39 protein-coding genes (2 of these 39 only partly in view) are annotated in these 57,671 nt (G+C 72.6%); 11 read left to right on the plus strand and 28 right to left on the minus strand.

Annotated elements, in window-relative coordinates:
- From Q1B24_RS14560 to Q1B24_RS14580, 5 genes are all read right to left on the minus strand, one after another.
- On the minus strand, nucleotides 1-884 hold the 5' portion of the coding sequence (locus Q1B24_RS14560) for a hypothetical protein (RefSeq protein ID WP_299930041.1). 574 nt of this gene lie to the left of the window's left edge; only the first 884 of its 1,458 coding nucleotides appear in the window; its start codon is at nucleotides 882-884; its stop codon lies off the left edge, out of view.
- Entirely contained in the window at nucleotides 881-1,798 is a 918-nt protein-coding gene (locus Q1B24_RS14565; protein ID WP_299930044.1) for a hypothetical protein, read from the minus strand. Before Q1B24_RS14565 ends, Q1B24_RS14560 begins: the two co-directional genes overlap by 4 nt.
- 5 nt (nucleotides 1,799-1,803) lie before the next feature.
- A complete protein-coding gene (locus Q1B24_RS14570; protein ID WP_299930047.1) occupies nucleotides 1,804-2,253 on the minus strand; it encodes a hypothetical protein in 450 nt (149 codons plus the stop codon).
- A 114-nt stretch (nucleotides 2,254-2,367) separates the two neighbouring features.
- A complete protein-coding gene (locus tag Q1B24_RS14575; protein ID WP_299930050.1) occupies nucleotides 2,368-2,757 on the minus strand; it encodes an SdpI family protein in 390 nt (129 codons plus the stop codon).
- Nucleotides 2,758-2,793: 36 nt separating this feature from the next.
- Nucleotides 2,794-3,942 carry a PQQ-dependent sugar dehydrogenase gene (locus Q1B24_RS14580; RefSeq protein ID WP_299930053.1) on the minus strand — a complete coding sequence of 383 codons (1,149 nt, stop codon included), beginning with the start codon at nucleotides 3,940-3,942 and terminating at the stop codon, nucleotides 2,794-2,796.
- Nucleotides 3,943-4,161: 219 nt separating this feature from the next.
- Between Q1B24_RS14580 and Q1B24_RS14585 the strand changes: the two genes are divergently transcribed.
- Together Q1B24_RS14585 and Q1B24_RS14590 are read left to right on the plus strand one after the other, a co-directional pair.
- A complete protein-coding gene (locus tag Q1B24_RS14585; protein ID WP_299930056.1) occupies nucleotides 4,162-4,509 on the plus strand; it encodes a YciI family protein in 348 nt (115 codons plus the stop codon).
- Between the two features lie 14 nt (nucleotides 4,510-4,523).
- Nucleotides 4,524-5,834 carry a sigma-70 family RNA polymerase sigma factor gene (locus Q1B24_RS14590; RefSeq protein ID WP_299930059.1) on the plus strand — a complete coding sequence of 437 codons (1,311 nt, stop codon included), beginning with the start codon at nucleotides 4,524-4,526 and terminating at the stop codon, nucleotides 5,832-5,834.
- 9 nt (nucleotides 5,835-5,843) lie between these two features.
- Here Q1B24_RS14590 and Q1B24_RS14595 read toward each other — a convergent pair whose 3' ends face one another.
- Nucleotides 5,844-6,689 (minus strand): LysR family transcriptional regulator, encoded by an 846-nt coding sequence (locus Q1B24_RS14595; protein ID WP_299930062.1) that lies wholly within the window; start codon nucleotides 6,687-6,689, stop codon nucleotides 5,844-5,846.
- Nucleotides 6,690-6,793: 104 nt separating this feature from the next.
- Between Q1B24_RS14595 and Q1B24_RS14600 the strand changes: the two genes are divergently transcribed.
- The gene (locus Q1B24_RS14600; RefSeq protein ID WP_299930065.1) at nucleotides 6,794-7,519 is read left to right on the plus strand and encodes an SDR family oxidoreductase; all 726 of its coding nucleotides are present in this window, start codon (nucleotides 6,794-6,796) and stop codon (nucleotides 7,517-7,519) included.
- A gap of 39 nt (nucleotides 7,520-7,558) precedes the next feature.
- Nucleotides 7,559-8,446, plus strand: coding sequence for an NAD(P)-dependent oxidoreductase (locus Q1B24_RS14605; protein WP_299930068.1), 888 nt, complete (start codon nucleotides 7,559-7,561; stop codon nucleotides 8,444-8,446).
- A gap of 204 nt (nucleotides 8,447-8,650) precedes the next feature.
- Here the strand turns inward: Q1B24_RS14605 and Q1B24_RS14610 are convergent, their stop codons facing one another.
- The 10 genes from Q1B24_RS14610 to Q1B24_RS14655 all read right to left on the minus strand — a co-directional run bounded on the left by Q1B24_RS14610 (nucleotide 8,651) and on the right by Q1B24_RS14655 (nucleotide 23,084).
- The gene (locus Q1B24_RS14610; protein ID WP_299930071.1) at nucleotides 8,651-8,926 is read right to left on the minus strand and encodes a Fe-S cluster assembly protein HesB; all 276 of its coding nucleotides are present in this window, start codon (nucleotides 8,924-8,926) and stop codon (nucleotides 8,651-8,653) included.
- A gap of 127 nt (nucleotides 8,927-9,053) precedes the next feature.
- Complete coding sequence (locus Q1B24_RS14615) at nucleotides 9,054-12,938, minus strand: ATP-binding protein (protein ID WP_299930075.1); 3,885 nt, start codon at nucleotides 12,936-12,938, stop codon at nucleotides 9,054-9,056.
- Nucleotides 12,939-12,940: 2 nt separating this feature from the next.
- Nucleotides 12,941-14,296: an effector-associated domain EAD1-containing protein gene (locus Q1B24_RS14620; RefSeq protein WP_299930078.1), complete on the minus strand. Its 1,356-nt coding sequence runs from the start codon at nucleotides 14,294-14,296 to the stop codon at nucleotides 12,941-12,943.
- Complete coding sequence (locus tag Q1B24_RS14625) at nucleotides 14,293-15,429, minus strand: trypsin-like peptidase domain-containing protein (protein ID WP_299930081.1); 1,137 nt, start codon at nucleotides 15,427-15,429, stop codon at nucleotides 14,293-14,295. Before Q1B24_RS14625 ends, Q1B24_RS14620 begins: the two co-directional genes overlap by 4 nt.
- Nucleotides 15,430-15,443: 14 nt before the next feature.
- Nucleotides 15,444-15,623 carry a hypothetical protein gene (locus Q1B24_RS14630; protein ID WP_299930084.1) on the minus strand — a complete coding sequence of 60 codons (180 nt, stop codon included), beginning with the start codon at nucleotides 15,621-15,623 and terminating at the stop codon, nucleotides 15,444-15,446.
- Nucleotides 15,620-18,412, minus strand: coding sequence for a S8/S53 family peptidase (locus Q1B24_RS14635; protein WP_299930087.1), 2,793 nt, complete (start codon nucleotides 18,410-18,412; stop codon nucleotides 15,620-15,622). The genes Q1B24_RS14630 and Q1B24_RS14635 overlap by 4 nt, the downstream gene beginning before the upstream one ends.
- Nucleotides 18,405-19,457 (minus strand): MvdC/MvdD family ATP grasp protein, encoded by a 1,053-nt coding sequence (locus Q1B24_RS14640; RefSeq protein WP_299930090.1) that lies wholly within the window; start codon nucleotides 19,455-19,457, stop codon nucleotides 18,405-18,407. Before Q1B24_RS14640 ends, Q1B24_RS14635 begins: the two co-directional genes overlap by 8 nt.
- Nucleotides 19,454-20,896 carry a trypsin-like peptidase domain-containing protein gene (locus Q1B24_RS14645; RefSeq protein ID WP_299930093.1) on the minus strand — a complete coding sequence of 481 codons (1,443 nt, stop codon included), beginning with the start codon at nucleotides 20,894-20,896 and terminating at the stop codon, nucleotides 19,454-19,456. Before Q1B24_RS14645 ends, Q1B24_RS14640 begins: the two co-directional genes overlap by 4 nt.
- Before the next feature lie 333 nt (nucleotides 20,897-21,229).
- Nucleotides 21,230-22,753, minus strand: coding sequence for a M1 family metallopeptidase (locus Q1B24_RS14650; protein WP_299930098.1), 1,524 nt, complete (start codon nucleotides 22,751-22,753; stop codon nucleotides 21,230-21,232).
- 106 nt (nucleotides 22,754-22,859) lie between these two features.
- Nucleotides 22,860-23,084, minus strand: a complete 225-nt coding sequence (locus Q1B24_RS14655) for a hypothetical protein (protein ID WP_299930100.1) — start codon at nucleotides 23,082-23,084, stop codon at nucleotides 22,860-22,862.
- A gap of 166 nt (nucleotides 23,085-23,250) precedes the next feature.
- Here Q1B24_RS14655 and Q1B24_RS14660 point away from each other — a divergent pair, with 166 nt between their 5' ends.
- Nucleotides 23,251-27,792: an ATP-dependent helicase gene (locus tag Q1B24_RS14660; RefSeq protein WP_299930103.1), complete on the plus strand. Its 4,542-nt coding sequence runs from the start codon at nucleotides 23,251-23,253 to the stop codon at nucleotides 27,790-27,792.
- Nucleotides 27,785-28,576, plus strand: a complete 792-nt coding sequence (locus Q1B24_RS14665) for a DNA-formamidopyrimidine glycosylase family protein (protein ID WP_299930106.1) — start codon at nucleotides 27,785-27,787, stop codon at nucleotides 28,574-28,576. Before Q1B24_RS14660 ends, Q1B24_RS14665 begins: the two co-directional genes overlap by 8 nt.
- 19 nt (nucleotides 28,577-28,595) lie before the next feature.
- Here Q1B24_RS14665 and Q1B24_RS14670 read toward each other — a convergent pair whose 3' ends face one another.
- A complete protein-coding gene (locus Q1B24_RS14670; RefSeq protein ID WP_299930109.1) occupies nucleotides 28,596-28,907 on the minus strand; it encodes a helix-turn-helix transcriptional regulator in 312 nt (103 codons plus the stop codon).
- Nucleotides 28,908-28,961: 54 nt separating this feature from the next.
- Complete coding sequence (locus Q1B24_RS14675) at nucleotides 28,962-29,498, minus strand: CinA family protein (RefSeq protein WP_366916507.1); 537 nt, start codon at nucleotides 29,496-29,498, stop codon at nucleotides 28,962-28,964.
- 45 nt (nucleotides 29,499-29,543) lie between these two features.
- Here Q1B24_RS14675 and Q1B24_RS14680 point away from each other — a divergent pair, with 45 nt between their 5' ends.
- The gene (locus Q1B24_RS14680) at nucleotides 29,544-31,310 is read left to right on the plus strand and encodes a glycoside hydrolase family 15 protein (RefSeq protein ID WP_299930115.1); all 1,767 of its coding nucleotides are present in this window, start codon (nucleotides 29,544-29,546) and stop codon (nucleotides 31,308-31,310) included.
- Nucleotides 31,311-31,364: 54 nt separating this feature from the next.
- Here Q1B24_RS14680 and Q1B24_RS14685 read toward each other — a convergent pair whose 3' ends face one another.
- The 6 genes from Q1B24_RS14685 to Q1B24_RS14710 form a co-directional block, all read right to left on the minus strand.
- Nucleotides 31,365-34,466 (minus strand): ExeM/NucH family extracellular endonuclease, encoded by a 3,102-nt coding sequence (locus Q1B24_RS14685; RefSeq protein ID WP_299930118.1) that lies wholly within the window; start codon nucleotides 34,464-34,466, stop codon nucleotides 31,365-31,367.
- Between the two features lie 83 nt (nucleotides 34,467-34,549).
- Complete coding sequence (locus Q1B24_RS14690; RefSeq protein ID WP_299930121.1) at nucleotides 34,550-37,441, minus strand: 5'-nucleotidase C-terminal domain-containing protein; 2,892 nt, start codon at nucleotides 37,439-37,441, stop codon at nucleotides 34,550-34,552.
- Nucleotides 37,442-37,607: 166 nt separating this feature from the next.
- Nucleotides 37,608-38,255, minus strand: a complete 648-nt coding sequence (pgsA, locus tag Q1B24_RS14695) for a CDP-diacylglycerol--glycerol-3-phosphate 3-phosphatidyltransferase (RefSeq protein WP_299930124.1) — start codon at nucleotides 38,253-38,255, stop codon at nucleotides 37,608-37,610.
- Nucleotides 38,252-39,703 carry a 30S ribosomal protein S12 methylthiotransferase RimO gene (gene rimO, locus Q1B24_RS14700; RefSeq protein WP_299930215.1) on the minus strand — a complete coding sequence of 484 codons (1,452 nt, stop codon included), beginning with the start codon at nucleotides 39,701-39,703 and terminating at the stop codon, nucleotides 38,252-38,254. The genes pgsA and rimO overlap by 4 nt, the downstream gene beginning before the upstream one ends.
- Nucleotides 39,704-39,887: 184 nt before the next feature.
- A complete protein-coding gene (locus Q1B24_RS14705; protein ID WP_299930126.1) occupies nucleotides 39,888-41,582 on the minus strand; it encodes a helix-turn-helix domain-containing protein in 1,695 nt (564 codons plus the stop codon).
- Entirely contained in the window at nucleotides 41,582-44,215 is a 2,634-nt protein-coding gene (locus tag Q1B24_RS14710) for a DNA translocase FtsK (protein WP_299930129.1), read from the minus strand. The genes Q1B24_RS14705 and Q1B24_RS14710 overlap by 1 nt, the downstream gene beginning before the upstream one ends.
- Before the next feature lie 185 nt (nucleotides 44,216-44,400).
- Here Q1B24_RS14710 and Q1B24_RS14715 point away from each other — a divergent pair, with 185 nt between their 5' ends.
- Nucleotides 44,401-47,889 (plus strand): M4 family metallopeptidase, encoded by a 3,489-nt coding sequence (locus tag Q1B24_RS14715; protein WP_299930132.1) that lies wholly within the window; start codon nucleotides 44,401-44,403, stop codon nucleotides 47,887-47,889.
- Nucleotides 47,890-47,960: 71 nt separating this feature from the next.
- Here the strand turns inward: Q1B24_RS14715 and Q1B24_RS14720 are convergent, their stop codons facing one another.
- Nucleotides 47,961-48,827 (minus strand): M56 family metallopeptidase, encoded by an 867-nt coding sequence (locus Q1B24_RS14720; RefSeq protein ID WP_299930135.1) that lies wholly within the window; start codon nucleotides 48,825-48,827, stop codon nucleotides 47,961-47,963.
- An 11-nt stretch (nucleotides 48,828-48,838) separates the two neighbouring features.
- Nucleotides 48,839-49,240, minus strand: a complete 402-nt coding sequence (locus Q1B24_RS14725) for a BlaI/MecI/CopY family transcriptional regulator (RefSeq protein WP_299930139.1) — start codon at nucleotides 49,238-49,240, stop codon at nucleotides 48,839-48,841.
- Nucleotides 49,241-49,331: 91 nt separating this feature from the next.
- Here Q1B24_RS14725 and Q1B24_RS14730 point away from each other — a divergent pair, with 91 nt between their 5' ends.
- The 3 genes from Q1B24_RS14730 to cydD are packed head-to-tail and all read left to right on the plus strand — an operon-like array spanning nucleotide 49,332 to nucleotide 55,200.
- On the plus strand, nucleotides 49,332-50,780 hold the full coding sequence (locus Q1B24_RS14730) for a cytochrome ubiquinol oxidase subunit I (RefSeq protein WP_299930142.1): 1,449 nt from the start codon (nucleotides 49,332-49,334) through the stop codon (nucleotides 50,778-50,780).
- A 41-nt stretch (nucleotides 50,781-50,821) separates the two neighbouring features.
- Entirely contained in the window at nucleotides 50,822-51,844 is a 1,023-nt protein-coding gene (gene cydB / locus Q1B24_RS14735) for a cytochrome d ubiquinol oxidase subunit II (RefSeq protein WP_299930145.1), read from the plus strand.
- A complete protein-coding gene (gene cydD, locus Q1B24_RS14740) occupies nucleotides 51,841-55,200 on the plus strand; it encodes a thiol reductant ABC exporter subunit CydD (protein ID WP_299930148.1) in 3,360 nt (1,119 codons plus the stop codon). The genes cydB and cydD overlap by 4 nt, the downstream gene beginning before the upstream one ends.
- Here the strand turns inward: cydD and Q1B24_RS14745 are convergent.
- Together Q1B24_RS14745 and Q1B24_RS14750 are read right to left on the minus strand one after the other, a co-directional pair.
- Nucleotides 55,160-56,941, minus strand: coding sequence for a GAF domain-containing sensor histidine kinase (locus Q1B24_RS14745; RefSeq protein WP_299930151.1), 1,782 nt, complete (start codon nucleotides 56,939-56,941; stop codon nucleotides 55,160-55,162). The genes cydD and Q1B24_RS14745 overlap by 41 nt on opposite strands.
- 73 nt (nucleotides 56,942-57,014) lie before the next feature.
- Nucleotides 57,015-57,671: the 3' portion of a ribonuclease J gene (locus Q1B24_RS14750; RefSeq protein WP_299930155.1), read on the minus strand. The gene runs 1,029 nt beyond the window's last position; 657 of the gene's 1,686 nt are visible here — the last part of the coding sequence; the start codon falls outside the window, past its right edge; the stop codon is at nucleotides 57,015-57,017.

The following is a 57,671-nucleotide window of genomic DNA, read 5'->3' on the forward strand; positions in this document are numbered from 1 at the left end:
ACGATGTAGCGCTCGTCGGGGTCGCGCCCGACCTGCTGGACCTGGATCGCGCCGTGCAGGCCCGCGCGGTCGGGACCGGCGTCGAGGTCGCTGGTGGCCGACAGCTGCTCCACGAGGGATCGCAGGCTGTCGGGACGCAGGGGGCGCGCCCCACCTCCGGCGTCGGCCACCTCGGTGACCCGGACGTCGGTGTCGTCGCCGAGCAGGAGCGCCATCAGCCGGGCCGCGTCGTTGGTGGTCGGTCCGTCGATCACCCCACCGGGGTCGAGCAGACCCGCACCCGTGACCATCCCGCCGGTCAGTCCGTCGAGGAGCCCGCCGCTCCCGTTGACCGCGTGCTGGACCAGCCCGGGGTGGTCGTGGAGCAGCCGACCCAGGTCGTCGGACAGCTCCTCGGTCAGCGCCGCCTGCTCCTCGGCCGGGAGTGTCGACCACCAGACGTAGGTGACGCCGCCGACGAGGAGCAGGGCCGGCAGCGCTCCCGGGAGCGCCTGGCCCGCCACCCGGCCCAGCGTGCCGTCGAGGGTCTCGGACAGCTGTCGCGCCAGGGCGTCGCTCGCCCGGAAGGCCGACACCACGGCTCGTACGCCGACCGCGTCCGCCTCGATGCCGAGCGCCCGGACGGTCAGGCCGTCGCTGCCCGTCGTGGCGGTCAGCACCTGCACCTCGGCGTCGGCGAAGGACAGCGGGGCCAGCAACGCGGAGGCGAGGAGGTCGCCGTCGGCCATCACCCGGGCACCGAGGCCGGCCATCTCGACGAGGTCGCCGGCCTGCCGGTCGTAGCGGGCGGCCAGCGTGAGCATCTGGTCGTAGCCCGCGACCACGCCGTGGGACCCACCCGCCACCGACTCGATCGGGGGCAGGGCGGCGCTCCCGGTGCTCATGCCGCCATCCCCGCGGCCAGCCGGGCGAGCGCCCGTGGCAGGTCCTGGGGCCCGACGCGCTGGAGGCGCACCATCTCCCAGTCGTCCCGGATGACGGGCGTCAGCGAGGACCAGCCGTCGGGCAGCAGCACCCACTCGACGACGCCGGCCACGCCCCCACGGGTGCCCCGGCCCGTCAGCGCGCCGTGCAGCCGGCCCCGGGACGTGCTCTCCAGCTGCTCGTGCCAGCGGCGTACGTCGTCGACGTCGGCGTCGTCGAGCAGGTCCGGACGACGCCCGGCGAGCGTCGTGGCCGGGTGGTCGGCCACCATCCGGTCCAGGAGGTCGCGGCGCCCGGCCCGGACGGCCTCCCCGGTCGCGAGCAGCAGGTCCCACGGCGTCTCGACGACGTCGGGGGTCGGCCCGAACGGCGGTGCGGTCCGCAACGTGTCGAGGTCGACGCGGGCCGCGCGGGCCAGCTCGGCTCCCCACCGCCCGAGCGGCAACCAGCCGAGCTCGAGGGAGGCTCCGTCTGCGGTGGAGAGGCAGGCCACCCGGTCGCCGAGGCACCGGTGGTGGCTGCGGAGGCGGGCCCTTCCCCGGGCGAGGTCGACGAGCACCTCGAGGTCGACGGCGAGGCTCGGGGCGTGCCACGTCGTGAGGACCGCACGCGCCGCGGCAGTCGCCGCACCGGCGGCGAGGAGCCCGGCACGCTCGAGGACGTCGTCCACCATCGCCTCCGCAGGCGGCGTGGCCGGGGCACCCCCGAGGCGGCCAGCTCCCGGCGGCGCCGGGGTGCGGGTGAGGAGCTCGTCGGCCGGTGAGGCGACACCCGCGACGGCGGCCAGGCTGTCGACGGCCGCGCGGGAGAGACGTACGCGCTGGGTGGCCACCTCACCGTCGGCGACGGCGGCGCCCCCGGTGTCGATCGTCACCGTGCTCACCGGACGCCGCCGAGGAGGTCGGGCACGTCGAGCCAGTCCCGGTGGCCGTCGGGCGGCGGACGGAAGGATGCGAGCGCCTCGTCGACCGGGTCGGCACCTCGCGTGACCAGGTCGACGGCGCGCTCGGCGAGGGCTGCCAGGCGGGAGCGGGCGTCCTCGACCAGTCCGCGCACCCGGCGCGCGATCTCCCGGATGCGTTCCTCCAGCCGGTCGACCTCGTCGGCGTGGCGCCGCAGCGCGCGGGCCGCGTCGTCGTGCTCGTCGGCCGTGCGTCTCATCGCGAGCGCGCGCTCGGCCATCCGCTCGCGCATCGCCGCGGCCGCCCGGCCGTCCCACAGCACCAGCTGCGACGCGCTGACCAGCCGATCGGCGTCGTGCCTGATGTCCGCGCCCTGCTCGCTCATCCGGTCGGCGAGCCGGCGGATCGCCGCGGTGTCTCCGTACATGTGCGTCTCCTGCCCCCGTCGGCGCCGAGGTGCGCCTGGGCTGGAGGTGCCCGCGGCCGTGGTCGGCCAAACGGGGTCGGCGCCGGCTGTGGACAGACCCGGGTGGGGACCGGCTCAGCGGGTCCTGGCGTCCTCGGCCCGTCGGGCCGAACGCTGGGCATGGACGACCGCGGAGGCGAAGAGGCCGATCACTACCAGCGTCGCGGCGACGGCCGCCGCGGTGAGGGCGGCGGAGGGCGCCGACCCGGCGGCGAGCCGCCAGACGACGAGCGGCAGCGCGAGGACCGGTCCCAGGACCGCGGTCGCGAGCAGCCAGGGCTGGGCCGCCTCGTGGCCCGCTCGCCACGCCTCGTCGGACGCGCGCGTGGCCCTCGTCCTGATGCCGACGAGCTGGTTGGGGCCCGTCCCGCCTGTCCCGCCCAGCCGCGTCATGACGTACTGGAGCAGCGATGCCGCAGCGAGGGCCAGCACGACGGCCAGCAGCGGCGCGTGGAGCGCGTCCAAACCCATCTCCCCCCGAGGATCGGCGTGGCGCCGACCCTACTCGGCCGGGGTGAGGCGGAGGAGCCGCCCCGAGCCCTCGTCCTCGAGCACCCAGATCGCCCCGTCGGGACCCTCCTCGACCGCGCGGATCCGCGCGCCCATGTCGAAGACCTCGGCCTCGCCGGCGGCCTCGCCGTCGAGGTCGACGCGCACCAGCGCCTCTCCTGACAGGGCGCCGAGGAAGGCGTCGCCCCGCCACCCCTCGAACAGCTCGCCGCCGTAGATCATCAGGCTGCCCGGCGAGATGCTGGGGTCCCACGAGCGCGCGGGGGCGGCGTACCCGTCCCCCTCGGCGTGGTCGGGGATCTCCCCGCCGCCGTAGTCGCTCCCGTCGGACGCCTCGGGCCAGCCGTAGTTCGACCCGGGCTCGATCACGTTGAGCTCGTCGCCGCCCTCGGGCCCCATCTCCGAGGACCACAGCGTGCCGTCGGGAGCGTGCTCGAGCCCGAGCGGGTTGCGGTGGCCCCAGCTCCAGATCTCGGCCCCCACCCCGCCGTCATCGGCCAGTGGATTCCCCGGAGCCGGCTCGCCGTCGAGGGTGAGGCGCACGATCGTGCCGAGCGTGTTGGTGGTGTCCTGGGCGGGCGCGCCGAGCTGCCGGTCGCCGGAGGAGACGAAGAGGTGCTGGCCGTCGGGCGAGAAGGCGATGCGGTGGCTGAAGTGCCCGTCGCCGTCCACCTTCGGGGTCTGTCGCCACAGCACCTCGAGGTCGTCGAGCCGCGGCCCGCTCGGGTCGAGCTCCGCGCGCCCGACGACGGCACCCGTGCCGCCCTCGCCCGCCTCGACCCAGCTCAGGTAGACCAGCCCGTCCTCCTCGTACGACGGCGCGGGCACGACGTCGCCCAGCCCGCCCTGGCCGGCGTCGACCACCTCGGGCACGCCGGCGACCTCCGTCCGTTCCCCGCTGTCCGCGTCACGGAGGTGGAGCGTGCCGCTGCGCTCGGTGACCAGCAGGTCACCGGTGTCGGGCAGGAACGCCATCGCCCACGGCTCGGCGAACCGGTCGACCTCCTCGACCGCGAAGGGCCAGCCGCTGTCCTCCTCCCCCGTCACCGGGCCGAGCGAGCCGGAGGCCGCGGTGTCGCCCGAGCAGGCCGTGGTGAGCACGGCCAGGAGCCCGGCGAGTGCGGGGACGAGGGGCTTCATGCCTCCATGGTGCGCGGGGGCGGCAAGAGGGTGGCAAGAGGGTGGCAAGAGGGTGGCAAGCACGGCGCCGGTCGGAGCAGGATGCGCAGGAGAGCCGTCGGGGAAATGTGCGGCACCGATGTCGAAGCGCGCCGCGCCCGTTCGACGTACGTGCGAGAACCCACCCACCGCACCACAGGAGGAACGATCACGATGCCGCGCTTCATGGGATTCGTCAGGATGGAAGAGAACATCGACATGCCGCCGCAGTCGCTGTTCGACGCGATGGACGTCTTCATCGGGGAGCGCGCCGCCAACGGCTCGTTCCTCGACGGGGGCGGGCTGTTCGGCACCGAGGACGCCGTCAACTTCGTCGTCCGCCGGGGCGAGGTGACCCGCGTCGACGGCCCCTACGCCGAGGGCAAGGAGGTCGTGGGCGGCTGGTCGCTGATGGAGTACGCCAGCCTCGAGGAGGCCGTGGCCGACCAGCGGCTCTTCGCCGAGCTGCACGCCAAGCACTGGCCCGAGGCCACCGTCGTCTCGACCCTGCGGCAGGTGTCCGAGGGTCCTGAGGCGCCCGGCGACTGACCTACGCTGGCCGGGTGCCGGCAGGGACGACGTACGACGACCTCTCCGGCCCCCCGGGGCCCACGGGGGCCGTGATCGCCACGTGGCGGGCCGAGTCGGCCCGCCTCGTCGGCGCGCTCACCCGGATGACGCGCGACGTCGACCTCGCCGAGGACCTCGCCCAGGACGCGCTCGTGGCAGCCCTGGAGCAGTGGCCGGTGTCCGGGATCCCCGACAACCCGTCGGCGTGGCTGATGACGACGGCGAAGCGTCGCGGCGTCGACCACTTCCGGCGCGCGGAGACGCTGCGCCGCAAGGTCGCCGAGCTCGAGCACGACCTCGAGCGGGACGGCGGCGAGGAGGCACCGGTGCCCGACCTCGACGACCAGGTCGACCACATCGAGGACGACGTCCTGCGGCTGATGTTCCTGTCGTGCCACCCCTCGCTGAGCCCCGAGTCGCGAGCGGCACTCACCCTGCGACTGGTCGGCGGGCTCACCACCGCCGAGATCGCGCGTGCCTTCCTCACCTCCGAGGCCACGATGGGCCAGCGCATCTCGCGGGCCAAGAAGACGCTGACGGCCGCGCGGGTCGAGCTCGAGCTGCCGACGGGCGAGGAGCGGGTCGCGCGGCTCGACGACGTGATGGCCGTGGTCTACCTGACCTTCAACGAGGGCTACACCGTGACCATGGGCGACGGCTGGATGCGCCCCGACCTCGTGGCCGAGGCGACCCGGCTCGCCCGCATGCTGGCCGACCTCGCGCCCGAGGAGCCCGAGGTGCTGGGCCTGCAGGCGCTGCTCGAGCTGCAGGGCTCCCGCACGGCGGCCCGCCTCTCCCCCGACGGCACCCCCGTGCTCCTGGAGGAGCAGGACCGGTCGTTGTGGGACCAGCTGGCGATCCGGCGCGGCCTCGCAGCACTGCGTGCCGCCTCCCACGTCGCCGCGGGCGGCCGGCCCGTCGGCCGCTACTTCCTCCAGGCCTCGATCGCCGCCCAGCACGCGCGGGCCGCCCGGGCCGAGGACACCGACTGGGCCGGCGTCGCCGCGTTGTACGACATCCTCGGGCAGGCGGCGCCCGGACCGGTCGTCGAGGTGAACCGGGCCGTGGCCCACGGGCGAGCCCACGGTGCCGCCGCCGGGCTCGCTGTGCTGGACGCCGTCGCTCCCGCTGCGCTCGGCGGCTCGCCGCTGCTGCCCAGCGTGCGCGGCGACCTGCTCGAGCGGGCCGGGCGCCACGCCGAGGCGGCGTCGGCCTTCGACGAGGCGGCCGCCCTCACCCGCAACGAGGGCGAGCGCCGGGTGCTGCTGCGCCGGGCCGAGGAGTGCCGCGGCGTCGACGGCTGAGACGCCCGCTCAGAGGGCGCCCGCGGCGCGGACCAGACCGGCGACCCCGGCGGACGTGCTGTGCGGCGGCCAGGCGATGAGGGTGGTGACCCGGGGCGCGTCGGTGAGCGGCACGACGGCGAGCCCGTCGCGGAGGTTGGCGCGAGCGGACTCGGGCAGCACGACCGAGGCCCGGCCGAGTCGCACCAGCTGCAGCACCTGCGTGAGGTCGCGCAGCTCGGGTCCGGGGCCGTCGGGATAGGAGCCGTCGAGACTGGGCCAGCGCGGCAGCGGGAGGTCGGGGATCGCGCCCGCCTCGGCGACCGTCATCGAGCGGCTCGTGCTGGCCGGGTGTCCGCTGGGCAGGATCAGCACCTGCTCCTCGGTGGCCAGCTCGTCGACGTCGAAGCCGCTCACGTCGTCGAAGGGGCGGTGCAGGATCGCCACGTCCGCACGGCCGTCGCGCAGCATGAGGGCCTGGTGCCCGGGCGGGCTGAGCACCACGTCGACGGCGACCGCACCGGGCTCAGCCGCGTAGGCGTCGAGCAGCTTGGCCATCAGCTCGCTGGACGCCCCCGCCTTGGCGGTCAGCACCACAGGCGCCCGTCCGGGCGCCTCCGCGGCTCGGCGGGTACGCCGCTCGGCCGCCTCGACCGCCGCCAGCGCTGCGCGGCCCTCGTCGAGGAGGGTCCGACCGACACCGGTCAGCGCCATGCCCCGCGGCGTACGCACGAACAGGTCAGCACCCAACCGGCGCTCCAGCTGGGCGATCGCCCGTGACAGGGGCGGCTGCGCCATGCCCAGCCGTTCGGCCGCCCGGCCGACGTGCGCCTCCTCGGCGACGGCGACGAAGTAGCGCAGCTCGCGGGTCTCCACGTCCTCGAGCCTACGGCCGCTGACCAGCGGGGATACCCCCGAGGTATCGGGAGCCACCCGATCGGTCTTGGAACGCCGCGGCTGTCCCGACGCACGATCGAGGCATGACAGACACGAAGAAGACAGCACTGGTCACCGGCGCCAACAAGGGCATCGGCTACGAGATCGTCGCGGGCCTGGCCCGGCTCGGCTTCCGCGTCGGCGTCGGCGCCCGCGACGCGTCACGGCGGGAGGACGCCGTCGCCAAGCTCCTGGCCGACGGCCACGACGTCTTCGGCGTCGCCCTCGACGTGACGTCCGAGGCCAGCGTCTCCGCCGCGGCCGTGCAGCTGCGCGACGAGGGTGGCCTCGACGTCCTGGTCAACAACGCCGGCATCACCGGCGGCATGCCGCAGGAGCCGTCCCGGGTCACCGCGGCACAGGTCCTCGAGGTCGTCGACGTCAACGTCCTCGGCGTCATCCGGGTCACCAACGCGATGCTGCCGATGCTCCGCGAGGCCCCCTCCCCGCGCATCGTCAACGTCTCCAGCACGGTCGGCTCGCTCGGGCTGCAGACCGCCCAGGCCGAGCCGGTCGGCCCGATCTCGGGGGCCTACTCCCCCACCAAGACCTACCTCAACGCCCTCACCGTGCAGTACGCCAAGGAGCTGGCGGGAGCCGGGATCCTCGTCAACGCCGGCTGCCCCGGCTTCGTCGCCACCGACCTCAACGGTCACCGCGGCACGCGTACGCCGGAGCAGGGCGCCGCGGTGTTCCTCGAGCTCGCGACGCTTCCCGACGACGGGCCGAGCGGCACGTTCCGCGACGAGACCGGCGTGCAGCCCTGGTGAGGCGGGAGCACCTTGCAGCCCTGCGGTAGGAAGGGCCCCATGCGCATCTTCCTCACCGGTGGCAGCGGCAAGGCCGGCCGGCACGTCGCCCCGTACCTCGCCGAGCAGGGACACCAGGTCACCAACGCCGACCTCGTGCCGCTCGACCACCCCGACGTCCACGACCTGCAGGTCGACCTCACCGACGCCGGCCAGGTCTACTCGGCGCTCGCCGGGCTGGCGACGTTCGACGAGCTCGACCTGCCGCAGCAGCCGTCGTACGACGCGGTCGTGCACTTCGCCGCAGTGCCGGCCATCCTGCGCACGGCCGACTCGGCGACGTACGCCACCAACGTGCTGAGCACCTACCACGTCCTGGAGGCCGCGACCCGGCTCGGCATCCGCAAGGTGATCTTCGCGTCCTCGGAGACGACGTACGGCGTCTGCTTCGCGCAGGGCGAGCGGAAGCCCCTCTACGTGCCGGTCGACGAGGAGCACCCGACGGTCCCCGAGGACTCCTACGCGATGTCCAAGGTCGCCAACGAGGTGACGGCGCGCTCGTTCCAGGCGCGGAGCGGTGCCGACGTCTACGGCCTGCGGATCAACAACGTCATCGAGCCGCACGAGTACGCCGAGCTGTTCCCGGACTTCGTCGACGACCCGGCGCTGCGGCGACGCAACATCTTCGCCTACATCGACGTGCGCGACCTCGGCCAGATGGTGCAGCGCTGCCTGGTGACCGACGGCCTCGGATACGAGGTCTTCAACGTCGCCAACGCCGACATGTCCGTCGCGGCGACGACCGACGAGGTCATCGCCCGGTTCTACGACGGCGTCGAGGTGCGGCGGGAGATGGGCCGCGACGAGACCTTCTACGCCATCGACAAGGCCCGTGAGCTGGTCGGGTTCGACCCCCAGCACTCGTGGCGCGACGTGCTCGGCGCCTAGCCCTACGTCGCCGGGCGTACGCCCGGCCCGGCGCGGTCCTGCCCGGGGCGGCATCGGCCGGCTCGCGGTTGGGGAACCATCGGCACCTCGAACCGGCCGGACGAGGTGCCGACGGTTCCCCACGTCCGCCGACGGTCCGGACATGAGCGGAGTCCCGAACCCCCATGGGCCCAGGACTCCGCCGGTCCGTTCAGTCGCGCTCGATCAGGCCTGCTGGCCCAGCGCGAACTGGATGTTGCCGTCGTCGTCGACGCCGCCGTCGAGCACCTTGTCGGAGAGGAACTCCGAGGCCGGCCCGTCGACGTAGATCGTCGCGCCGTCCTGCTCGATGACCTGGTCATCGCTCTCGGCGTGGTCGGCGGGACTCACCGACAGGGACTCGCCGTCCGACTCGGTGGCGATCCGGAGCGCCGAGATCTCCGGCACCTCCTCGGCCAGCTTCTTGACGATGTCGGTCACGTTCTCGGTGAGAGCAAGCACGGGCTCTCCTTCCGTAGGGAGAATGTGTCCCCTTCACCATTGCGCGGACCCGGCGCTCACGCAAACCGGGCCAGCCGTCCGCGGGGCCACAACCGCCGCACGTGTCCGTCATGTCGCCCCCATCCCGTCAGGCGAGCGACGTCCTGACCAGGTGGTCGAGGCCCAGCCGGGCCAGGTCGGCGAGCACGGCATCGAGCCCGAGCACCAGGTCGGCCGCTCCCCGATCGGGGGCGGTGCCGCACAGCAGCCCGACCGGAACCATCTCCCACGAGCAGACCACCGCTCCCGGGTGGACATCCGGATCGGGCGGATCGATGGCGGACAGACCGGGCCGACCCGCAGGGCGGACGCGGCTCGCGAGCAGTCGCACCGAGGCACCGGTGCCGTTGCCGGGGCCCACGCCGAGGACGAGCACCTCCTCCGACGTGGGTACGGCGTCGGGGCGCGCGAGGTCGACCCAGCCCCGCAGCGTCCCGGTCGAGGACTCGACGGCGTCCCCGCCCACGGGCTGCACGCCCGGACTGCCGTCGACCCGGACCAGCGACCAGCCGGCTCCGGCACCGCGACTGCTGTCGGCGGCCACCACGTCGTGGACGTCGTACCAGGTGCCCGGGGTGACCAGCTCGCCGCGCCGGCTCGTCTTGGCATCGAACCGGCAGTGCCCGGCGGCCTCGGCGAGGCGTGCGCCCACCACGTCCGCGGTGAGGACGAGGTCGGCCGCAACGAGGACGCCGGCGCCCGCGACGGCGCCGTCGCAGTGGATGGTGCAGGTCTGCGCCTCGACCTGGCCGAGCGCGTGGAGCCACGGTTGGACCGGCCGCCCTGCCGCCTCGACCCGCTGCACGACGTCGTCGAGCATCCCGGACACCGGGGTGTCGAGGCCCACGGCCTCGGCCGTCCGCAGGAGCTGGAGGTCGCCCGGGGCCACCTCGAGGCAGTGGGCCACCAGCTCCAGCAGCAACCCCCGCTCCTCGAGGACGTCCACCAGCTGCCGGACGCTCTCCTCGAAGTCCGTCGTGCTGCCCGGCACCAGCGCGTCGAGGCTCTGGTGCAGGCGGATCCGGAGGAACCACCGCAACGACTCGGGAGAGAAGACGGACACCAACGCCTGCGCGAGCATCCGGTGCACCTCGGGCGGGAGCGGCACGCGCGAGACGACGTCGTCCGTCACCCCCTCGTCGCGGCGCTCGGTCCTGCGGCTGAGGCTCGGGTCGGTCGTCATCACCCGAGCCAGGGCGGTCATGAGCCCGGTCAGGTCCACCCCGGGCATGCAGAGCACCTCCCGCAGGGTGGCCCGGACCGAGGCCTCGTCCGCCACGAGGAGGAACTCGCTCCAGGCGGCGGTGAGCGACCGCGCCTGCGGCAGCCGCAACCTGCGGGTGAGCATGCCCGGCTGCTCCTCCTCGCGCGCCGAGGCTGCCAGGTCGATGGTGGCCAGCTCCGCGGCGACGACCCGCACCGGTCCCTCGACGTGGCGCGGGATGCCGGCGAGCGTGACCACGCGTGCCATCCGCTCCACGTCCCGGGCGTCGTCGGCGGCCAGGACGCTGCCCACGGCACGGACCAAGGACGGGTCGTCGTGCAGCACGGCGTCCGGGAGGTCGTCCATGGTGGTCCTGGCCGCGCGAGCGAGGTCGACGGCCGGGGCACCCGCTCCCCTGGCGAGGACGGCGCCGAGCGCCGTGCAACCCAGCCGCACCAGCCGGTCGGACGCGAGCTCGTCCACCTGCTCGAGCCGGCGCAGCACGCCTCCCGCCGCGTCCCACAGCCCCGCAGAGATGACGAGCTCGGCCTGCATCCGCGCGAGCCGGTAGGTCTGGTCGTTGACCCCTGCGAGCAGCGCGTCGTCAGCCGTCGTCGCGAGGAGGGACACCGCCTGCTCGACGTGTCCCACCGCGAAGAGGGCCTCGGCGGTCAGGGCCGTCAGGGGACTCCGCGGCGAGCGCTCCTGGCGGGTCCCGAGCGCGGCGAGCGCGTCGCGTGGCCGATCGTCGTCGAGCATCGCACGCACCTTGCGCGCGGTGATCTCCTCGTAGTCCTCCAGACGCGCGGCGTCCGTCGCCAGAGCGTCCAGGGCGACCCCGAGCCGTGAGGCGAGGAAGGCCCGTCGGCTGCCGTCGAGCTCGTCCATGGCGGACTCGAGGTGGGGTTGCACACCGTCCATCCACCGGTTGTCGACCACTCCGAGGTCGTCGCCGGACTTGAGGCGGTGGTAGATCTCCTCGGCCCGCTCACGGGCCACCGGAGGTCGGCCGGCGTAGTAGGCGACAGCGGCCCGGTGCAGGGTCTGCGAGAGCGCCGGCTGGTCGGCCTCGAGCAGCGGCAGCATCACCCGCCGCAGCTCCACCCGGTGGACCAGCGCGCCGTCGGACTCGGGCGTGACCAGCGAGGTCTCGCGCTCGAGCTCGTCGAACACGTCCTGCGCCTGCTCGGCGGTGGCGACGCCGAGCTCGCACGGCCTGGCGAGCACGTTGAGCACGATGTCCGGCGTGATCCGCCGCAGCACCAGACCGGCGCCGGCCAGCCGGCGGACCCGCTCGTCCTGCACGTGCCCCAGCACCCGGTCGTAGAGCCGGCGCTGGATCACCGCACCGTCGAGCTGCAGGAGCCAGTCGGTGGCCCGCGAGAACCAGCTGGACAGCGGCCGGTGGGCGTCCGGGGCCGACGCCGCCAGCTTGAGCGACACGGGGTCGCCGCCGTAGCGGTGCGCGATCCGCTCGGCGACCTTGCGGTCCTCCACGCCCAGCTTCACGAGGAGCTCGCACGCGGACCCGGGGTCGAGCGCCGTGACCTCCAGCTGCTGGGCGTACGTGCGGGTGATCCCCGCCCGTCCGGCGACGACCACCCGGGCCTCGGCGGGCAGCTTCTCCACCAGCAGGTCGATCAGCCGCAGCACCGTGGCAACCTCCTCGCTGCTGCGGTACTGCACGACCTCGAAGGTGTCGAGCACGAGGACGAAGCCGCGTCGGGCCAGGTCGAGCTGCTGGAGCATCGTGACCAGCTCGTCGACCGCGCGCGGCAGTGAGAAGTGCCGCTTGCCGCGCGGCACCTCCAGCACCCGGGCCCAGTCCTCCCGGATCCGGTTGCAGCTCGCCTTCGCGTCGGGGAACTCGACGCCGATCTGCGCGAGCATCTCGATGAGGAGGATGAGGCACTGGTTGGTGGCCTCCACGGACGGCCGGTCGAAGTCCAGGTAGGCGAACGGGACCCGCGACGCGGCGGGGGTGTCCCGGCCGCCGAGGTCGAGCAGGAACCTCGCGACCAGCGTCGACTTGCCGATCCCACCGGGCCCGTAGAGCACCAGCAGGCGGGTGTCCGCCTGCTGGTGCGCTGTCGTACGGCTGCGCCCGCGCCTCGTCCCGGCAGGCGCCGTCTGCTCACGACCCAGGAAGTCGGCGATGACCGCGAGCTCGGCCTTCCGACCCACGAACTCGGGTCCGGCGAGGAGCTCGAGCGGCTCGAGCAGGGTCAGCAGGTCGATGCGGTCACGCAGCCGGACCAGGTCCGGCAGGTCCTCGAAACCGGCGTCGCGCAGCCAGTCGCACACGAGCGCCAGCGAGTGGAGGTCCGGCAGCGACTGGTCCGTGATCTCGACCACCCCGCCGGTCACCAGGACCCGGATCAGCTGGTGGAGCCGGTCCCCCGGTGATGCCGTGTTCGCGGCAAGCGCCCGACGCAGGCGGCCCGACTCCCGCAGGTGGCGGAGCACCGCGACGCGGCGGTTGGAGGAGATGCTCAGCGCGTCCTCGCCCTGGTCGTCGACGACGTGGATCGCCGATCGGAGCAGGGCGTCCAGGCCCGCCCCGTCCGCCGACCTCGTCGTCGGGCGGAGGGTGTCAGGGTCGAACCAGCCGAGGACGGCCGCTGCCTCCTCGTGGCCACCGACCCGAGCCGGTGGTGCAGCGGCCGGAGGCGCAGTGACCGGCGACGGCTCGACCTCGGCCGTGGCGGCCTCCCTCAGCGCCATCGCCTGGGCGACGAGCTCCTCGATGCTGATCTCGGTGTCGCCCATCGTCAGGTCCCCGGCAGCTCGCGGGCGACCCGGTCCGCCATCTCGTCCAGCCATCCGGGCGCGGCCGTCTTGCGCCTGCCGAGGACCTCGGTGGTCTTGCGGGCGATCTCCGCCGGATCGATCTCGACCTGGGACTCCTTGAAGGCCTTGGCGAAGAACTCCATGAGGTGCTGGACCGTGAGCTCCCCCGTCTGGTCGAGCAGCCTGGCCTGGCGCAGCCCCACCGGGAGGTCCTCGGTGAAGCCCACCAGCACCAGTCGCAGGTTGGGCAGGACCATCCCGACGCTCCGGCTCAACCGGCTGACCAGGTCGAGCGACGCCTGGGTCAGCCGGACCTTGTGGAAGGCGTCGAGGACCAGGAAGGTCATCGGACGGTCGTCGCGCTGGGCCCGCTCCTCGAAGCAGTCCTTGAAGTCGACGATCCACGCCGACCACTGCTTGTCGGGCGGCTTGTCCGGCACGTCGACGTCGTCGTAGTCGAGTGCCCTGACGACCTCGATCGCCAGGTCTCGTGGGGTGAGCGAACGACGCGGACCGACCCGTCGCGAGGCCTCCTCGAGGTCGATCTCCGCGATCTCGAACGAGCAGACCTCGCGCATGTGGTAGATCAACCGCAGGCTGTGGCTCATGCCCGATCGTGCTTCCCCGCGCACGACCAGGACGCGGTTGCCGTCTGCCGGGATCATCCGCTCCATCGACGCGCGCAGCGGCTTCCGGTCGATCATGAAGAAGCCGCCCGTCAGTCGGCACAGCTGGAGCGCCGGACGCCACGACTCCGGGTCCACCTCGGGCGCGGCGAGCGGCGCCAACCGGGCCTCGAGCTCCCGCAACCTCGGGTCGCCCGGGGCGCGCGACGACGCCTCGATGACCAACGGGAGCAGCCACCCGTCCGTCGCGGCGGCCTCGACGCAGCGGCGGAGGTTGTCGGTCGTGGTGCGGCTCTCCTCCCAGTACGCCGCAGCGCGGGCGTCCACCTCGACGAGCATCGACCTCAGCTCCTCGCTGTCGTCGATCGCCTCGAGCACCGCCTCGACGATCCCGGTCTGCACGTCCTCGCCCGGACGACGCGTCGGCCGTACGTGGCGCGCGGGGCCGACCAGGGCGTCGTACTCCACGTCCTGCAGGAGCCGGTTGGTCGGGACCAGGCCCTGGGCCTCGGCGATGAGGTCGGCGACTTCGTCCTGCACCTCGGCGTGCTCGATGAAGGCGTGCACCGTGGTGCCGAGCGTGGCTCCGTCACCGACCACGTCGGTGCGCTCCCAGCCGAGGCGACGCGCGAGCCGGTCGAACTCCTCGAGCCGGAGGGCGTCGCCGAGCGCCCGGGACAGCTGACCGTAGGCGGGGCCGTCGAGCCTCATGGCTCCTCCCCTCCGAACACCCAGCCCAGGTCGTGGCGTTCGAGGTCGCGCTTGATCGTGGCGATCGGGATGCACTGGTTGTAGTCGGCCGCGGTGACCTGTCGGTCGCAGGGCAGCCACACGTCGTCGCGCCCGGGCTGTCCGGCGTGGTGCAGCGCCACGAGCTCCTGCTGGGCATCGAGGACCGGGGAGCCCGACGAGCCCGGCATGGTGTTGACCCGGTGGTGCACCCGCAGCCGGTCGCCGATGACGCGCTGGACACCGTCGAACGCGAAGTCGAACGAGATCGGGTCGTGGCACGGGTGCTGGACGACCATCAGGTAGGAGCCGAGCGGGAAGTCGTGCTCCTCCGCCCGCGGCTCGACCCAGCCGCGGCGCGCGCCGACCGGGTCGTCGGAGGTCCCCTCGGCGCCGAGGGGGCGCTCCAGCCGGAGCACGGCGTAGTCCAGCTCGTCGGGGGCGGGCTCCGTGCCCTCGACGTAGTCCGCCAGGTCGAAGCTGCTGTAGGGCGAGGTGTGGACCAGCCAGTCCGCGGCCAGCCGGGCCTCGGTCCCGGGGTCGCGCACGATCCCGTCACGATCGCGCTTGTAGTCGAAGCGGAGCACGATCTTCTCGGGCGGGAACGCGCCGTCGATGGCCTTCTTGACCACGTGGTGGTTGGTGAGGACGCTGCTGGGCCCGATGAGGAAGCCCGTCCCGCCGGCGGTGCCGAGCTCGACGGCGCACACGCGGCGGGTGTACTCCAGGAGCCGCACCGAGAACCGGCCCAGGTCGGCGATGCCGCGTCGGGGGTCGACCATCCGCTCGAGCCGGAGCCGCGTCTGCGTGAGGACCTGCGCCTCCGGGACCGCGGCCGTGACCGGCGCGGCGCCCGCGCCCGTCGCCGCGGCCAGCTCCATCAGCCGCACGTTGTCGGGGTTGATGGCGCGGGCTGCCGTCACGAGCGCGGTGACGCGGTCCCGGGTCTCGGCGTAGCTGATCACCTCGCCGATCACGCCGACCAGGGCCCCGGGCGCGATCTCGCCCGGCGGGATGCCTGCGCGCCGGAGCATGCGCATGACCCCGTCGACGTCGTCGAAGGCGTCGAGCAACGCCTCCTCCAGGAGGACGTACTCGTCACTCGTGAGGCGCACCTGGTCCCACCCCCTCAGAAGAGCGACGTCCCGCCGAGCTGGATGCTGGTCGCACCGGCCGTCGACTCGGCCTCGGCCGCCGCACGCGACCCGCTGCGGTCCGGGACGTGGATCTTCCCGGTCACCTCTAGAGGAGCGACGAACGTCACCGGTGATACGTGCGCCGCCGCACGGCGTACGCCCCTCGGGGTCATGGCACGAACCTCGCGATCGCCGGCGCGACCTGCTCCATCGCGTGGGCGTAGTTCGCCCGGAGCCAGTTGCCGGCGAAGTGCAGGCCGGCGACGTCCAGGTCGTCGTCGAAGGCGAGCACGCACGACCCGCTGTTTCCTCCCAGGGACGTCGCGTCGTGGGTGAACACCCAGCCCCGAGGGCTGTCGGGGAGCGCGTCCCGCGACGTCATGACGAGCCCCGGGCTCAGGTAGCGCACGCCGTACTGCATGTTGAACAGCTCCTGCAGCCGGCGTACGACGTCCATGCGGCGCCGGCCGTCCTCGTCGCTGGGCAGCACGGTGGGCATCGCCGGGTACCCGACGACGAACAGCCTCGAGGCAGCGGGCGCGATCGGCTGCGTGGACAGCGTGAGCGGAGGTGGCAGCCCGACGCCGTCGAGGCTGGTCTGCTCGACGCGCAGGAGGGCGAGGTCGAGGTGGGCGAGGTCGACCCGCCCCTCGATCGGGTCGGGCCCGGCGAAGACGACCTCCAGGACCCGGAACCTGCGGGTGGTGTCGGCCGCCGTCGGCGAGAAGTTGATCGACGGCGCCCCGGTCAGCACCCACCCGGACGGGTCGGACCTGCGCGGGGTCGGGAAGGCGAGCAGCTCGACGACGTGCCGGTTGGTCATCACGAGCCCGTCACCGACGACGAAGCCCGTGCCTGCATGGACGCCGGGAGCGGAGTCGATGCGCCCGACCGAGCGTTGCCTCACCGCGAAGGTGGGGTGGAGCACGACCGGACCCTGCCACTCACCGAGCTCCGGGTCGTCGGGGTCGACGCCGTCGTCGCCCAGCCGGAGGGCGGGTCGACCCTCGAGCTGCACCAGCGCCTCCAGCGCGGTCTCCGAGCCGGGGTCGCGCGGGACCTCCTCGCCCTCGCACAGGCACCCGATGACCCGCTCGCTGTCCCGGAGGAGCTGGTCGTGGAGGGGGGTGAGCCTCTGCGTGTCGACCTCGTCGGACTCGCCCCGGACCCGTCGGACCTTGTCCTCGAGCAGCCCGAGCACGGACGCGGGATCCGCACGCAGCGACTCCCGCGCTGCCTCGGGAGTGAGGTCGGCCGCGGACTCGAGGCCGCTGCGGCGGCCGGCGACGAGCACGACCGGGTCGACGGAGGCGATCCGGTCGGCGCGCAGCTCGGGCCTCGTCGGCCCGGGGGCGGGTCGGCCGCTCGGTGGGGTCGTCACGCCGATGGCCGCCTCGAGCTGTGGACTCATCGGGTGCCGCGACAGGCGGGACTCGACGTCGGCCTCCTCGGGAAGGTCGGCGGCGATCCGCGCGTCCTCGAACATCACCGAGCTGAGCTCGAGCTGCAGCTGCGGCTGCGCGGCGGCTTCCGCGAGCAGTGCTGCCCCGTCCGGCCCCATCGCATCGACGAGCAGGTCCATCGCGTCGGCGGTGGTGCTCCGGGAGGCAGCCTCGGGTGCCGCGGCGACCGGGCCGTCGAGCGGGGCGTGCAGGACCGCCCGGGCATCGACGATCCCCGCGCCGAACTCGTCGGTGTCCCACCCGGCCGGGACGCGCACGGTCGAGGTCAGCACGTCACGGAAGAGTGCCTGGACCGTTGTCTGCCGAGCCGCGGCCGCCGCCAGCACCGTCGCCCGGCCGTGGTGCGAGAGCCACAGCGCTGCCACGCCGGCGGTGAGCGCGACGGCGAAGGAGGTGCCCTGGCCCCCTGCCACCGCACTGTTCCCCGGTCCGGCCACGGCCTTCCACACCTTCTCCGCGGGGGCGGTGACGTCGACCGCGGACCCGTGGCACGACCCGCGCCACGTGCCGTCGTCGACGTTGCTCCCGGCCACCGCGATGACGTCGTCGTAGCGGGCGGGGTAGACGACGAGGTCGACGCAGTTGCCCGCGGCGGCCAGGACGATGATCCCCTCGTCGATGGCCCGCTTGATGGCCTGGCGCATCGCACGACTCGGGGTGCCGCCGAGGCTCATGGTCACGACGTGGCAGCCACGTTGCCGGGCGTGGTCGATCGCCCTCGCCACCGCGCTGCCGTTGAACGCGAGCACCACGGACTCGACGCAGCGGATGGGCACCAGCGTGGCCTCGGGTGCGGGACCGAGCACCTCGCCGCGCGACCCGCTCGCCGCCACGCTGGCGGTCCCGGTCCCGTGGCCGGGGTTGCCGCCCCCGGACAGGGGATCGACGGCGTCCGCGGCGCCGGTGAGGACGTTGAAGCCGTCCCTGATGGTGACGTCGGAGAGCTCGACGTGCGGGGTGATCCCGGTGTCCGGCTGGCCGATCCGGATGCCGGCCCCCCGGGCCGGGCTGTCATCCCAGGCGTCCAGCACCCCGGCGCGCGCGAGGGCCCACGTGCGGTCGGCCGGAGCGGCACCGGCCACGAAGCAGGTGCCCTGGAAGCGGTCCTTGACCACGGACTCGTCGACCGCGCCGGGGGCGACCGGTTCCTGGTAGAACTCGCTGCCGATGTCGGGCTCGACGGTGACCGCACCGAGGAGCTCGCGCAGCTCGTGGGCGATCGAGAACAACGTGCCGTTGTCCATCGTGCGTTCCAGCCCGGGGAGCTGCAGGACGTGGAAGACACCGAGCTCGTCGTCCGGGCGCGCGTCGTCGAACAGGGCGAAGAGCTCGACGTCCTCGATGCCGAGGAGCCTCCGGACCTCGGCGCGGGCGGCGTCGACGTCGACCGCGTCGGCGTACTCCACCACGAAGCGCAGCGTCCGCGCGTCCAGTCCGGCGGTCTCGTCATGTCCGTCCCGGTGAGCGGCGAGCGCTCTCAACAGCTCGATGTCAGGCACGGCGTGGTCCCCCGATCTGTGTGGTGCGCCGCTCCCGGTGGAACGGCTGCTGATGGGGCGGCGTGCTCGTCCCCGCTCGACGCCCCGTTCGTGCGGTCATCTTCTCGTCCAGGTACCCGAGCAGCCGCGCCAGCGCCGAGGAGATGGGCTGGCCCGTCGCGAGCTCGATGAACAGCCACTGCCCGGCCGGGTTGACCTCGAGGAAGACGTAGTCGCCGTCGGGGGCCCTGCGGAGGTCGATGGCCCCGTAGCGCAGCCCGAGGCGCCGCATCATCCGCACCAGTCGCCCTTCGACCGGCTCCGGCAGCGGGTGCACCTCGATCGGCGCGTTCTCGGTGTCGACGCGGAAGTCGAGGTCGTACGACGACTCGCCCGACCGGATCTCGGCGGAGAACACCTCATCGCCCACGATGGTGACCCGGATGTCGAAGCCTCCGGGGATGCACTCCTGGAAGATCACGGGCGCGAGTCGGACCCGGTCGAACAGCTCGCGGTGCTCGTCGCGCACCAGCCGGGTCTCGCGCCAGGTCACCTCGCTCGCGCTGAAGGACTTGAAGACCACGGAGCCCGGCTCGGACTCGATGAAGCCGAGGGCGCGCGCGGGGTCGTTGGTCATGCAGGTGCGCGGCACCCGCAGGCCGAGCTCGGACGCGACGCGGAGCTGCCACATCTTGCGCGAGGCCGCCTCGTCGCGGTCGGGGTCGTTGACCCACTCCGCGTCGAGGCAGTGCCACAGCCCGGCGACCATCGCCGCGCACTCGCCGCGCGCGAACGCGCGGTCGTGGGCGTCGGTGATGGCACCGTCCAGCACGAAGGGCTGCGGTCGGCGCCACCACATGGCATGCACGTCGCGCAGGTCGACCGGCACCCCGTCGTGCTCCCACCAGCCGTGCCAGCCCGCGCCGGGCACCTCGCTCGTCGTCAGCCCCACCTGCACGGGCAGCGACGAGGTGTCGAGGACCAGGTGCGCGGACCCTGCCTGCTCCAGGTGACGTCGTACGTGGACGGCGTGCAGGTCGTCGAGGTGGGACACGATGCCGATCACATGTCGCCCCCACTGCTCAGCAGGTCGTGGAGGGCCACCAGCGACTCGACCAGCGCCGAACCCGCCTCGATGGCGGCCTCGAGCTCACCGAGGACCGCGTCGGCGACCGGCTCCGACGCGTTCTCCTGGGCGATCCCGAGGTGCGGCGCGGCCTGGACGAAGGGCCGCACACCGCCGAGGGCTCGGCCGACCGCCGGGTCGAGCCACGGGTCGTCGAGGTCGACGATCACCTCCCGGCGCGTCAGGTTGGGGTCGTCCGCGCCGCCGGGCGTGCCGAGGACGTCTCCCGCCAACGGCGTGCCGCCGGCGTCGCGCGCAAGCGGGGTGCCCCTCACGTCCCGCGCCAGGGGTGTCCCGCGCACGTCGCGCGCGAGCAACGTGTCGCGGATGTCGGCCGCCAGCCGGGTCCCGACCCGGTCCCGGAAGCCGGTGTCGGCGGCGAGCAGGGTGCCGGTGACGTCGTCGGCGAGCTGGGTGGTGATGCTGTCCGCTGCGCGGGCGGTCTGCGAGCTCGGGGTGGTCGACCGCAGCGTGGGCGACGCCGCGATGATCGCCGCGATTGCCACGCCCGAGTTGCTGCCGGTCCCTGAGCTGGTGCAGCCACCGTTCGTGTGTACGCCGACGACGCGCCCGGTCGGACCGTGCAGGATGCCCGACCCCGAGTTGCCGCCGAGGGTGTCGATGTCGTTGTAGCGGATCACCGACCCCGACAGCGTCGTCGCCGGGCCGGCCTCGATCCGCTTCGGCTGGCCGAGGGGGTGCCCGATGATGGCCAGCATGTCGCCCACGGCCACGTCCGTGGTCGCGAACTCGCTCCAGCCGTAGCGGGAGCCGGGGCTGCCGCCGATCCGGCACAGCGCCATGTCGAGGCCACCGAGGCGGTACTCGATGAGCTGCGTGATCGGGTAGGACTGCTCGGCGCGGAGCACGTTGTTCTCGTCGACCTGGTACTCGAAGTTCAGGTGCATGCTGGTGGCCGCCTGCTGCGGCGAGATCGCGTTTGACGTGCCGTTCTGGCGCGGGACCGTCCAGCCGTTGATGTCGGTGTCGAACAGGTGCCCGCAGGTGAGGAACAGGTCGGGACCGATCATCGTCCCGCTCCCCCACCGCACCCCGTTGACGTCTCCCGGGTTGGTGAAGACGGTGGCGAGGTCGTCGTTCCACTGCACCTGGGCGACCGGTAGCTGGTGGTGGTCGACGAACGCCACCGTCACGCCCAGGGTGCCGTCGTAGAGCTCCACCTGCTGGGAGTCGTCGGCGACCCCGCAGATCGACTCGAGCATCGTGCTGTAGTCGGGACCCGTCCCCTCGAGCGCCGACTCCGGCAGCGTCAGCTCGTCGAGGTGGGGGACGTAGAGGGGGTCGTCCAGCCCTGCGTTGACCGGCTTGCCTGGGGACCGCTTGGAGGTCGTCTTCCTCCCGGACTTCGTTGCTGCCATGTCTGTCTCTCCTCGTGGGGCGGTGGCTCCACCACCGCGAGTGTCAGGAGTCAGCGGCTCCGCGCCTGGGCTCCGGGCCGCAGCCCGGACGCGCCGGCCGTGCCGGCGGAACAGCGCGCCTCGACCCAGCGGGCCGGTTCGCCGTCCATGTCTTCCGAGGGTGGGGCAGTACGCGTCGGAACGAGTTCACGTGACGCCTCCGAGGGTCGCGTCCACGGCCGCGTGGTCCGGCCCACTCCTCAATGTGCTCCCGGTGGGGGCAGGACGCCAGACCGGACCAGACCACCTCGCAACCCGGCCCTCACCACCGGGGCCGTGCCGGCGGGGGTGCGATCACCAGCTCGTGGGCTTCTCCGGGGCGAACAGCCAGGTGTGGAAGAACGCGGAGAGGTCCTGCCCGGACTCCTCCTCGAAGACCGCGATGAAGTCGTCGGTCGTCCCCGTCGCGTCGTCGTAGCGCTGCAGCCACTCGCGCGTCGCCGCGAAGAACGCCTCGTCGCCGACCTTCGCGCGCAGTGCGTGGAGCGTGCCGGCACCTCGGTTGTAGACCTGCGTCGCGAAGAGCCCGAGCGGGCCGGGATCACCGATCGGCAGTGACCAGTACCCCGACGTGCGGGCCGGGGCGTACCAGGTGTCGAACGCCTGTTGCGCGGTGGTGCCGCCGTTCTCCTCGGCCCACAGCCAGCTCGCGTAGGTCGCCCAGCCCTCGTTGAGCCAGATGTGCTGCCACGTGTCGGGGCTGACGGCGTTGCCGAGCCACTGGTGTGCGAGCTCGTGCGCGACGGTGCCCTGGGATGCCTGTCTCGAGTAGACCGGACGGGTCTGGGTCTCCAACGCATATCCCACGCTGTCGTCGTCGACGATCGAGCCGAAGGAGGCGAAGGGATAGGCACCGAACCGCGACTCGAAGAAGTCGATCATCCGCGGCTGCAACGCCAGGCTGGCGTCGGTGGTGGCGAGCTGACCAGTGGTGAGCTTGCTGTCGACGAAGTCGTGGATGGGCACCCCGCTCGCCGACGTGGTCACCGGTCGCTGGACGAAGTCACCGACGGACGCCGTCGTCAGGTAGCTGGCCTGCTGGTCAGGGGCCTCCCAGGACCACGTCGTCGTACCGTCCGCCGTCACCGGTTCCCCGGCCGGCAGGCCATTGGCCACCGCGGTCTTGCCGGCAGGCACCGTGATCTCGAAGCTGTAGGTCGCCTTGTCCCGCTGGTGGTCGCTGACCGGGTACCACGTCATCGACCCCTCCGGCTCGCTGACCACCATCGCGCCGTCGCGCGTGGTGACCCAGCCGTAGAGCGCGCCCTCGACGTCGGTCGGGCGCGTGGTCGCGCCGCCGTAGGTGACGACCACCCGCGCCGACTGCCCGGCCTTGAGCTTGGGACGCGGCTGGACCGTCAGCTCCCAGCTGCGGCTCGCGTCGTCCTGCACGTGCCAGTACGCCGCTCCGTCGACCTCCACCCCGTCGGCCGGGGGCTCGATGCCGGTGGCGCGCTTGCCGTTGACGGTGAGCGCCGAGACCGTCATGCCGCGCAGGTCGAGGTTGAAGCGGTCGAGGTCCTGGCGCGCGACGAGGTCGATCGTCGCCACACCGTCGAGCCGGCCACGGACCTGCGCCAGCGGCGTCGGCGGGACCGTCGCCACCGGTGGGACGTAGTCGATGTCGAGGTCGTAGTGCGTGACGTCGTAACCGCCGTTGCCCGCGCGCGGGAAGTAGGGGTCGCCGACTCCGTCGGCGCCTGCGGTGAACCGGGGCCCGGGCCCGCCCGGGGCGGCCACGGCTCCGGCCGAGGCAAGGACGGCGACGGCGAGGCCCGCCGCGACGAGCATCCGCGATGTCCGGGCAAGTGACCCCATGGCGCGACCTCCCTGTCGTCGGGCGCTGCGGCCCATCTCGCGACCGTACGCCCGCGTCGCCGGGAAGGGCGTCTCCCAAGTTGAGGACGTTGGCTCGCCCCGACGCTCACAGGGCCGACGCGGCCTCCAGCTCACCGATGCGTACGCGCAGGCTCGACTCGGCCAGCCGCCAGAGCGTGGCCGAGTGCGCGTGGCGGTGCTGGACGGCGGTGCCCGGACGAGCGCGGTCGCGGCAGGCCTCCTGCTCCAGCGCGCGCTGCGCGAACGCCTCCGCAGCGCGCTCCAGCTCACGGACCACCGTGGCCGTCTCGGGGAGCATCACTGCCGTCATGTCGACACGATGCACGACCGTCCGCCCGGACGCGGCTCGCGCGCACCGAATTGCCCGATTTGGTGGCCCGGCGCCGGACGATCCGCGGCGCATGCGGAGAACCGCGGCCGCGCGACAGCCCTCGGGGCGGGGCCTGTTGTCGGACCCCGGTGTCAGACTGCACGGCATGACTGCCCTCGACCGCTTCAGCGCGCCGACGCGCGCCTGGTTCGAGGCGTCCTTCGCGAGCCCGACGCCGGCCCAGGAGGGCGCCTGGGACGCCATCGCCGCGGGCAAGCACGCGCTGGTCGTCGCGCCGACCGGCAGCGGCAAGACGCTGAGCGCCTTCCTCCACGCGATCGACCGGCTGCTCAGCACCGAGCGGCCCGACGACAAGAGCCGGCGCACCCGGGTGCTCTACATCTCCCCGCTGAAGGCGCTCGGTGTCGACGTCGAGCGCAACCTCCGCGCCCCGCTGACCGGCATCCGCAACACCGCCGAGCGGCTCGAGGCCACCGTCCCCGACGTCACCGTCGGCCTCCGCTCCGGCGACACCAGCCCGGCCGATCGTCGCAAGCTCGGCACGACGCCGCCCGACATCCTCATCACCACGCCCGAGTCGCTGTTCCTGATGCTGACCAGCCAGGCGCGCGAGACGCTGCGCGGCGTCGACACGGTGATCATCGACGAGGTGCACGCGGTCGCCGGCACCAAGCGCGGCGCCCACCTCGGCATCAGCCTCGAGCGCCTCGACCACCTGCTCGAGCAGCCCGCCCAGCGCATCGGCCTCAGCGCGACCGTCCGTCCCCTCGAGGAGGTCGCCCGCTTCCTCGGCGGCACCCAGCCCGTCGAGATCGTCGCCCCGCCCAGCACCAAGGAGTGGGACCTGCGCGTCGTCGTCCCCGTCGAGGACATGACGATGCCCGAGGAGTACGACGAGGAGTCGGGCGACCCCGGCCGCTCGACGAGCATCTGGCCCCACGTGGAGGAGCACGTCGTCGACCTCGTCGAGGAGCACCGTTCGACGATCGTCTTCGCCAACTCCCGACGACTGGCCGAGCGACTCACCGCCCGGCTCAACGAGATCGCCGCCGAGCGGGCCGCCGCCCGCGAGGAGGGTCTCGAGACGGACGCGGAGCGCCCGTCCCGGGCGGCCGCGAGCCCGGCCCAGGTGATGGCGCAGTCCGGCCAGAGCAGCGGCGCCGAGACCGTGATCGCCAAGGCCCACCACGGCTCGGTCTCCAAGGAGCAGCGCGCGATCATCGAGGACGACCTCAAGCGCGGCCGTCTCCCGTGTGTCGTCGCCACGAGCAGCCTCGAGCTCGGCATCGACATGGGATCGGTCGACCTCGTCATCCAGATCGAGTCGCCGCCCAGCGTCGCCAGTGCGCTCCAGCGCGTCGGTCGCGCCGGCCACCAGGTCGGCGAGGTGAGCCGCGGGGTGCTGTTCCCCAAGCACCGCGGCGACCTCGCCCAGACGGCCGTCTCGGTCGAGCGGATGCGTTCGGGAGCCATCGAGAGGATGGCGGTGCCGGCCAACCCGCTCGACGTGCTGGCCCAGCAGGTCGTGGCCGCGCTCGCGATGGAGGAGTGGCAGGTCGACGAGCTCTTCTCCCTCCTCACGCGCTCCGCCTCCTACACCCAGCTCCCCCGCTCCGCCTACGACGCCACCCTCGACCTGCTGAGCGGTCGCTACCCGAGCGAGGAGTTCGCCGAGCTGCGCCCGCGCATCGTGTGGGACCGGGTGACCGGCCAGCTCAGCGGACGCCCCGGCGCCCAGCGGCTGGCCGTCACCAGCGGCGGGACGATCCCCGACCGCGGCCTGTTCGGCGTCTTCCTGGTCGGCGAGAAGGCCAGCCGGGTCGGCGAGCTCGACGAGGAGATGGTCTACGAGTCCCGGGTGGGTGACATCTTCGCCCTCGGCGCCACCAGCTGGCGCATCGAGGACATCACCCACGACCGGGTGCTCGTCACCCCGGCGCCGGGCATCCCCGGACGCCTGCCGTTCTGGAAGGGCGACGCCCTCGGCCGGCCGGCCGAGCTCGGCGCGGCCGTCGGGGCGTTCACCCGCGAGCTCGCCGCCAAGCCTGCGGCCAAGGCCATCGCGAGCGTCCGCGAGCGCGGCCTCGACGCCAACGCCGCCACCAACCTCGTCACCTACCTCGGGGAGCAGCGCGAGGCCACCCAGGTCGTCCCGAGTGACACCCAGGTCGTCGTCGAGCGCTTCCGCGACGAGCTCGGCGACTGGCGCCTGGTCGTGCACTCCCCCTACGGCACCCCCGTCCACGCCCCGTGGGCGCTGGCGATCAACGCCCGGCTGCGGGAGCGCTTCGACGTCGACGGGCAGGCGGTCGCCTCCGACGACGGCATCGTCATCCGGATCCCCGACACCGACGCCGAGCCACCCACCGGCGAGGTCATCGTCTTCGAGCCGGAGGAGATCGAGCAGCTCGTCACCCAGGAGGTCGGCGGGTCCGCGTTGTTCGCCAGCCGCTTCCGCGAGTGCGCCGCCCGCGCGCTGCTGCTCCCCCGCCGCGACCCCGGCCGTCGCAGCCCGCTGTGGCAGCAGCGCCAGCGCAGCGCCCAGCTCCTCGAGGTCGCGAGCCAGTACCCCGCCTTCCCGATCGTGCTCGAGGCCGTCCGCGAGTGCCTGCAGGACGTCTACGACCTGCCGGCCCTGGTGACCCTGCTCGGTCGCGTGCAGCGCCGCGAGGTCACCGTCGTCGACGTCGCCACCACCCAGCCCAGTCCCTTCGCCCGGAGCCTCCTCTTCGGCTACGTCGCCCAGTTCGTCTACGAGGGCGACTCCCCCATCGCCGAACGGCGTGCGGCGGCGCTGTCCCTCGACCAGGGGCTGCTCGCCGAGCTGCTCGGTCGTGCCGAGCTGCGTGAGCTGCTCGACCCCGAGGTGCTCACCGAGGTCGAGGCCGAGCTGCAGTGGCTCGCCCCCGACCGGCGTGCCCGCGGCGCCGAGGCGGTCGCCGACCTGCTCCGTCTGGTCGGTCCGCTCTCGGTCGAGGAGATCCGAGCGAGGTCGGTCGACGGGGCCGACGTCGAGGGGTGGCTCGCCTCGCTCGACCGCCGGGTCGCCCCGGTCCGGATGGCCGGCGACGACCGGTGGACCGCGATCGAGGACATCGGCCGGCTGCGCGACGGGCTCGGCGTACCCGTCCCGGTCGGAACGCCCGACGCCTTCCTGGAGCTGCCGGAGGACCCCCTCGGCGACCTCGTCTCCCGCTACGCCCGCAGCCATGGCCCGTTCACCACGGCCGAGGTCGCGGCCCGGCTCGGGCTAGGCGAGGCCGTCGCCCGTCAGACGCTCCAGCGCCTCGCCCACCGCGGGCGGGTGCTCGACGGCGAGTTCCGACCGTCCGGCTCCGGCACCGAGTGGTGCGACGCCGAGGTGCTGCGCAAGCTCCGCCGCCGTTCGCTCGCCCGCCTCCGCCAGGAGATCGAGCCCGTCACCCACGACGCGGTGGCGCGCTTCCTGCCCGCCTGGCAGCGCGTCGGCGGCTCGCTGCGCGGCATCGACGGCGTGGTCGCCGCCATCGACCAGCTCGCCGGCTGCCCGGTCCCGGCCAGCGCCCTCGAGCCGCTGGTCCTCGCCGCCCGTGTCCGCGACTACGAGCCGTCCATGCTCGACGAGCTCACCGCCTCCGGCGAGGTCATCTGGACCGGCCACGCCCCGCTGCCCGGCAGCGACGGCTGGGTCAGCCTCCACCTCGCCGACCAGGCCCACCTCACGCTGCCCGAGGTCGAGGGCGAGGAGCCCGAGGGCCTCCAGCGGGCCGTCCTCGACGCCCTCGACCCCGGTGGCGCGTGGTTCTTCCGCCAGCTCGCCGAGCGGGTCGGGTCCACGTCCGACGCCGACCTCAGCGCCGCCCTGTGGGAGCTGGCCTGGAAGGGCCTGGTCACCAACGACACGCTCGCCCCGCTCCGCGCCCTCGTGCGCAGCGGCACGCCGTCCCACCGCACCCGTCGTACGCCGCCACGCCTGGGCAGGACGACCGGCGGTCGGATGCCCGTGCGCACCGGTCCGCCGGAGACGGCCGGCCGGTGGGCGCTGCTGCCCGAACGCGACAGCGACCCGACGCGACGGGCCCATGCCCGCGCCGAGCACCTGCTGGAGCGCCACGGCGTCGTCACGCGCGGCGCCGTCGTCAGCGAGCGGGTGGTGGGCGGCTTCGCCGGGGTCTACAAGGTGCTCAGCGCGTTCGAGGACACTGGGCGCTGCCGACGCGGCTACTTCATCGAGGGCCTCGGCGCCGCCCAGTTCGGCACGGCCGGCGCGATCGACCGGTTGCGCACCTTCACCGAGCCCGACCGCGCCTCGTCCGGCACGAAGCCGTCGGTCGTCGCCCTCGCCGCGACCGACCCGGCCAACGTCTACGGCGCCGCCCTGCCGTGGCCCGACGCCGGTGAGGAGCGGGCGGGGCACCGACCCGGTCGAAAGGCGGGCGCGCTCGTCGTCCTGGTCGACGGCGCACTGACGGTCTACGTCGAGCGCGGCGGCCGCACGCTGCTCACCTGGAGCGACGACCTCGAGGTGCTCACCCCGGCGATGGCCGCGTTGGCCGATGCCGCCCGACGTGGGGCGCTCGGGCGGCTGACCGTCGAGAAGGCCGACGGCCAGGCGCTGATCGGCAGCGGTGGCGAGACACCCATCCGGCTCGCGCTCACCGCTGCGGGCTTCCTCGCCACACCGAAGGGGCTGAGGCTGCGTGCCTGAGGGAGACACCGTCTATCGCGCCGCAGCCAAGCTCGACCGCGCACTGACCGGTCACCGGCTGACCGTCACCGACTTCCGCGTCCCGGCCTTCGCCACCGTCGACCTCCGCGAGGGCACCGTCATCCGCACCCTGTCGCGCGGCAAGCACCTGCTCACCCGCATCGACCACCAGCGCGCCTGGACGATCCACACCCACCTCAAGATGGAGGGCTCCTGGCACGTCTACCCCAACGGCGAGCGGTGGCGCCGTCCCGACACCCAGGTCCGCCTCGTGCTCGGCATCGAGGACCGCGTGGCCGTTGGCTTCCAGCTCGGCATCGTCGAGCTCGTCCCACGGGAGCAGGAGGCCGACCTCGTCGCCCACCTCGGGCCCGACCTGCTCGGCCCCGACTGGGACGAGGAACGCGCGGTGGCCAACCTCCGCGGCGAGCCCGGTCGGCCGATCGGGCAGGCGCTGCTCGACCAGCGCAACCTCGCGGGCATCGGCAACATGTACATGGCCGAGCTGTGCTTCACCATGGGCGTCAACCCGGCCAGTGCCGTCGCGACCGTCGACCAGCTCCCCCGGCTCGTGCGTCGGGGCCGGCAGATGCTCGAGGTCAACAAGGAGCGGGCGATCCAGACCACGACCGGAGACCTGCGCGAGCGTGAGCGCATGTGGGTCTACCGCCGCGACCGGTCGCCGTGCCGCCGGTGCCGCACTCCCATCGTGGTCACGATGCTCGGCGAGCCCGGTCGCGAGCGGGCCGCCTACTGGTGTCCCAGCTGCCAGCCGGAGCGCTGACGCAGGACCCCGGTCGGGGTCAGGCCGCGGAGGCGACCACGTCGCCGGCGGGGCGTGCGGGGCGGATCGGCGTGCTGACGACCAGGCCGACCGCGGCCTCCTCGATCGACACCGCGTCGGCGACGTCGCGCAGCACGTCGGACAGCGGGAGGTCCATCGCCTGGCAGAGGGAAGCCAGCAGCTCGGAGGACGCTTCCTTCTGACCCCGCTCGATCTCCGAGATGTAGCCCAGGCTCACCCGCGCCTCTGCCGAGAGCTCCCGGAGGGTCATCCCGCGCTGCATCCGGGCACTGCGCAGCACGTCACCGAGCAGTCGTCGGAAGAGCACCATGCGCGAGTCCTTACTCTCGGGATGTCCGGTTGAGGAGAAGTCTCTGCCCCAACGCTACCCGAGGCCTCCTTCTTCCCGCCGACTTACCTCGCTTTCGCGCGGCTGTGCCCCGTCCCGGCCCCCGCCCCGCCCGCCGTCGAGCTCGTCCGCGAGCATCTCGAGGACGGCAGCGCACGTCGCCTCCCGGATCGCCGTGCGGTCGCCCGCGAGGTCGAGCAGGCCCGCTCGTGCCCCGGTCGGACCGGCGACCGCCACCCACACGGTGCCGACGGCCCGGCCCTCCTGGGGGTCGGGCCCGGCCACGCCCGTGGTCGCCAGCCCCCAGGTCGCGTCGAGCCGGTCGCGCACGCCCCGAGCCATCGCGAGGGCGCACTCCTCCGAGACCACGCCGTGCTCGGTGACCACCCCGTCCGGCACCCCGAGCACCGAGACCTTCACCCGGGTGGCGTACGACACCACGCCCCCGACGAAGGTGCGGGACGCACCGGGCACGTCGGTGAGCCGTGCCGACAGCAGCCCACCGGTCAGGGACTCCGCCGTCGCGAGCGTCTCCCCGCACGAAGCGAGTGCCTCCAGGACGCGTGCAGCCACGCTCGACTCCGGTTGGCCTGACCACATGTCGGCGACACTAACCGCATGGCGCTCCCCATCCAGGACTATGCACTCATCGGCGACCGGGGCACAGCGGCTCTGGTCGGCAAGGACGGATCGATCGACTGGCTGTGCCTGCCGCGCTTCGACTCCCCCGCCTGCTTCGCCGCGCTGCTCGGCACCGAGGAGAACGGGCGCTGGCTCCTCGCCCCGGCCGACGAGGTCGTCGCGACCAGCCGGCGCTACGTCGACGGCACCGCGCTGCTCGAGACGACGTTCACCACCGCCGACGGCGAGGTCGTGCTGCTCGACGTGATGCCGGTCGGCGACGGTCGCGCCGACGTCGTACGCCGCGTGACCTGCACGCGCGGCACCGTGCGGATGCGCCACGACTGGGTGGTGCGCGCCGACTACGGCCTGGTGCGCCCCTGGGTGAGCCGGGAGCAGGCACACGGCCACGAGGTCGTGGTGGCGGTGGCGGGGCCCGACAAGTTCGTGCTCCGCGGCCCCCACCTCCCGCACGGCCGCCACGGCCACCACAGCAACGAGTTCGAGCTGTCGGCAGGCGAGGAGGTGAGGTTCTCGACCACGTGGGTGCGCTCGTGGCACGACGTCCCGGAGCCGCTGTCCATCGACGAGCGCATCGCCGCCACCACGGAGCGGCAACGCAGGTGGTCGGCACGCGCCCCCGAGGACGTCCCGCACGCCGACCTGGTGCGGCGCAGCCTGCTCACCCTGCTGCTCATGACGCACGCCGAGACCGGCGGGATCGTCGCGGCCCCGACGACGTCACTCCCCGAGGACTTCGGCGGGGAGCGCAACTGGGACTACCGCTTCTGCTGGCTGCGCGACGCGGCGCTCACCCTGGAGTCGCTGCTGGGCGCGGGCTACGACGGCGAGGCGCTGGAGTGGCGCGGCTGGCTGCTGCGCGCCGTCGCGGGCGACCCGGCGGACCTGCAGATCATGTACACCGTCGACGGTGGCCGGCAGCTTCCCGAGCGCGAGGTGCCGCACCTGCCGGGGTATGCCGGGAGCACCCCGGTGCGGATCGGCAACGGCGCGGTGTCCCAGCGGCAGAACGACGTCCTGGGCGAGGTGATGATCGCGTTGGAGCTGGCCCGCGACGCCGGGCTCGAGGAGACGCACAACTCCTGGGCGCTGCAGCGCGCGCTCGTCGACGAGCTCGCCGAGCACTGGGACGAGCCGGACAACGGGCTGTGGGAGATCCGCGGGCCGCAGCGGCACTTCACCCACTCCCGCGTGATGGTGTGGGTCGCCTTCGACCGCGCGGTCAAGGCGGTCGAGCGCCACGGCCTGGACGGTCCGGTCGACCGGTGGCGCGACCTCCGGGACCGGGTGCGCGAGGAGATCCTGGACAAGGGCTTCGACCAGGAGCGCGGCACCTTCACCCAGCACTACGACACGACGGCGGTCGACGCCTCGCTCCTCACCATCCCCCTGGTGGGCTTCCTCCCGGGTGACGACCCGCGCGTGCTCGGCACCATCGACGCCGTCATCGCCGACCTCGACGTCGACGGACTCCTGCTGCGCTACCGCACCGAGACGGGCGTCGACGGACTCGCCGGCGACGAGCACCCGTTCCTGGCCTGCTCCTTCTGGCTGGTCTCCGCACTCGCGGCGGCCGGTCGGCGCGAGCAGGCGCACGAGCTGATGGACCGCCTCTGCGGGCTGGCCAACGACGTCGGGCTGCTCTCGGAGGAGTACGACGTCACCCACGGGCGGATGGCCGGCAACTTCCCGCAGGCGTTCAGCCACCTCGCGCTCGTGCAGGCGGCCCTCGCCCTGCGCTGAGCAGGACGACGGCCCGGCCCCCATCGGGGAACCGGGCCGTCTGGTGCATGACGATCAGCGGCGCTTCACGCGCAGCTTCACGACCTTGCGGTCCCGCTCGACGCTGGAAGAACCGGCGTAGGCGACCACGATCCGCTTCGTACCGGGCTTCGCGAAGGCCGGCAGCTTCACCTTCACCCGACCGTCGTCGAGGCGTGCGCTCCGCCACGTGCCCGCCACCTTGACGCGGACCTTGCCCTCGGCCGCACCGAGGTCGGAGTCGCGGACGGCGATCTTGAGCACGCCCTTCTTGCCCTGGACCGCCTTGGCCTTCAGGACCCGGATGTCCGATGCGGCACGGAGCACCGACACGGCGACCGTCTGCTCGGCGCGGACGGCCGTCCCGTCGAGGTAGCGCACGGTTAGGGTGTGCTGGCCGGTGGTCGTGAAGGCGGGCAGCTTGACGTTGGCCACCCCACCGGACACCGGGCCGGAGGCGAGGAGGACGTTGCCCTCACGGATCTCCACGGTGCCCGTGACGGGCTTCGAGGAGGTGTCCGTCACCGTCGCGTGGACCATTGCCTGGGTGCGGTCGACCACGACGACCTGGGGGGTCACCTTGGCCGTCACCGTGACGGACGCGGGCTCCGGCTTGACGGGCACCTTGATGCCCACCACCTCGGGGTTGTGGTCCGAGCTGGCGAACACCTCAGGCGTGTAGAGATCGGTGCCGATGTAGTTGTAGCGGCTGTACTGGTAGAAGACCGACTCGTTGGCGTTGATCTCCCACAGGTCGACGCCGGTGACCATCGCCTTGGCTGCGGCGTTGGCGAACACGTGGTCGAGCGAACCGGAGGTCCCGGCGAAGCTGTAGCTCTCCTCCGCAGGGTCGTCGGTCGACTCCAGGGAGGTGAAGCCGGCCGCCTCGATCACCTGGACCGGGTCCTCCATCGAGTAGGCGTTGAAGTCGCCGGTGAGGAAGACCTTGTCGGTGCCGCGAGCAGCAGCGAAGCTGTTCGCGAACTCCGTCAGGGCCGTGGCCTGCGCCACGCGGTCGGGGTTGGCGTTGCCCTGGCCGGTGCCGTCGTCCACGCCAGAGCCCTTGGACTTGAAGTGGTTGACGATGACGGCGAACGCCTGGTCGGACGTGCCGACCTTCGGCTTGAACAGCTGGGCCAGCGGGTCACGGGCGTTGTCGAAGGCACTGACGTCGAGGATCTCGCTCTCGCCCACAGGCGTGACCGTGGTGGGGTCGTAGATGAAGGCCGTCCGGATGACGTCCTCGCTCGCCGGGACGACGGCCGGGGACGGCACGAACGACCACCGCTGTGCCCCGGCGTCGTCGTTGAGCGCGGTCACCAGGGCGGCGAGCGCCTCGTCGCGGTTGGCCCCGTCCACGGACTTGGAGTTCTCGAGCTCCTCGAGGGAGACGATGTCGGCGTCCATGGTGTTGATCGCGTTGACGATCTTGGTCTGCTGACGCTCGAAGTTCACCTGGTCCCACGCACCACGCGGGCCGTTGGACCCGCTGCAGCTGCGGGTGGCGATCGGGTTGTCGTCCCGGTCGACGTACGCCGTGCAGCCGGGGACGTCCCCGCCGAACGTGGTGAAGTAGTTGAGCACGTTGAACGCGGCCAGCTTCAGGTCGCCACCGACGGCGGCCGGGGCCGCCGGACGGTCCTGCTCGAACGTGACGAGCCCGGTGGGCTCACCCACGACCTGCCGCTGGGGCTGGAGCTTCCACCCGAAGCGGTAGTCGAGGACGACCGGCTCGTCGAAGGTCACGTCGGCGCCCACGCGGACGGTGTGGTCCTTGGTCAGCCACGGGACCGGCTGGTCCTGCGCGCCGGCGGTGTTGGAGGTGTTCCAGTAGTTGGCGGACGACCCGTCGTCCAGGACCACCAGGTGCGCGGTGTTGTACGCCGTGCGCGCCGCGATGGCCTCGGTGTCCTGCGCGTCGATCACCTCGGTGGGGGTGACCAGCGGGATGTCGCTGGCGGCGGCGATGCCGATCTCCCCGAAAAAGCTGGAGGAGGTGGCACCGAAGTCGTAGGAGTCGGTGACGGTCATCGGCGTCGTCGGCTGGAAGGCCTCGCCCTCGAGCTCCTCGCGAGCGGCGTCGAGCTCGGCACCCGTCAGGCACTCGTCACCCGGGAGCGCGCAGTCGGTGCCGGGAAGCACCGTGTTGGGCACGGCGGGCGGCAGCGGCTGGCTCAGCTCGGTCACCTCGGTGGCGTCGATCTCGGTGAGGGAGCTGAACTCCTTCACCACGCCCTCGACCTCGACGGAGTCGCCCACCTCGATGGTGGCGGCGAAGCCGGGCTCGTAGACGAAGATGCCGTCAGAGGCGCCCGGGGTCGTGTCCTCGCCACCGGTCTGGATGTAGAACCCGTTGAACCCGCCGGTCGGGAACGCCGCGGTGACGACGCCCTCGGTGACGACCGGGTCGTCGACGAGCGGGCTCGCGGCACCGGTGCCCTGGATCTCCGCGATGGACACGTCGACCGGCTCTGGAGGCGGCTCCACGACCCCGCCCCCGGATGCGGTCGGGGTCTGGTCGCCCGCGGTGAAGTCCGCGCTGTTGTTGTTCGTGTCGACGCCGGCGGTGCGGGACACCGACGTGGTGATCGACATCCCCGGGGCCGGAGCCGTCTCGAAGGAGGTCGACGTCGAGCCGACCCCCACCATGTCGACGATCCGGCTGTCGGAGGTCATGTTGCCCGTGGCAGGCGACGGGGTGATGCTTGTCGTCCCGTCGACCAGGAACACCTGTCCGGCGCTGGCGCCCATGTTGACGCCGGTCACGGTCACGTCCGGGGCAGGGATGGCGGAACCGTTGGAACCAGCCGTGCTGGTCTGGATCAGGAAGGTCTTGCCGGCCGGGACGGACCCGGTGAGCGCCGCGGTGCCGTTCGTGGCAGCCGACCCCGTCGCGGACCGGTACTGGATGCTCAGCCCGGAGAGGTTGATGGATGCGGCGGTCGGGTTGTAGAGCTCTACGTAGTCAGCGTTGAGGTCTGCGTTGTTGTTGCCGCCGCCACCGTAGACCTCGTTGATGACCAGTGCGGTGCCCGCGGGGTTCGCCTGGGCCGGGCTGGGCAGGGCGGCGAGCCCTGCGGTGATGAGGCCGAGGCCGAGGCCGCCGGCTGCGCGTCGTACGAACGCGGAAGTCTGCATGGGTTCTCCTGTGCAAAGGGATGCTGGGGGGACGGCAAGGGGATCCGGCCGAGTCCGGATCCCCTTCCGTTGGAGTGGTGCGATCAGCGCGTCACGCGGACGCGGACGACCTTCTTCTTGGCGGCCGTGAGGTCGTCCCCGCGGTAACGGATGACCACCTTGTTCTTGCCGAGCTTGGTCATCTTGATGCGGAACGTCACCTTGCCGTTCTTCAGCTTCTTGGTGACCTTCTTGCCCGCGACCTTGACCGTGACCCTGCCGGAGGGCTTGAGGTCCGCGGCCTGGTAGACCAGGCGGAAGACGGCCCGGTCGCCTCGCTCCACGCGCTTCGGTGCGCGCACCTTGGCCCGCGGGTTGGCCTTGGTGACCGTGACCGCGACGCTGGTCTCTGCGGCCTTCGTGCTCTCGTCGCCGAAGTACTTCAGCGTGACCGTGGCCGTGCCGGCCTCGTCGAAGGGCTGCAGGGCGATGTCCGCCTTGCCACCCGCGAGCTCACCGGCGCCGACGACGGTGCCGTCGACCATCGCGATGACCGCCCCGGTCGCCGTGCCGGACGGCTTGGTGACCGCCAGGGAGACGGTGGGGCCGTCCTTCTTGACCTTCACGGTGTCGGGGCTGACGGTCGCCGTCAGGGTCGGCGTGGCCTTCACGACCACGGGCGCCGGCTCGACGGTGAGGCTGACCTGGCCCGACGCCGCCTTGGTCGCCTGGTCGCCGTAGTAGGTGACCTCGATCAGCTTCTCGCCGGCCGTGGCGAACGGGCCGACCTTGATCGCGGCCTTGCCGTCCACCAGCTCGGCCCCGCCGACGACCTGGCCGTCGAGCAGCGCGGCGACCAGGCCGGTCGCCTTGGTGCCGGGCCGGGACACGGTGACGTCGAGGACCGACGTGCCCGTCTGTGCCTTGATCGTCGACGGGGTCGCGACCGCGGTGACGGTGGCGTCGGCCTTGATCGGGGCACGGTCAGTGGTCACCGGGATGTCGAGCGTGGTGCCGGTGGTCTGGCCGACGAGCGTGATGACGTGCTCACCCGGAGCGGTGTTCACCGGGATGGCGACGTCGCCCGCGATCTTCCCGTACTCGTCCGTGGCAGTGGTGCCCAGCGTGTTGTCCACCGGCAGGGTGGCGACCTGCTCACCGTCCATGAGGACGTCGACGGTCTCGTCCTGCGGGTCGCCCGGTGCCGTGAACGACCACGAGCTGACGCTGAACCGCACGGGCTCACCCGGGTGGTACGCGGACGGGGCCGAGGGCGGGAAGCTCACGCCGAGGGCGTGCTGGGTCGAGTCACCCTCCACCGGGGACTTGGCGGCCATGTAGTCGACCATGGCCTGCAGGTCGACGCGGCCGGAGTCGCGCTTGTTGGTGGCGGTGTTGAACGCACGGAAGTTGTCGCCGCCGGACGCCAGGAAGGAGTTCGCCGTCACCGAGTAGACGGTGCCGGGCACGATCGCGGAGCCGTCGAGCCACATGCCGGTGATCCGGTCGCCCTCGGGTCGCGTCGCGTCGTAGGTGAACTCGAAGCCCTCGGAGGTGCCCAGGCGCAGGAACGGACGGGACGGGACGTTGCCGGAGCCGTCACGCTGCCACTGCTGCTCGAGCAGCGTCTTGATCTGTGCCCCGGTCATGTCCATCGTGACCAGGGTGTTGGCGAACGGCTGGACCACCGCTGCCTGCTTGTAGGTCAGGACGGCCGGGTAGCCACTGGCGTTGTTGCCGAGCATGTCGGCGCGCAGGCCGCCCGGGTTCATGAAGGCGATCTGCGCCGTGCCGGACGACTCCGGCCCCGTGGCCCATCGCTGGACCTCGGCGACCAGGTTGCCCAGGGTGGACTCGCCACCTCGGTTCTCGTTGCCGTTGGCCAGCTTGGCGCGGTTGAACGGCATGGCCAGCTGCCCCAGCTCGCGAGCCCCCAGCACCTCGGCCTTGGCCACGGCGTCCTGGACCACGGTGGACGCGGCGTCGCGTGCGGCCGTGGCGGACGGGTCCGTGAGCGTCACGGTGTTGGCCCGCACGACGTCCTTGGACTTCAGCGCGACCGTGCCGGCGTCGGGGTCGACGGCGAACACCAGCTTGTTGAGGTTCGTGCCGTACTGCCCGGCGGACACGACCGGCCGGCCGGCGGTGTCGGCGTTGGGGTCAGCGTGGTTGTAGGCCAGGTGGGTGTGGCCGGAGACGATCGCGCTGACGTCGGAGTCGACGCCTGCGACGATCTGGGCGAAGGCGGAGCCGTCGCTGAGCGCGGAGATGTCCTCCGAGCTCGCACCTTCGTGGATCAGCATGACGACGATGTCCGCACCCTCGTCCTTGAGGTCCGCAGCACCCTGGTTGACCGACGAGACGATGTCGTCGACGTAGACGTCCGTGATCCCGGACGGGCTCACCAGTGCGGGCAGGTCCTCGGTGACGGCACCCACGAAGCCGACTTTGACACCGTTCATCGTCGTCATCCAGGTGCCGCCGTCGGACACGTCCGAGGGGTCCGGGGTGTTGGCCGTGACGTCGGGCAGGGCGTAGGCGCTGTGGTCACCGGCCTGCTTCACGTTGGCCGCGATGTACTGCCAGTCAGCGCCACCCTCGGGGTTGGTGGTCGCGTCATAGGGAGTCATGACGCGGTCGACGAGGTCGTCGTAGCCCTGGTCGAACTCGTGGTTGCCCGCAGCGGACACGTCGAGGCCGGCGATGTTGAGGGCGTCGAGCGTGGGCTTGTCGCGCTGGATGAACGACTCGAACGTGGAGGCGCCGATGAGGTCGCCTGCGGCAGTGAACGCCGTGCTGCCCGGGTAGTCCGACTCCAGCTGCTTGACCGCGCCGGCGAGCTGGGCCGCACCCGCCTCCTGCGCACCGTTGGAGGTGTTGGGCAGCAGGCGACCGTGGTAGTCGTTGGTGGCGAGGATCTGGATGTCGACGGGAGCCGCCTGCGCAGGAGCAGCCGTGGTGACCACGGCGAGTGGCGCAGCAAGAAGTCCCGTCACGGCGGTCGCCAGCGAGAAGCGGCGCCCAAGACGTGATGCTGACAAAGGAAGACCTTTCGAGAGGGTGGGTGAGCCGGCTCACCCTAACCTCAGATCTCCGACACCGGCCCCCCCGAAAGTCGAGTTTTACCCGAAGACGTGGTAACGACTTGGTGTCGGTTGTCGGTCAGTTCCCGGACAGTTCGGGATCGCCCTTGACAGCCCTCTGCCGGCGAACATCGCGGAAGAACTCGTAGCCCGACCACATCGTCATCGCGACGGCTGCGGCGAGCGCCGCCTGGGCGAGGTAGAACAGGCCCTCGCCCACGAGGCCGGGCCAGAAGTCGAAGGCCCCGCCGTGTGCGTCGCCGTGCGGAAGCGGCCAGAGGAGCCCGGCCAGCGCGAACGCCTGGAGGACCGTCTTGATCTTGCCGCTCTGCGCGGCGGGGATCACCACGTCCTTGAGCACCGACAGGCGCAGCAGCGTCACGCTCCACTCGCGCAGCAGGACGACGATCGTCACCCACCACCAGATGTCGCCCACGATGGACAGGCCGATGAAGGCCATGCCCGTGATCGCCTTGTCGGCGATGGGGTCGGCGATCTTGCCGAAGTCGGTGATGAGGTTGTGCTTGCGGGCGAGGTCGCCGTCGATCTTGTCGGTGATCATCGCGACGGCGAACAGCCCGAACGCCACCCAGCGCCACAGAGGGTCGTTGCCGCCGTCGTGCAGCAGCGCCCAGCCGAAGAGCGGCACCATGGCGATGCGCAGCACCGTCAGCACGTTGGCGATGTTGAAGTTGGAGACCTGGTGGTCGGTGCTGTCGGTGCTCATGCCGGCTCTCCGTCCGTGCGTGCGACCAGGTCGACCCCGTCGGTGCCGGTGACGGTCGCTGCCACCAGGTCGCCGACGCGCGCGTGGGCAGCGCCGGTCAGCGTCGTCGTACCGTCGACCTCCGGGCCCTGGTGGGCTGCCCGTCCCTCGACGACACCGTCCTCGACGGACTCGACGAGCACGACGACCCGCTCGCCGATGCGCTCCTCGGCCCGCTGGGCGTTGAGCTCCTCGACGAGGGTCGTGACGTGGTCGGTGCGGGCGCGGATCTCGTCGTCGTCGAGCTTGAGGTCGTCGGCGAAGCCCGCGGCCTCGGTGCCGTCCTCGTCGGAGTAGCCGAAGACGCCGGTGACGTCCATGCGGGCCGCGACCAGGAAGTCGCACAGGGTCTGGAGGTCGTCCTCGGTCTCGCCGGGGAACCCGACGATGACGTTGGAGCGTACGCCGGCGAGCGGGGCCAGCGACCGCACCTGCTCGAGCAGCCCCAGGAAGCTCTCCGGGTCACCGAAGCGCCGCATCCGCCGCAGCACCGGGCCGCTCGCGTGCTGGAAGGACAGGTCGAAGTAGGGCACCACGCCCGGCGTCGAGGCGATCGCCTCGATCAGGCCCGGCCGGGTCTCGGCCGGCTGGAGGTAGGACACGCGCACGCGCTCGATGCCGTCGATGCCGCTCAGCTCGAGCAGGAGGGTCTCGAGCAGCCGGAGGTCACCGAGGTCCTTGCCGTAGGACGTGGAGTTCTCACTGACGAGGAAGAGCTCCTTGACGCCCTGCGTGGCCAGCCACTGCCCCTCCTGCAGCACGTCGCTCGGCCGGCGGCTGACGAAGGACCCGCGGAAGCTGGGGATCGCGCAGAAGGTGCAGCGACGGTCACAACCGCTGGCCAGCTTGAGCGGGGCCATCGGGCCCGAGTCCAGGCGACGACGTACGGCGCGGGGTCCTGTCGCGGGCGCGCCCTCACCGATCTCGTCGACGTCGGCCACGACGTCGTGGCCGGGGACCGAGACGCCGGACGCGTCGCGCTCGACCGGCGAGATCGGGAGCAGCCGCCGGCGGTCGGACGGGGTGTGCGGGTGGTGGGTCTCCCCCGCCACGATGGCGCGCAGCCGCGAGGCGATGTCGGGGTAGTCGTCGAAGCCGAGCACCGCGTCCGCCTCGGGCAGCGACTCGGCGAGGTCCTTGCCGTACCTCTCCGCGAGGCAGCCCACGGCGACCACGGCCTGGGCCCGGCCGCCGTGACCGGCGGACGCCTTCAGGTCGGCCGCCTCGAGCAACGTGTCGACCGAGTCCTTCTTCGCGGCCTCGACGAAGCCGCACGTGTTGACCACGACGGTGTCGGCGTCCTCCGCGTCGTCGACGAGGACGAACCCGCCGGCCTCGAGCCGCCCGGCCAGCTCCTCGGAGTCGACCTCGTTGCGGGCGCACCCGAGGGTCACCACAGCGACGTTCAGTGGGGTCAGGGAAAGGTCGGTGTCAGTCGTCATCGCACCCGTGAGTATGCCGGGTCCGTGGGCCCGGACCCGCACTGCCGCGGCGGTGAGGCCGCTCTCACGCCGGTCGGGGACGACAGTGGGGAGGATCGTCCTCGACATGTCAGGACGATCCTCCCCACTCACGGCGCAGGTGCCTGCCGGTTCAGTCGGAGACGAACGTGCCCTGGCCGGCGACGCCGGGCTCGCCGACCGGGCGGGCCTCGCCGCCTGCGAGCGAGACGGTCACGGCGCCGTCGGACGACATCACGCGCACCGGCGGCGACGCCTTCAGCTCGCGGGTCTGGCCCACGGCCAGGTTGCCCTTGAAGACCTGCTCCCCCGCACCGTCGCGTACGACGACCTGCGCACCGCCCGAGGCGGCGCTGACCACGACCGCGACCGGCTCGGCCAGCGGAGCGGTGCCCGCGCCCTGCGGGCCACCGGAGCCGTTGAGGACCGGCGTGGCGCCGCGCAGCTCGGGTGGGGTGTCCATCACGAGCCGGGCGATCGACCAGGCCAGTACGAGCGCCATCACGACGGCGACCAGGACGGACCAGTTCGGGCCGCCCCGCGTGCCCCGGATGGAGCCGTGCGCGCCGGTGGCCAGCTCGGCCTCGAACACCCGCCGCGGGTTGATCGGGGCGTGGGCGTAGCGCTCGTCGTACGACGCCAGCAGGGGCGCGACGTCGATGCCCAGCACCCGCGCCAGCGTGCGCAGGTGGCCGCGGGCGTAGAAGTCGCCACCGCAGGGCTCGAAGTCGTCGACCTCGACGGCCTCGATCACGTGCGGACGGATCCGGGTGCGGTCGGCGAGCTGGTCGACGCTCAGGCCGAGACGGGTGCGGGCCGCAGCGAGCTCCGGGCCGATGACCGGGTCCTCGGCGGGCTCGACCTCGAAGTCGTCGAGCACGAGTGGCTCGACGGGCTCCCCCGGCCGCGCGATGGCGCGGACGCGGTCGCCCCACGACTGGGTCTCCTCGACCAGGCTGACCCGTCCGGGACGGCGCAGCTCGCGACCCTCCGGCTCCTCCTCGTCGACGACCACGTCGCGGCGCACCTCCGAGCGGCGGGCGGTGCCGGTCTCACGCAGCGCGGCCGGGGTCGGGCTCGCCACGACGACGGGCTCGACGACGGGCTCGACGACCACCGGTTCCGCAGGTAGCGAGGCCTCGGGGGCCTCGGTCTCCTCGACGGACTCTGCGACGTCGGCGGATCCGGCGGCCTCGACCTTGTCATCGACCTCGTCGGCAGCGGGCGCGAGGACGACGATCTGGCCGGCGTCGCGGGCGACGCGACCGAGCGCCTCGGTGAGGTCGCCGTCGGCACCGGTGACGCGCGTCGAGAGCCCGAGCGGCACCGCGAACGGCGCGCCGTGCAGCAACCGGGAGATGCTGGTGTGGCGCTTGCCGGTGCCGGTGAGCTCGGCCTCGATGAGCTCGAGGTTGTGCGGTACGACGACCAGGCGGCCGTCGCGGAGCAGGCCCCGTCGGGGCGTGTGCTCGACGTGGTGCACCGCCGTCCACGGCAGCCCGCGCCACGTGCGACCGAGCCGGATCCGGATGCCCTGCGCGTCCGCGACGAGCAGCGGGGTGCGGGCGTCGACGAGTCCGACGAGCCAGTAGGCACCCAGCAGGCCCATCGCGACCACGAAGGCCCAGTCGAGCGCGGACCCGGTCTGGGTCGCCCGAGCCAGGTAGGCGATGGCGACCGCGGACGCGGTCAGCCCGACGCCGGCGGCGACGGCCGCGCTGCGGCGTACCTCCACCGCGTCGGGAGCGACGGCGAGCGTCCCGTGCTCACCGGTCTCGTCGTGGATGTCGTCCTCGTGCACTGCTGCCTGAACTGACCTGGCGCCCATCAGGCTCCCCCCTCCAACGTGGCGATCACGGAATCGAGCTCGTCCGGCTTGACCAGGACGTCGCGGGCCTTCGAGCCCTCGCTGGGGCCGACGACCCCGCGGCTCTCGAGGATGTCCATCAGCCGGCCCGCCTTGGCGAAGCCGACGCGCAGCTTGCGCTGGAGCATCGAGGTCGAGCCGAACTGCGTGGAGACGATCAGCTCGATGGCCTGCACCACGAGCTCCATGTCGTCGCCGATGTCGTCGTCGAGCTCGCGCTTGGACTCCTTCGGCGCCGTCACGTCCTCGACGTAGGTCGGCTCGAGCTGGTCCTTGCAGTGCTTGACGACCTGGTGGATCTCCGCCTCGGTCACCCACGCGCCCTGGACGCGCACCGGCTTGGAGGCGCCCATCGGCAGGAACAGCCCGTCACCCTGGCCGACCAGCTTCTCGGCACCCGGCTGGTCGAGGATGACCCGGCTGTCGCCGAGCGAGCTCGTCGCGAAGGCGAGCCGCGAGGGGACGTTGGCCTTGATCAGGCCGGTCACCACGTCGACCGAGGGTCGCTGCGTGGCCAGCACCAGGTGGATGCCCGCCGCGCGGGCGAGCTGGGTGATGCGGACGACGGAGTCCTCGACGTCGCGCGGCGAGACCATCATCAGGTCGGCGAGCTCGTCGACGATGACCAGGAGATAGGGGTACGGCGTCAGCGTGCGCTCGCTGCCCGCCGGCACCTCGACCTTCCCGGCCCGGACCGCCTTGTTGAAGTCGTCGATGTGACGGAAGCCGAAGTTGGCCAGGTCGTCGTAGCGCATGTCCATCTCGCGCACGACCCAGGCCAGCGCCTCGGCGGCCTTCTTGGGGTTGGTGATGATCGGGGTGATCAGGTGCGGCACGCCCTCGTAGGCGTTGAGCTCGACCCGCTTGGGGTCGACCATGATCATCCGCACCTCGTCGGGCGTCGAACGCATCAGGATCGAGGTGATCAGCGAGTTGATGAAGCTCGACTTTCCGGAGCCGGTCGCACCGGCGACCAGCAGGTGCGGCATCTTCGCCATGTTGGCCACGACGAAGCCGCCCTCGACGTCCTTGCCGAGCCCGGCCACCATCGGGTGGTGGTCGGAGCGGGCCGTGGTGGACCGGAGCACGTCGCCGAGGGAGACGATCTCCTTGTCGGTGTTGGGGATCTCGATGCCGATCGCCGACTTGCCGGGGATCGGGCTGAGGATGCGGACGTCGGCGGACGCGACGGCGTAGGCGATGTTCTTCGACAGCGCCGTGACCTTCTCGACCTTCACCGCCGGGCCGAGCTCGACCTCGTAGCGGGTCACGGTCGGGCCGCGGGTGTAGCCGGTCACGGTGGCGTCGATGCCGAACTCGTCCATGACCTGCATCAGCCGCTCGACGACCGCGTCGCTGGCCTTCGAACGCGCCTTGTGCGGCGAGCCCGGCTTGAGCGAGGAGTTGTCGGGCAGGGAGTAGGTGATGTCGCCCGACAGCGCGAGCTGCTCGACCCGAGCCGGCAGCGGCGTGTGCGGCGGCGGCTCGACGGGGCCGGTCTCGTCCTTGCCGGCCGGGACCGCGGCGACCGCCGGGGTGACCTCGGTCGGCGCGTCCGACATCGCGTCGGTCGGGTCGGCGAACAGGTCGATGCCGTAGTCCTCGACCGGCTCGGCCGGCTCCTTCTTCTTGCGGCGCTTCCTGAGCTCGCGGTCGGAGAGCACCGGGCTGTCGTAGGCGGGGTCGCCCATCTCGGGATCGATCTCGTCGTCGAGCATCGACCGGCGGCGCGTGCGCACCGGCTTGGTCGGCTCGTCGTCGGCCGCGGCGTCCTCCACAGGCGTACGGCCCAGCGCCTTGTCGCGCAGCTCGGCGAGCCTGACCGGCACCTGGTAGACGGGCGTCGCGGTGATGATCAGGACGCCGAAGATCGCGAGGAGCGCCAGCAGCGGCACGACGACGTACGTCGTCTGCATGAGGTCGAGCAGGAGGCTCGAGGTGACGTAGCCGATGGCACCGCCGGCCTCCTGGAGGTTGGTGGCGTCGCCGAGGACCGGCTGCGGGTTGCCGTTGGCGATGTGCACGATGCCGAGGAGGCCGAGCGAGAAGGCCGCCCAGCCGATCACCTGGCGGCCGGCGGGGCCGTTGCGCTCGGGGTCGCGCAGCGTGCGCCAGCCGGCGTAGACGAGGAAGAGCGGGACGAACCAGCCCACCTTGCCCACGGCTCCGGAGGTGAGCGACCGCGCGAAGTCCATCACCCCGCCGGGCAGCTGCCACCACACGGCGGCGGCCACGACCATGGCGAAGCCGAGGAGGGACAGGCCGACCCCGTCGCGACGGTGCTCGGGGTCGAGGTCGCGAGCCGACTGCCCGATCGACCGGGCGACCGCGCCCACGCCGTGGGCGATGCCGAGCCACACCGCGGCGACGCCGCGCCCGAGCACGCCGAACGTGCGCGAGACCGGGCCCGCACCGCTGCGCACGGCACGAGGTGCCGGACGCGCGCTCGAGCCGCTCCGGCCCTTCGCTGACGAGCGAGGGGCGGGGCGCTTGCTGGTACTCCGTGATCGGGTGCTCGAACCCTTGGTGGTGCGCTTGGATCCAGACGTGCTCGAGCTCCGCGACCCCGGCGGGGAAGACGTACGGGTCGCCATGGTCCGACCCTACGGCCCGGTCACACCCGTCACATGGATCACACGAGTGCGTGTCGTCGGCGGCCACCCCTGGGGGGGCAAATAGTCCACCCTCCCTTCCCATTGTCGGACGTCCTACTTATGGTGAGCCGGGTCACTCGGGCGACTCTGGTTCCGAGTGCGACTCGGAAATCGGAGGAATGAGAGTGAAGCTCCTCAACAGAGGACTTGCACTCGCGGTCGTGGGGGCTGGCTTTGCCGCGCTCCCGACGATCGGCGTGCAGGCAGCACCGGCCGCACAGGCCGACCCCAACGGCGTCGCCGCCATGGCCGACCGGGCCAGTGGTGACGTCGCCGTCACGCGAGAGGAGGCGACCAAGAAGGTCGGCTTCATCCGCGTCAAGGGCGACGGAGACCTGCTCCCGTCCGTCGAGGGCAACTCCCTCGCCGCGGCGACCAGCAAGGCCGACACCTACCTCGACCGCTACGCCGCCAACTTCGGCGCGCGGCCGGGCGAGCTCGTCCGCAGCGAGGTCACGAAGTCAGCGGCCGGCTGGACCGCGACCTACACCCAGTCCTACCAGGGCGTCGACGTCTTCGGCTCGATGCTGCGCGTGCAGGTCGACCGCGAGGGCGACCTCACCTCGGTCAACGGCTACGCCGCCCCCGACCTGTCGCTGTCGGTCGACCCGCGCATCAGCGCGAGCGACGCCGGCAAGCGCGCCGTGGGCCTGGTCCGCGAGGACCCGCCGGCCCACGACGGCGAGACCGCCGACCTGACCGGCATCGAGCCCCAGGACACCGAGCTGGTCGTCTACCGCATGGGCGCGACCCGCGGCGAGGCCGGCGAGGCCGTGCTCGCCTACCAGGTCGAGGTCACCAACGACAAGAACGTCCGCGACGCCGTCTTCATCGACGCGCAGACCGGCAAGGCGCTCAACCGGTGGTCGATGGTGCAAGACGCCCTCAGCCGCGAGCTCTACGAGGCCACCGGCACCCCGCAGTCGCCGTCCCTGACGCGCGTGTGGAAGGAGGGCGACCCGTTCCCGGGCACCCTCAACAACGACCAGCAGAACCTCGTCAACTCCGCCGGTGAGTCCTACTGGCTCTACGAGAACGCGTTCGGTCGCGACTCCTACGACGGCGGCGGCGCCATCATGCGCACGGTCAACAACGACCCGCGGATCAGCTGCCCCAACGCCAACTGGAACGGCGTGACGACCAACTACTGCAACGGCGTCACCTCCGACGACGTGGTCTCCCACGAGTGGGGCCACGCCTACACCGAGTACACCTCCGGCCTGATCTACCAGTACCAGTCCGGTGCCCTCAACGAGTCCTACTCCGACGTGTGGGGCGAGACGCTCGACCTGATCAACGGTCGTGAGGACGAGGGCGAGAACTTCCAGGCCAAGCGCACCGTGGGCGACTGCGACAAGACCGCGCCTCCCGGCCTCGACATGCGCATCACGGCCCCGGCGAGCCTCGCCGGTCCGTGCGTCGCCGTGGCCGCGACCGGCGCCAAGCCGTTCCCGACCACCGAGATCACCGCTGAGGTCGTCGTCGCGCGCGACGCCGCCAACACGACCGGTCCCACCACCACCGACGGCTGCACCGCATTCACCAACGCCACCGCCGTGTCGGGCAAGTGGGCCTACGTCGACCGCGGCACGTGCCCCTTCGCCACGAAGGTGGCCAACGCCAAGACCGCCGGCGCCACCGGCATCGTGATCGGCAACAACAACGTCGACCCGCCGGCCGGCTTCTCCGGTGACCCTGCGCTCTACGGCGTGATGGTCTCCCAGGCCGACGGTGCCAAGTTCAAGAGCACCGCCAACCCCGTCAGCGTCGCGGTCAAGGCCGAGGACACGTCCTCGCGTCCCGACACCACCCGCTGGCTCATGGGAGAGAAGTCCACGGCCTTCGGCGGCGCGATCCGCGACATGTGGAACCCCACCTGCTACGGCGACCCGGGCAAGGTGACCGACGCCGAGTACAAGTGCGACCCGACCGGCGCCGACGCCGGTGGCGTGCACAGCAACTCGGGTGTGCCCAACCACGCCTATGCGCTGGTCGTCGACGGTGGCACCGACAACGGCCAGACCGTGACCGGCCTCGGTCTCGACAAGGCCGCTGCCATCTGGTGGCGCGCCCAGACCGCCTACCTCACGCCGCAGTCCAACTTCATCGACGCGGCCAACGCGTTCGAGCAGTCCTGCGTCGACCTGGTCGGCCAGCCCATCAACAAGCTGACCACCCAGCCCGACGCCGCGCCGGTGGCAGCCACCCCGATCACTGCGGGTGACTGCGCGTCGGTCGAGGCCGCCACGGCCGCGACCGAGATGCGCACCGAGCCGGTGAAGTGCAACTTCACGGCCCTGCTCGCCAAGGACGCCCCCGCCACCTGTGGCGAGGGCTTCACCGAGGACGTGCTGTGGAGCGAGGACTTCGAAGACGGCCTGACCGGCTGGACCGCCAGCAACGAGGTGGTCTTCGAGGGCGGCATCCACGAGCCCTGGAAGTCGGTGGACTCGGCCCCGGCCGGCACCGGCGACCCGCACGCCAGCAAGGTGGCCTTCGGCCCCGCCCCCGCCGAGGGCCAGTGCGTCAACGGCCCGGGCGACTTCTCCAGCCGCGACTCGATCGCGAGCCCGGTCGTGCAGCTGCCCGACAGCCTGCGCTCGGCCAAGCTCACCTTCGAGCACTACGTCGCCACGGAGATCGGCTATGACGGTGGCAACGTGAAGATGAGCATCAACGGTGGCCCGTTCACGGCCATCCCGGCGGCTGCCTACCTCTACAACGAGCCGACCACGCTCACCGGTCCTGCCACCAACACCAACCCGCTCGCGGGTGAGCCCGGCTTCACGGGCACCGACGGTGGCCAGACCAAGGGCAGCTGGGGCGAGTCGCAGGTCGACATCGCCGCGACCGGCGCCGAGCCGGGCGACACCGTGCAGCTGCGCTTCGACATCGGGCGCGACGGCTGTGGCGGCAACGAGGGCTGGTACGTCGACAACGTGCAGATCGTCGACTGCAAGCTCGTCAGCGCGACCGAGGCGGTGCACCGTCCTGAGCCGTCCACCTTCGGCACCGCGTCGACCGCCGAGGTCACCGTGAAGCGTGCCGGTTCCGTCGGCGGTGCCCCGGAGGGCACGGTCACCGTGACCGACGCCAGGGGCAAGGAGCTGGGCTCGGCCACCCTTGCGGACGGCAAAGCCTCGGTCGCCCTGCCGGCCGACCTGCCGGTGGGCACCCACTCGCTGACCGCCACCTACGAGGGCAGCGGCTCGCTGGCCACGTCCACGGCGACGTTCACCGCGACGGTGGTCGCGGGCAGCACTCCCACGCCCACGCCCACGCCCACCCCCACTCCCACCCCGACCCCGACGCCCGACCCGGGCAAGGTCGACTCCACGACGGACGTGAAGGTGAAGCCCGGCACGCCGCGCTTCAAGCAGGACTTCCGGATCGTCGTTCGGGTCGGGGCCGAGGGCACCACGCCCGCGGGCAAGGTCGTGCTGAGGATCGACGGCAAGCGCATGGGCATCTCGCGCCTCGAGGACGGCAAGGTCGTGTTCACGATCAAGCGCAACTACAAGCCCGGCCGGCACGTCGTGCAGGCCAAGTACAAGGGCTCGGACACGGTGCGGACCAGCAAGGAGCGCATCCGCTTCCGCGTGACACGTCGCTGACCCCGGTCACCGACTGACAGCAGCACGCGAGGGCCCCGACGGAGCGATCCGCCGGGGCCCTCGTGCGTCCCTCAGACGAGGCCGTTCAGCCAGGGCAGCACCACGAGCAGGGTGGGCAGCGCCAGGATGGCCGCGGCCAGCACGGCCACCGCTACTGCCTGCCAGGGGTGGGAGCGCGGGTCGCCCAGCACCTCCGCCCGGGCGGCGAGCGCCGGTCCCGTCGATCCGAGCGACCCGGCCGGTGCGGGCGAGCCCGCCAGCGTGACGAGGGCCGACAGGAGGGCCCGTCGATCGCCGCCGCGACAGGCCGCCCGGTCGGCGAGCACCTCGACCAGCACCTCCACCTCGCGACGCGCGGAGGCACTGGCGACCCAGCGCGGGAACGCCAGGTGGAGCACCGTGAACGCTTCCAGCACGAGGTCGTGACGGGCGCGCAGGTGGGACCGTTCGTGCCCGAGGACCGCGTCGAGCTCGGCCGGGGCCAGGCGGGTGAGGGTCGAGCGCGAGACGACGATGCGCGCGCCGCTCATGCCCGGCACGCAGTAGGCCACCGGGACGTCGTGGTCGAGGACGGAGACTCCCCCGTCGAGCCGTGCCACCAGGTCGACGCGCTCGCGGTGGAGCCGTCGCATCCGGCGCAGCGACGTGCCCGTGCGGTGTCCGCTCAGCAGCAGCCGGCCCAGCACCACGACCGTGATCGCCCCGGCCAGCGCGGCCACCACGACGTCGCCCGGTCCCGCCGCGCCCTGCCGGAGCCGTCCGGTCACCAGCGCGAGCCCGGCGCCGAGCGCTGCCAGGACCGCCGCCAGCGCCGTGCTCTGCCACAGCAGCATGGCTGCGGCCGGCGTACGACGGAGCCGGGGCCACCGCGAGAACGCCCACGGCAGCGGGCCGGCCAGCAGCACAGCGAGCGCGCCGAGGACGACAGGGGTCGGCATCGCGGCGGCGGTCAGGACAGGTCGTCGAGGGCGCGACGCAGCGCGGCAAGGTCCTCGACGCTGGCCTCCCCCACGAACGAGACCAGTGCCTGCTCGCGGTCACCACGCGTGCCCTCGAGCGCCTCGTGCATGAGCTCGGCGGTCATCGCGGCGCGGGTGAGCCGCGGCGCGTAGCGGAACGCGCGCCCGTCGCGCTGTCGTACGACGAGGTCCTTGCGCGCGAGCCGGTCGAGCACCGTCATCACGGTCGTGTAGGCCAGGTCGCGACCGGCGAGCCGGTCGTGCACCTCCCGGCCGCTGGCGCCGGGCGCGTCCGAGCCCTCCGAGCGGCCGGAGCGGCCGGACACGTCGAGGTCCCACAGCGCCTCGAGCACGGCCTGCTCGAGCTCTCCCATCCGGGACCTTGGACTCACGGATCAAGAGTCTAGAGGCCCTGACCGCTGAACTACGACACGGCGTAGTATCTACTACACTTTGTAGTAACTCCTTCGCCGAAAGGGCCCCATGGACGTCCTCGAGATCGCCCGCTGGCAGTTCGGGATCATCACCGTCTACCACTTCCTGTTCGTGCCGCTGACGATCGGGCTCACTGCTGTCATCGCCGGCCTGGAGACCGCCTGGGTGCGCACCGGCAAGGAGGACTACCTCCGGCTGACGAAGTTCTTCGGCAAGCTCTTCCTCATCAACTTCGCCATCGGCGTGGTGACCGGGATCGTGCAGGAGTTCCAGTTCGGGATGAACTGGTCGGACTACTCCCGCTTCGTCGGGGACGTCTTCGGCGCCCCGCTCGCGGTCGAGGGGCTCCTCGCGTTCTTCCTCGAGTCGACGTTCCTCGGCCTGTGGATCTTCGGGTGGGACAAGCTCCCCAGGGGCCTCCACGCGGGCTGCATGTGGCTGGTGCACCTCGGCACGCTCGCGTCGTCGTGGTTCATCCTGGCCGCCAACTCCTGGATGCAGCACCCGGTGGGCTACCGCTTCAACGCCGAGGCCGGGCGCGCCGAGCTGATCGACTTCTGGGCGGTGATGTTCAACAAGGTCCAGGTGGTGACGTTCCCGCACGTGATCTTCGCGGCGTACATGACCGCGGGCACCTTCCTGCTCGGGGTCTCGGCCTACCTCTACATGAAGAAGAAGCACGAGGCAGACCGCCCGATGTACCACCGCGCGATCCGCATCGGTGCGGTCGTCACGCTGCTCGCCGGGCTCGGTGTCGCGATCACCGGCGACCTGCAGGGCAAGGTGATGACCGAGGTCCAGCCGATGAAGATGGCGGCCGCCGAGGGCCTCTACGAGACCAGCGACAGGTGCGCCCCCTTCTCCGTGTTCACCGTCGGCACCCCGGACGGCAAGGAGGAGAAGTTCGCCGTCACCGTCCCGTGCCTGCTCTCGTTCCTCGGCACCGGGTCCTTCGACGGCACCGTCGAGGGCATCAACCCGCTGCGGGAGGAGTACGCCGAGACCTACGGCTCCGACCCGACCTCGAAGGCCTTCACCGAGGGCGACTACACCCCGGTGATCCCGGTGACCTACTGGTCGTTCCGCTTCATGATGGGCCTCGGGTTCTTCGCCGCGGCCGGTGCGGCGCTCATCCTGTGGCTGACCCGCAAGGGGCGTACGCCCGGCGTCCGCTGGCTCGGCGTCCTGGGCCTCAGCCTCCCGATCGCGACGACGCTGGCGTCGTCGTGGGGCTGGATCTTCACCGAGATGGGCCGGCAGCCCTGGGTCGTCTTCGGCCTGATGACCACCGAGTCCGGCGTCTCGCCGGGCGTCTCGGTCTTCGAGGCCGCCACGTCCCTCATCGTGCTCACCGCGCTCTACGCCGTGCTCGCGGTGATCGAGGTCAAGCTCCTCGTCACCTACATCAAGAAGGGCGCCGATCCCTACGAGGAGCCGCCCCGCGTCAAGGTCGGCGGCTCCGACGACGAGGACGCCCCGCTCACCTTCGCCTACTGACCCGCCTACTGACCCGCCTGCTTGATGACGAGAGAGACACCATGGAACTGACCACCGTCTGGTTCGCCCTGATCGCCGTGCTGTGGGTCGGCTACTTCTGCCTGGAGGGATTCGACTTCGGCGTCGGGATGCTGCTGCCCGTGCTCGCCCGCAACGAGACCGAGCGCCGCGTCATGATCAACACGATCGGTCCGGTGTGGGACGGCAACGAGGTCTGGGTGCTGGTCGCGGGCGGTGCGACCTTCGCCGCCTTCCCCGAGTGGTACGCCACCTTGTTCAGCGGGTTCTACCTCCCCCTCCTGCTGATCCTCGTCGCCCTCATCGTGCGCGGGCTCGCCTTCGAGTACCGCCACAAGCGCGGGCACGACACCTGGAAGGGACGGTGGGACCTCGCGATCATCTGGGGCTCGTTCGTGCCGGCCCTGCTCTGGGGCGTCGCCTTCGCCAACATCGTCGCCGGCGTGCCGATCGACGCCAACAAGGAGTTCACCGGCACCCTCTTCACGCTGCTCAACCCCTACGGCCTGCTCGGCGGTCTCGTCACGCTGACCCTCTTCGCCACGCACGGCGCGATGTTCGTCGCGCTCAAGACCGACGGTGACATCCGCCACCGCGCCCGTGACCTGGCCGTGCGGATCGGCGCCGTGGCAGCCCTGCTCGCCGTGGTCTTCCTGGTCTGGACCCAGCTGAAGACCGGCAGCGCGGTCTCCGCGGTCGTGTTCGTCGTCGCTGCGCTCGCGCTCGTCGGCGGGCTGCTCGCCGCGATGGGCGGGCGCGAGGGCTGGGCGTTCGTGGGCACCTTCGTCACCATCGCCCTCGCCGTCATCGGCCTGTTCGTCGCGTTGTTCCCCGACGTGATGCCCTCGTCCACGGACCCGGCGTACTCCCTCACGACGACGAACGCCGCCGCGACGGCGTACACGCTCAAGGTGATGACGTGGGTCGCGGTCGTCTTCACCCCGATCGTGCTCGGCTACCAGGCGTGGACCTACTGGGTGTTCCGCCGGCGGATCGCCGTGCACCACATCCCCACGGCCGAGCTGGCCGAGACCCCGGCGTCGTGAAGCCGCTCGACCCGGCGGCGCTCCCCCACCTCCGCCCCGCCCGCGGCGCCTTGTCGCTGGTGGTGGCGAGCGGGGTCGTCGGCGGCCTGGCGACGGTGGCGCAGGCCTTCGCCCTCGGCGCCCTCGTGGTCGCCGCGGTCACCCCGCCGGCCGGTGGCTGGCACGGCCCCGCGTGGGCGTTCGCCGGTCTGGTGCTGCTGCGGACCGCGGCGGCGTACGTCGGTCAGCGGGCGGCGGCCCGTGCTGCGGGCGAGGTCTCCGGGGCACTGCGCCAGCGGCTGCTGGACGCGGCTCGCCGGAGCGACGACCTGCCGCCGGCCCGCCTGGTGGTGCTGGCCACCCGCGGTGTCGCCGGGGTCGAGCCCTACGTCACCCGCTACCTCCCCGCCCTGGTGCCCGCCGCGGTCCTCCCCCTCGTCACGCTGGCTGCGATCGCCTGGCTCGACCCGCTCTCCGGCCTCGTGGTCGCGCTGACGCTGCCGCTGGTGCCGGTCTTCGCCGTGCTCGTCGGCCTCACCACCCGCGATCGAGCCCGCACGCAGTGGCGCGAGCTCGAGGCGCTCTCGGGCCACTTCCTCGACGTGGTGCGCGGGCTGCCGACCCTGGTCGCCCACCGGCGCGCCGCGGCGCAGGTGGAGACCATCCGGTCGGTGACCCACCGCTACCGGCGCGCCACCGTCGACACCCTGAAGGTCGCCTTCGCGTCCTCGTCGGTGCTGGAGCTCGTCGCGACGCTGTCCGTCGCGCTGGTCGCGGTGACGGTCGGCCTGCGGCTGGCCTCGGGCAGCGTCGGCTTCGAGGTCGCGCTCATCGTCCTGCTGCTCGCCCCCGAGGCCTACTGGCCGCTGCGCCGCGTCGGCGCCGAGTTCCACGCGGCGGCCGAGGGCACGGCCGCGCTCGCCGACGCCGACGACCTGCTCGCGCGGGCCGAGACTCGAGGGACCGGCACGGCCCTGCCCACCTCCACCGGCCTGGTGCTGTCGGGGCTGGAGATCGGCCACGCCCCGGGGCCCGCCCTCACCCGCCCGCTCGACCTCGAGCTTCCCGACCGCGGCCTCGTCGCGATCGCGGGTCCCTCCGGGTGCGGCAAGTCCACGCTGCTCGCCACCCTCCGCGGGGAGCTGCGGCCGCTGGCCGGGGACATCCGCGTCGGCGGCACGCCGCTCGACGACCTCGAGCCGGGGTGGTGGCGCAGCCTGGTCGGCTGGGCGCCCCAGCGGCCGTGGCTGCTGGCCGACACGATCGCCGCCAACGTCCGGCTCGCTCGCCCCTCGGCCGGCGACGACGAGGTGTGGGACGCGCTGCGCAGCGTCGGCCTCGACGACGCCGTCCGCGCCCTCCCCCAGGGGCTCGACGCGCCGCTCGGCGAGGACGGCGCCGGCCTGTCCGCGGGCCAGCGGGCCCGCGTCGCGCTGGCGCGGGTCGTGCTCGCCGGTCGACCGGTCGTGCTCCTCGACGAGCCCAGCGCCCACCTCGACGAGGAGACCGAGCAGGTCCTGCTCGACACCCTCGCGCTGCTGGCCCGACGCAGCCTGGTGGTCGTGGTGGCCCACCGGCCGGCCGTGCTCGCCGCCGCGGACCGGGTGGTCGACCTGGCCCCGGCGCCGGTCCCCGCGACGGTGGCGGCTCCCGGCACCGACCGGGCCGAGCCGGAGGTCGTACGCCGCCACCCGACGGCGGCCCCTGTGCCCATCGGTCGCGCCTCGCTCGACGACGAGGGGCGGCCCCGCTGGGGCATGCGGACCGCCACCGCGCTCGGGGCGCTGTCCACCGCGTCCGGTGTGGCCCTCACCGCCACCGCGGGCTGGCTGATCACCCGGGCCAGCGAGCAGCCCCCCGTCCTCTACCTGATGGTCGCCATCGTCGGGGTCCGTCTCTTCGGGCTCGCGCGCCCGGTGCTGCGGCACGCCGAGCGCGTGCTCAGCCACGACGTCGTGCTGCGGGAGCTGGCCGAACGGCGGGCGCAGGTGTTCGCCGACCTCGTCCCGCTGGTGCCGGGCCGCCTCGGCCCGCGCCGCGGCGACCTGCTCACCGGTGTCGTCGACGACGTGGACGCCCTGCTCGACGACCGGCTCCGGGTGCGCCAGCCGCTCGTCACCGCGGCACTCGTCGGCGCGGGTGCCGCCCTGCTCACCGCCCTCGTCGCGCCGCTCGCCGGGGCGGTCGTGCTGCTGGTCACCGCCGCCGGCGGGCTCGCGTTCGTCCTCGCCCGCCGCGGTGCCGCTGCCGCCGAACCGCTGCTGGTCGCCCACCGGGCCCGGCTCGGGACCCGGGTGGAGGAGCTCGCCCACGGCCTGCGCGAGCTCGAGCAGTGGGGCGCCACGGACCGGGCCCTCACCGCCGTCCGCGCGGAGTCGACCGCGCTCGCCCGGGCCGTACGCCGCTCCTCCCGCGCCGTCGCCGCGGGCACCGCCCTGACGAGCGCCGCGGCCGGTCTGGGGGTGGTCGCCGTCGCGGCCCTCGTCGACCTGTCGGACACGTCACCCGCGCGCCTGGCCCTGCTGCTGCTCGTGCCGCTCGCGCTCGCCGACGCCTTCGGCGGGCTCGCCGACGCCGGAGCCCTGTCGGTGCGGGCTCGTGCGGCCCGCGGGCGCCTCGACCGGCTCACCGCCACTCCCCCGGCTGTGGCCGACCCCGTCTCGCCCGAGCCCGTGCCGGCCGGCCACGACGTCGTGGTGCGCGGGGCCGAGCTCGGGTGGACCGAGCGTCCGGTGCTCGCGCTCGACCGCCTCGTCCTGCGGCCCGGCGAGCACCTGGGGGTCACCGGGCCGTCGGGCTCCGGGAAGTCGACCCTCGCCGCCAGCCTGGTGCGCTTCATCGACCCGGTCCGTGGCGAGGTGCTGCTGGGCGGGACCGACCTGCGCCGGCTCGCGCTCGACGACGTACGCCGCCGGGTGGGCCTGGTGGACGACGACCCCCACGTCTTCGCCTCGACCGTCGCGGAGAACGTCCGGCTGGCGCGGCCGGACGCCGGCGACGAGGAGGTCCTCGACGCCTTGCAGCGGGCCCGCCTCGGGGCGTGGGTGGACGCGCTCCCCGCGGGCATCCACACCCACGTCGGCGCCGGGCGGCGGGACGTGTCCGGGGGTGAGCGCGCTCGGCTCGCCCTGGCGCGCTCGCTCCTCGCGGACCCGCCGGTGCTCGTGCTCGACGAGCCGACCGCCCACCTCGACGGACCCACCGCGCGGGCCGTCGCACACGAGATGCTCGGCTCGGCGGGGCGTGCCGGCCGGTCGATCCTGTGGATCACCCACGGCACGGTCGGGCTCGACGAGATGGACCGGGTGGTGCACCTCGAGGCGGGGTCCGCCGAGCTCAGTCGGCCTGCTCTCGCAGCGAGCGCAGCGGGAGCGTGAAGGTGAACGTGCTCCCCTGACCCAGCTCGGAGGACACCTTCAGCGTCCCGCCGTGCGACTCCGCGATCCGTTGCGCGATCGGCAGGCCGAGGCCGGTGCCGGGCACCGACAGCGCGTTGGGGTTGGTGGAGCGGTGGAAGGCCGAGAACACGTTCTGCTGGTCGGTCACCGAGATGCCGAGGCCGGTGTCGGTGACGTGCACGCTGACCTCGTCGTCCCCGACCGTCATCGCCACTGACACCGAGCCGTCCTCGGGGGTGTACTTGACGGCGTTGTCGACCATGTTGTCGATCACCCGGGCGAGCTCCTCGGGGTCGCCGAAGACGATCACCGGAGCCGGTCCCGGGCGGTCGAAGTGGAGCCGCACCCCTGCCTGCTTGGCGCGGATGTCGAGCAGGTCGACGCTGGCCTCGCACAGCTCGGAGAGGTCGACCGCGCGCCGCACGGTCTCGCGCCGCCCCTGGATGCGGGAGTAGTGCAGCAGGTTGGCGACGAGGTTGTTGAGCCGGCCGGCGTTGCGGATGATCGCGTCGATCGAGGCGAGGTCGGGGTGCCGGTCGGCGATCAGCTCGGCGTGTCCGAGGATCGCGGTGAGGGGCGTCTTGAGCTCGTGGGAGATGGTCGCGATGAGCTCGCTGCGGTAGCGCGCGAGCTCGCGCAGCTCCTGCACGAGGCGTTGCTCGGTCTCCAGCACGCGCGAGGCGCGCACGGTCTGGGCGAGCAGTCGGCACACCTCGAGCACGGCGTCGGCCTCGTTGGCCGTCACGGTGCGGGCGTGGCGGGCGAAGCCGAGCACGAGGTAGCCGACCAGGTCGTCCTGCGAGACGAGCGGGGAGACCAGCGCGCGGTCCACCCGCATGCCGCGCATCAGCTCCTGCATCCGGGCGGCGCTGCGGGGCAGCTGCGGTGACGACGGGTCGTCGACGCCGAGCTCGATGAGGACGGGGAGGTCCTCGAGCCGCGTGAGGTCCTCACGGATCTCGGGGACGTCGTGCTCGGAGGTGAAGGTGTACGGCGTCCCGACGCCGAGCTGGCTGCCCTGGGCGTCGCTGGGGAAGGTGCGCACGACCGTCTGCACGGTGCCGAGCGACTCGGCGACGGCGACCACGGCGGCGCCGAGCGCCTGGGACAGGTTCTGCGCGGTGGCGGCGCCGGCGACCGTGGTGAGCATGCGGTCCAGACGCACGCGGTCGGTGAGGCGCTCGCGCTCGCGGGCGTTGGACAGCGCCACGCCGGCCTGCACGGCGAACATCTCGAGCAGCTCGCGGTCGGCCTCGTCGGGCACCCTGCCGTCGGCCGGCAGGTCGACGGCCATGTTGCCGAGGAGCTCGCCTCCCGCCGAGTAGAGCGGCGCGTAGAGGGCGTGCTCGGGGTGCCACGCGTCCGGGTCGCCGGTGGGCTGGAACTCCGGGATCCACGCCGCCTGCAGCCGCGCCGGGGACATCCGGCCCGCAGGCACGAAGCGGAGGATGCCCCACTTGTCGGCCTCGCGGAACTCGTCGAGGATCTGCTCGGCCGGGGTGCGGCGGTGGAGGATCTGCGCGACGACGTCGGGCGGGCCGGCCACGTGGGTCATCACGAGCGTGTCGCCCTCGAGGCGGGCGATCGCCGCGACGCCGTAGCCCAGCACGTCGACGACACCGTGCGCGATCTCCTCGAGGATCACCTCGGTGTCGGTGGAGGAGTTGACGCGGCGCATCAGCTCCGCCAGCCGGCTCAGCGCGCCCTGGCTGCGCGGCATGTCCACCTCCCCACCCAGGCCTGCCGGCCCCGCTGCTGCGGGTGGAGCCGGTCCCGCGTCGATGCTAGGGCCGTCAGGCCTCGATCACCACAGGAATGATCATCGGGCGGCGACGGTGAGCACGGTTGACCCAGCGCCCGACCACCCGTCGGATGGTCTGCTGCAGCTGGTAGCTGTCGTTGGTGCCCTCGGCGACGGCGGCGTCGATGGCGTCGATGATCGGCTGGCGGATGTCGTCGAAGGTGGACTCGTCCTCCGCGAAGCCGCGGGCATGGATCTCCGGGCCCGAGACGACCTTGCCGGTCACCGAGTCGACGACGACGATCACCGAGAGGAAGCCCTCCTCACCGAGGATCCGGCGGTCCTTCATCGAGGCCTCGGACACGTCGCCGATGGTGGTGCCGTCGACGAACACGTAGCCGACCTCGACCTTGCCGGTCACCTTGGCGACGCCGTCGACCAGGTCGACGACGACGCCGTCCTCGGCCAGGACGACGTTCTGCACGCCGGTGGCGCGGGCCAGGTCGGCGTTGGCGCGCATGTGGCGGACCTCGCCGTGCACCGGCATCACGTTGCGCGGCTTGACGATGTTGTAGCAGTAGAGCAGCTCGCCGGCGCTGGCGTGGCCGGAGACGTGGACGAGCGAGTTGCCCTTGTGCACGACGTTGGCGCCGAGGCGGGCGAGGCCGTTGATCACCCGGTAGACGGCGTTCTCGTTGCCGGGGATCAG

Source organism: uncultured Nocardioides sp. (assembly GCF_947488025.1).
Classification (GTDB): domain Bacteria; phylum Actinomycetota; class Actinomycetes; order Propionibacteriales; family Nocardioidaceae; genus Nocardioides.

Bases quoted from the DNA above. Each gene is read 5' to 3' on its own strand.
- Q1B24_RS14570 (WP_299930047.1), bottom strand. From the start codon at position 2,253: ATGTACGGAGACACCGCGGCGATCCGCCGGCTCGCCGACCGGATGAGC.
- Q1B24_RS14580 (WP_299930053.1), bottom strand. From the start codon at position 3,942: ATGAAGCCCCTCGTCCCCGCACTCGCCGGGCTCCTGGCCGTGCTCACC.
- Q1B24_RS14585 (WP_299930056.1), top strand. From the start codon at position 4,162: ATGGAAGAGAACATCGACATGCCGCCGCAGTCGCTGTTCGACGCGATG.
- Q1B24_RS14600 (WP_299930065.1), top strand. From the start codon at position 6,794: ATGACAGACACGAAGAAGACAGCACTGGTCACCGGCGCCAACAAGGGC.
- Q1B24_RS14605 (WP_299930068.1), top strand. From the start codon at position 7,559: ATGCGCATCTTCCTCACCGGTGGCAGCGGCAAGGCCGGCCGGCACGTC.
- Q1B24_RS14615 (WP_299930075.1), bottom strand. From the start codon at position 12,938: ATGGGCGACACCGAGATCAGCATCGAGGAGCTCGTCGCCCAGGCGATG.
- Q1B24_RS14620 (WP_299930078.1), bottom strand. From the start codon at position 14,296: ATGAGGCTCGACGGCCCCGCCTACGGTCAGCTGTCCCGGGCGCTCGGC.
- Q1B24_RS14630 (WP_299930084.1), bottom strand. From the start codon at position 15,623: ATGACCCCGAGGGGCGTACGCCGTGCGGCGGCGCACGTATCACCGGTG.
- Q1B24_RS14645 (WP_299930093.1), bottom strand. From the start codon at position 20,896: ATGGCAGCAACGAAGTCCGGGAGGAAGACGACCTCCAAGCGGTCCCCA.
- Q1B24_RS14650 (WP_299930098.1), bottom strand. From the start codon at position 22,753: ATGGGGTCACTTGCCCGGACATCGCGGATGCTCGTCGCGGCGGGCCTC.
- Q1B24_RS14655 (WP_299930100.1), bottom strand. From the start codon at position 23,084: ATGACGGCAGTGATGCTCCCCGAGACGGCCACGGTGGTCCGTGAGCTG.
- Q1B24_RS14660 (WP_299930103.1), top strand. From the start codon at position 23,251: ATGACTGCCCTCGACCGCTTCAGCGCGCCGACGCGCGCCTGGTTCGAG.
- Q1B24_RS14670 (WP_299930109.1), bottom strand. From the start codon at position 28,907: ATGGTGCTCTTCCGACGACTGCTCGGTGACGTGCTGCGCAGTGCCCGG.
- Q1B24_RS14680 (WP_299930115.1), top strand. From the start codon at position 29,544: ATGGCGCTCCCCATCCAGGACTATGCACTCATCGGCGACCGGGGCACA.
- Q1B24_RS14685 (WP_299930118.1), bottom strand. From the start codon at position 34,466: ATGCAGACTTCCGCGTTCGTACGACGCGCAGCCGGCGGCCTCGGCCTC.
- pgsA (WP_299930124.1), bottom strand. From the start codon at position 38,255: ATGAGCACCGACAGCACCGACCACCAGGTCTCCAACTTCAACATCGCC.
- Q1B24_RS14705 (WP_299930126.1), bottom strand. From the start codon at position 41,582: ATGGGCGCCAGGTCAGTTCAGGCAGCAGTGCACGAGGACGACATCCAC.
- Q1B24_RS14710 (WP_299930129.1), bottom strand. From the start codon at position 44,215: ATGGCGACCCGTACGTCTTCCCCGCCGGGGTCGCGGAGCTCGAGCACG.
- Q1B24_RS14720 (WP_299930135.1), bottom strand. From the start codon at position 48,827: ATGCCGACCCCTGTCGTCCTCGGCGCGCTCGCTGTGCTGCTGGCCGGC.
- Q1B24_RS14730 (WP_299930142.1), top strand. From the start codon at position 49,332: ATGGACGTCCTCGAGATCGCCCGCTGGCAGTTCGGGATCATCACCGTC.
- cydB (WP_299930145.1), top strand. From the start codon at position 50,822: ATGGAACTGACCACCGTCTGGTTCGCCCTGATCGCCGTGCTGTGGGTC.
- Q1B24_RS14745 (WP_299930151.1), bottom strand. From the start codon at position 56,941: ATGCCGCGCAGCCAGGGCGCGCTGAGCCGGCTGGCGGAGCTGATGCGC.